Here is a 57025-nt window from a genome sequence, read left to right as displayed (position 1 = left end):
TGTCCTGAAGGAAGCGCGTACCGCCCTGGCTTGCCGCATCGGCAGGTGCGTCGCCGGCAAAGACGAACAGCGGCAGCGACTGGTTTTCCTCCCCGACGGCGGCGATGACCGCCGCACGCGGGCGCTGAAAACCGACGCGGTGAACATCGATACCGGCGGCAAGGTCCGGAAAGGCGGCAAGCAGGCCTTCGATCTGGTTGCAATGCGGGCAGACGAAGCGGACACCGGGGTGCTTTGGGTCCTCAAAACCGGGGGCGATCAAAAAAAGCGTATCCTTGGCCATGGCATCCATCATGTGCGGGTGAGATTTCCAGCTCACAGTGCAGGCGGCCAAAGCGTCGGTCCAGAAAGCAATTCTTGTTTTGCAACGAAGAATTACTTTGCGCTAAATTGTTGATGAAAATGATTTTTTCAAAATTTTTACTGGTGACATTGCTGTTTCGGCCGACGTGTCTCATGCGCAAAGTTTTTCTCGAAAACGGGCGCGCCGCGCGAAGGTGCAAAAAGGATGAGGAGCGAAATTCGGCAATAAAAAACCCGGCAAAATTGCCGGGTCGATGTGGGTGACGAAGGTGGTGGGCCGCACCTCCGTCATACCGGGCCTGACCCGGTATCCAGCCACGGCACGCCTGCGCCGTGGGAAGAGTTCTTCCGGCCCGATGATACGGGCTGGCTGGACGCCGATCCCGTCCGGGGTGGCGGCGTGCGGATTACACCGCCTCGCCAAACATTCACTCGCTTTTCCAGGCCGTCGCCAGATCGCCATAGGCAATGTCGATGGTCGTCACGAGCGACTTCAGGCCGGTATTGCGCAGAATGACGGTCGGCAGGGCGACGATCGAAAAGTTCGGCAGGTCGTCGCCGACGATCTTCTGGATCTCGTGGAACTGCCCGGCCCGTTTCGATTCGTCCACTTCAATGGCCGCCGCACGGAAAAGATCGTCCACCTTGGGATTGTTGTAGTGGGCGGCGTTGACATAAGGAGCCGGGTTCTTGATGCCGTCGGACCAGTAAAGACGCTGCACGCCCGCCGTCGGATCGAACAGACGGCTGATGCCGTTCACCGTCAGGTCAAAGCCGCGCTCGGTGTAAACGCGCTTGATGAAGGTGGCGAGGTCGCCCTCGACGATATCAACCTTCACGCCGAGCTTGCCGAAGGAAGAGCGCAGATATTCGGCGGTCTTGCGGAAGACGTCGGACGGCAGGAAGGCGAGCCGCAGCGAAAAGCGCGTGCCGTCCCCGCCTTTCGGGTAACCGGCCTTGTCCAGCAATTCGTTCGCCTTCGCGAGGTCGAAGGGATAGGTGAAAGGCTTCTCGTCATTATAGGCCGTAAAGACGGCCGGTATGTTGGAACCGGCTGGTTTGGCCGTACCGAAGAAAATGGCGTCGTTGATGAAATCGCGGTCGATGGCATGGGCCAGCGCGTGCCGGACCTCCTTTTTCGCGAGTATTTCATTCTCCAGATTGAACTCGAACACGGCGGCATTGTTGAGATAAGCGTCGGTATAAACCTCCACCGCAAGTTTCGGATTTTGCCGCAAACGCTCGAGATCGCTGTAGGAAACATCGGCGGTATAATCCGCCTCGCCCGTTTCGACGGAAATGGTCGTGGAGGCGGCGTCGGCGACAAAACGCGCCACAAAACCGTCGAGATAGGGAAGATCGGCCTGCCAGTAATTCGGATTCTTCTTCAGCTTCACATAGCTGCCGCGCTTCCATTCCTCGAACACGAAGGGGCCGGTGCCGATCGGCGCGTTGCCGTTGGGGCTCTCGTTGTAATTTTCCGAAGCATAGGCGTGCGCCGGCAGGATGGGCGTTTCGCCGCCCGTCAGCGCCCGCAGAAGGTAAGGCGCCGGCTTGGAAAGCACCACCACGGCCGTCAGCGGGTCCGGCGTTTCGATATCGGCAATATTGGCGAAGGTGATACGCCCGCGCGGTCCGACTTTCTTGAAGGCCAGCAGCGAGAACTTGACGTCCTGCGCGGTAAAATCCTTGCCATCATGCCATTTGACGCCCTTGCGCAGCCTGAAGGTATGGCGCAGCCCATCTGCGGAGGTCTCCCAGCTTTCGGCCAGAACCGGATGCGGCTTGAACTCGCTGTCGAACCGCACCAGCCCCTCGAGGATTTTGGTGGAAATGGCACGGGTACGCGTATTGGAATCGGAAAGCGGCACCAGCGTCGTCGGCTCGCCGAGGCCGGCAAGAGTGACGATACCGCCCTTTTTCGGCGTCTCCGCCGCAACCGAAAATGACGGCAACAGGACGGTGCCGCCGAGGGCAGCGGCCAGAAGCAATGTCTTACGTCTTGTAATATCCATGGATGTTTCCTTTTTTGGCTTGTTCTTGAAATTTTCAGGCGGACTTCAGACGGGTTTCGACCAGCCGGGCGAACAAGGTGGCGCCAACCGGCAGAATGGCGTCGTCGACGATGAAACCGGGATTATGCGCAGGCACGGTGCCGGCGTGACCGAGCGTGAAAAACGCCCCCGGCGCATGTTTCAGGAGATCGGCGAAATCCTCGCTACCCATGAAGCGGCTGGGTTCGGTGGACACGCGCGCCTCGCCCAGCACCTCGCGCGCCACGCCGGCGACGATCTCCACCGATGCGTCATCATTGGTAAGAACCGAGAATATGTCGCGGATATCCACCTCGGCGCTGAGACCGTGGGCGGCGGCGATGTGATCGGAGATCGTGTGGATACGCTCCCGGATGGTTTCGCGCACGCTGTCGGAAAAGGCCCGCACCGTTCCGGCAATCGCGGCCGTTTCGGGAATGACATTATAGGCCGATCCCGCCTCGATACGGGTTATCGACAAGACGGCAGGATCGGTCGGCGGCACATTGCGGCTGACGATGGTCTGCAGCGCCTGGATGAGTTCACCCGTGGCCGGCACCGGGTCACGCGACACATCCGGATGGGCGGCATGGGCGCCCCGGCCCTTCAGCCGGATATCGAAAAAATCCGCCCCCGCCAGAATGGTGCCGGGCGAAACCTTCAGATGATTGGGCGCGGCATGGGAGGAATTGTGCAGCCCATAAATCTCGTCGACGGGAAAATCCTTGAACAGCCCGTCGGCGATCATGGCGCGCGCGCCGCCCAGCCCCTCCTCGGCCGGCTGGAAAATAAACACCACCGTACCGGCAAAATCGCGGGTTTCGGCCAGATAACGGGCGGTGCCCAGCAGGATGGTGGTGTGCACGTCATGCCCGCAGCCGTGGAACTTGCCGGGATAGACCGAAGCATAAGGCAAGCCGGTTTCCTCCGGCATCGGCAGGGCATCCATGTCGGCCCGTAGCCCGATCAAGCGATTGCCCGCATGGCGGCCGCGCAGCACGCCGACCACGCCGGTCTTGCCGTAACCGCGATGCACCTCGATGCCCCAGGAGGCGAGCTTTTCAGCAACGATGCCGGAAGTCCGCACTTCCTCAAAGCCGATTTCCGGATGCTGGTGCAGATCGTGGCGAATGGAAACGAGGTCGGGAACATAGGTTCCGATCCGGTCCAGGATTTTCGGTGCGGGCGTTTTGACGGGATCGACGGCGATATTCACGGTATCTCCTCAGGGCAAAATATCGTCTTCGCAATCGTTGCGATTGCGAGATGCGGGTTTCGGAACTGAAAGGGGAAGAGGCGTCAGAGCCGCAGGCCCGCCTCCTTCATCAACGGCAGAATGCGCTCGGCGAAATAATCGAGATCATCGCGGAAATCGTAAAAATTCAGCTGCACGCCGTCGATACCGGCCTTCTTCAGACCGAGGAGCTGTTCGACCACCTGTTCCGGCGAGCCGATGATCTCGATATTGCCGCCAAGATTACGCCCCTGTTTGTGGCGCGCATCGCCGCGGCCGCGCCAGGCATGGGCGTCGCTATCGTAATTATTGGCGGCGAAGGCGCGGGTGCCGGGCTGCGGTTTTCCGGCCTCGATGGCGTCGGCATAGGCAATCGCCTCCTTCTCCGTATCACGGCTGACGATGATCGGGTTGATCAGCGTCTTCACCTGCCGGCCATAGGCCCTGGCGCGGTTCTTGATGGTCGCGACATGATCGGGAAGGGTTTCCAGCGCGCTGTCTATATGCGCGCCGCCGGGCGAGGTGACGAACACCAGATCGGAATGGCGGGCGGCAAAATCGATGCCGGCGGGCGAACCGGTCGCCGTCACCAGCGGCGGACGGCCGAAGGCGGGTTTCGGGGTGATCCAGCCATTATTGATCGCCCAGGGATTGAGCTTGCCCTCATAGGAGAAGTTTTCCGTTTCGCTCCAGAGACGATGAAGCACATCGAACAATTCACCCGCCATGTCGTAACGCTTGTCATGATCGATCCGCTGCCAGCCGAACATTTCATGCTCGATGGCGCGGTGGCCGGTGACGATATTGATACCCCAGCGCCCCTTGGCGATATGGTCCAGCGTCGCGCCATATTTGGCGAGATGCAGCGGATGCAGCGGCCCGTAGAGCACATGGATGGTCGAGATCAGCAGAATATTCTTCGTGACCGCCGCCATGGCGCCAAGCGCGATGAAACTGTCGAGCGAGGATTCCCCGTCATAACCGCCCTTCGGCAGCCATTGGGTACGGCTGAAGGCGATTTCGAAACCGAGCTCCTCCGCACGCTTCACCACGTCGACATTGTAGTCGAAGGTCCAGCTGTTGCTGGTCGGCAGGCTGGAAAAGTTGATGTCCTGCAGATTGAGGAAGAGGCCCAGCATCAGCGGCTGTTTCGCGGCCCGGCTGAGCGGGCTGTCTTCAAAATCGGTAGGGCCTTTTAACTCCGGGCTCTCCGGCAAGGAAACGGTCAGCGCCATGTTTTTTCTCCTTCGGAATGATCGCCCGTGGGCGTTGTCGCAGCCAGCCTGGCACGCAGATAAGCCTCCACGCTGCGGGGCTGACGACCGGTAATCTGGTGGACGGTATCGGTGACGGATGCCGCAAGACCGTCACCGATGAGCTGTCCGAATTCGCCGATCGCCTGCTGTTCGAAAGCACCGGCATGCGGCGGCAAGGCTGGAGCGGCCTTGTGCGACACTCCAACGGGCCGATAGAGGATACGGGCCGCGATGCGGGCAATCTCCAGCGCCGTCAGGGTTTCGCCGCCGGTCAGCACCAGGGGGCCGGCAAGCGGCACGCCGGCGGTGAGCGCATGCACCGCGACATCGGCAATATCGTCGGCATCGATGAAGGAGACGGCGGCATCGCCGAAACGGGCCGGCACATCCTCGCCGTTGCGCAGCGCCGTGACAACGGGCTCCAGCGCCACCTGCATCCAGGCATTCGGCCGCAGCGCCGTATACGCGATGCCGCTTCCGGCCAGATGGGCCTCCACCTGCGCATGCGCCGTGCCCGAAATGGAGCGTGCGGCACTCTCAATGGTCCAGTCGGAGCCGGATATTTTCACGATCCTTGACACGCCGGCGGAAAGGGCGGCGTCGATGACCGCATTCTGATCCGCCGCGAGCGTTTCACCGATGGGAGAGAGCAGGAAGACGGCGTCCACGCCGCGTGCGGCCTCCTTCAGGCTGGCCGGGTCGGAGAAGTTGCCCTCCGAAATTTCGAGCCTGTCACCCCAGAGCTTGAGCGCATCCTCCCGCCTTCGGGTCAAGACCCGGACATTCGCCTGTTTTTGCAGGAGACGGCTGACGACACGCTGGCCAAGCCTGCCGGTTGCGCCTGTCACAAGAATGGTCGCTGCCATCGTGCCCTCACTTTCCCGCGTGGTGCGCGGCAAGCGCACGGGGATCGACCCAGCCCCGGACGTCGAAATCGTCGGGAATGAATTTCCATTCCAGCAGGAAATCCTTGAAATGGCTGAGCGCATCCAGCTCGGCCGGATCGAGGTCGAGCCTTAGATGGCGATGCACATCCGCGCCATTGGCGGCCAGAACCGCCTCCTCACTGACACCGATTTCGCGGGCGATGAAACGCACGGCTTCCGCCGGGTTGTCGTTCGCCCACTGGGCAACGCGCTGCACTGTGGCCACCAGTTCCGCCACCAGATCGGGCCGCTCATCGGCAAAGGTGGCATCCACCGTCAAGGGACGCGGCGTGCCGTTATTGATGCGGATTTTCGGATCGGGATGAAATCCCGTCGACACGACGACCCGTGCACCGATCAGATTGGCGACAATCACGCCTTCGGCGCCCTTGACGAAAAACGCATCGATCTGGCCGCGGTGCAGCGCTGCAATTTCCTCGCCATAGGGAAGCCGCCGGCGCAGGCCATGAAACCTCTCATCCGTCGGGCCGAGCAGCACCGGCTCGCTGGCGGTAAGATCGACAAGTTCGACATCCGCGACGGACAGGCCGGAGACGGTGAGCGCCGAGACGATGCCCTTCAGGGATGTCGCGCGCTGAAAATCGATGGTTTCATTCGGCCGCCTTGGCAGGCCGATACGCCGCCCCTTCAGCTCGCCACCCTTGCTTATGCCGCTTGCGGGCAAAGCGATCACCGCCTGGAATTCGTCGGTCCTCGTCAAGCCCACCAGCCGCGTCTGGCGGCCGCCGGATTTCGCCCAGATGGGCGGAATGTTGCCGCCCTGGCGGAACGACCAGTCCAGGCGATGGTCGAAATGGCTTTGCCGAATGGCCGGGTCAGCCGCATCGCGAATGGAGGAAACGGAAATGCCATGGCCGGCAAAGCGCTCCTTGATCCAGCCAAGTTGCGCCGCGATCGATAACGGCGTGGGTGCCGGGCAACGGGTATACCAGAGGGTGACGGGTTGGGTTGCGTGGCGAAGGGCGGCATCGGCCATGGCGTTCGTCCTTGAAATTACAATCTGGACGGCACGCTACACGTCGATAAATATTTTCTATAGATAAAGTGTACTATTTCGGAGGCAATTGGAGAAATTCGTTTCCATGTCAGCATTGCTTAGGGAGGAGGACGAAATATCCGTTCGGAAATTGCCCCGTTCCGGATCGGTTTCTCCTGCCCGCACCCCTGCTGATCGTCGCATCGCCGGACGGCCGAGCCGGGACGGAAGCGAAAGTTTTTCTTTCCGGACCGGCAAGGATTTTTAACTCGCGGCCGCAATTCCGGCTGTTACGGTTTCGGGCGATCGCACTGGCCGCAGGCCGGAGAGCCATACGGACCGGAAAGAAAAAGTAACAAGCATGAGCAAGACCAAACGCCGGCTCAATCTCAATGTCGGCATCAACACCACCGGATATCTTCCCAATGCCTGGAAATACAGGAGCGGAGACCGGCACGACATCAACGATATCGGCTATTACCGGCAGCTGACGGAGCTGGCCCACAAGGGCCGGTTCGACGCGGTTTTTCTCTCCGACCATCCGGCGCTGCTGACCGATCCGGCAAGCCGTCCGTTTCACACCATAGACCCGCTCATTCTTTCGACATCGCTTGCGGCACAGGTGCCGGATATCGGTTTTGTGGCGACAGTCTCCTCCACCTATAATTCGCCCTATAATTTCGCGCGACGAACCCAGTCCATCGACGTCGTCACCGGCGGCCGGCTGATCGTCAACATCGTCTCCTCCTTCAATCCCAATGTCGCCGCCAATTTCGGCAACGATCCGCTGCCGCCGCGCAGCGAACGATATGCCAAGGCCACAGAATTTCTGGATGTCGCGAAAAAACTCTGGTCGAGCTGGGATCCGCGCCGGGAAGGCGACGTGCCGGCGGACCGTTTCTGGGACGCGGCGACGGCCGCAACCATCGATCACGAAGGCCACTATTTTCACGTCAAAGGCCCGCTCAACGTTCCACGCGGGCCGCAGGGACACCCCGTCATTGCGCAGGCGGGCGCTTCCGAAGGCGGCATCGATCTGGCGGCCCGCCATGGCGAGATCATCTATTGCAACATATTGTCCCGCCCGGCGGGCCGGGCTTTCGGCAAAAAGGTGCGGGATCGCGCAGCCGCATTCGGCCGTGACCCGTCCGGCATCCGCATCGTTCCCGGCCTTGTCGTCATGCTCGGCGAGACCCGCGCGGAAGCGCTGCGAAAGCATGAACTCTTCAGCGGAACCGGCTCGGAAGACGGGCTTCTGGCGCGTTTCGCCAGGGAAAACGGCATCGAGCCGCGCGATTTCAATCCGGACGAAAAACTGGAGGCCGAACGCTTTATTCCCGACCAGAACCGGCAATGGGCGGTGGGCATGGGGCTTGGACTTTCCGACCTGCTGACCCATGAAAACCTCACCGCCCGCGAGGCTGTACGCCGCTCGGAAGGACACCACCGGCTGCTGCTCGGCACGCCGGAAGAGGTGGCGGACGGCATTATCGACCTCTGGCAGGATGGCACGGTGGATGGCTATACCTTGCAGCCGCCGCGCGCGCCCGACGACATTGCCGAATTTGTCGAAAAGGTCGTGCCGGTGCTGCAGGATCGCGGCGTTTATCCGCGCGACTACGAAAGCGCGACGATCCGCGACCGCTATGGTCTGCCCTATCCCGAATGAAAGCCGGGTGTGGCGCGGCTGAAGCGCCACAATTTCCTTTTTGCCATTTCCCGCAGCCCATGCAAAGCCGCGTATATCAGGGACGATTGTATTGACCCGCCGCCACCTTCAAAGCGGGCCGCCCGCCCGAGAGCTGCGGTACGATGGAGGCGAAATCCGTGACGATCTGGCGATAATCCTCCGGCTGGAATTCATAGGGCAATTCGAGACGGAACTCCGAGACATGGGGCAGCACGGGATCACGCGACAGCGTCTCCAGAATTTCGTCAGTCGTTCCCACGATATCCGGCAGAAAAAGCGTGCGGCGCGCGCCATGCGGCGCGTGCGTGCGCTTGTCGCGCTCGGCGACGAATTCCGCATAACGGCGGCGCGTTGCAGGGCTCGCGCTGTCGGTCGGCAGGATCACACGGCCCAGCGCGATACGCGGCGGCCGCTCATGTGCCCATTCCTGCCGGAAGCGGGTGACGAGAGCCGCCTGCGCTGTCAGGAAATCATCCGTATTTTCGCCGCTGACGATATTGCCGGTCAGGAGATTGAACCCTGCCTTGCCCGCCCAGCGGGCCGAATTCTGCGACCCGCCGCCATACCACAGCCGGTCGGTCAAACCCTTGGCGACGGGCCGAAGGCGCGGCACCTGCGCGCCGGCCGCATTGCCCGCCTCCGTGTCACGGGACAATGGCTCGGACCTAAGGGCCGCCGCCAGTCTTTCGGCGCGGGCATGGCTGTAATCCGCATCGGGAACCTGATCGGCATAGTCAGAGATGAGATGAGCGAAAGGCGGCGCGCCCACCGAAACGCCGACATTCAATCGGCCGCGTGACAAGACATCCACCGTGGCGAGATCTTCCGCCAGCCTGAAGGGATTTTCATAACCAAGCTGAATGACGGCGGTGCCGAGACCGATCCGCTGCGTGCGCTGCGAGGCCGCCGCAAGAAAGGTCGACGCCGAGGATACGCCCCTTTCCAGATGGCGCTGGCGAACCCAGGCGCTGTGATAAGCCAGCGCCTCTCCGGCCTCGAAAAGCTGTAACGTCTCCTCCAGCCCCCTTCCGGGGTCATCATCCTGATAATTGCCGGGAACCAGAAAGGCGAAATGGGAAATATGGGAAAGGGGCATGATGTGCGTCCAGGAACAGGTGTTGATGGAAGATGGGCTCAGGCGGCGCGGCGGCAGCCAGTCTTCCATGCCGCGCATACCCCCTCAGAATGCCCGATGACGGACGCGGCTGGCGCGGCATGGTCTTTCATAGTCGTCGTCATTGTTGAAAGATCGTTGCGCGATTCAATAATCCACTAAAATTATAGATTTATCCTCCGGATACGCCGCCGCCGATTTTCCACCTCCGCTCTTGTTCCGCCACCCTGCCGACCCGAAATACCGCGTGGGCTGCCGAATGCCGGACGCCGAATTCCGACAAATAACCTTGCTTTTCCATCCAAACATGTAATACAGATTACCATACATGTTGACAGATAACGCATACATGTATGACATTGCGGCAACCACAAACGCTGCGATACCTGCATGAGGGAGGAATTATGATCATCACCGACGTCGAAGTCCGTGTTTTCCGCACGACGACCCGTCGGCACTCGGACAGTGCCGGTCACGCACATCCGGGGCCGGCGCATCAGGTGGAACAGGCCATGCTGACCATTCGCACCGAAGACGGGCAGGAAGGCCACTCCTTCACCGCACCGGAGATCGTTCGCCCGCATGTCATCGAAAAATTCGTCAAGAAAGTCCTGATCGGCGAGGACCATCGCGACCGGGAACGGCTGTGGCAGGACCTTGCCCACTGGCAGCGCGGCTCGGCCGCACAGCTGACCGACCGCACATTGGCGGTCGTGGATTGCGCGCTGTGGGACCTTGCCGGCCGCTCGCTCAATCAACCTGTATACAAGTTGATCGGCAGCTATCGCGACAAGGTGCTGGCCTATGGCTCCATCATGTGCGGCGACGAGCTGGAAGGCGGGCTGGCGACGCCCGAAGACTACGGCCGCTTTGCCGAGACGCTGGTGAAGCGCGGTTACAAGGGCATAAAGCTGCACACCTGGATGCCGCCGGTCAGCTGGGCGCCGGATGTGAAGATGGACCTCAAGGCCTGCGCGGCCGTGCGTGAAGCGGTCGGTCCGGACATCCGCCTGATGATCGACGCCTTCCACTGGTATTCCCGCACCGATGCGCTAGCGCTGGGCCGTGGCCTCGAAAAACTCGGTTTCGACTGGATCGAGGAGCCGATGGACGAGCAGTCGCTGTCCTCCTATAAATGGCTCTCCGACAATCTCGATATTCCGGTCGTCGGCCCGGAAAGTGCGGCCGGCAAACATTGGCACCGCGCCGAGTGGATCAAGGCCGGCGCCTGCGATATTCTGCGCACCGGCGTCAACGATGTCGGCGGCATAACCCCGGCGCTGAAGACCATGCATCTGGCAGAAGCCTTCGGCATGGAATGCGAGGTGCACGGCAATACCGCCATGAACCTGCATGTTGTCGCCGCCACCAAGAATTGCCGCTGGTACGAGCGTGGCCTGTTGCACCCCTTCCTCGAATATGATGACGGCCACGATTATCTGAAATCCCTGTCCGACCCGATGGACGGCGACGGCTTTGTGCATGTCCCTGACCGGCCGGGCCTTGGCGAGGACATCGATTTTACCTTCATCGACAACAACCGGGTGAGGTAACGGGCGATGAAAACGGTGCTCGCCTTCGGAGACAGCCTCACCTGGGGTGCCGACCCGGCAACGGGTCTGCGACACCCGGCCGAACACCGCTGGCCGGAGGTTCTGGAGGCCGCGCTTGCCGGGAAGGCGAAGGTTTATCCCGAGGGGCTTGGCGGGCGCACCACCTGCTACGACGACCATGCCGGCCCCGCCTGCCGCAACGGTGCGCGGGCGCTGGAAGTCGCGCTGTCCTGCCACATGCCGCTCGATCTCGTCATCATCATGCTCGGCACCAACGATATCAAGCCGGTGCATGGCGGGCGCGCGGAAGCCGCTGTCTCCGGCATGCGGCGGCTGGCTCAGATCGTCGAGACCTTCATCTACAAACCCCGGGATGCGGTGCCGAAACTGCTGATCGTCGCTCCGCCGCCCTGCGTCGCAGGCCCGGGCGGCGAACCGGCGGGCGGGCGGGATATCGAGCAATCGCTCAGGCTTGCGCCGCTCTACCGCAAACTCGCCGCCGAACTCGGACATGCCTTCTTTGACGCCGGATCGGTCGCCAGCGCCTCGCCGGTGGATGGCGTGCACCTGGACGCGCTGGCAACGGCGGCAATCGGCCGGGCGCTCCTAGCGCCGGTCAAAGAGATTCTTGGCTGATGCTGCGACGCCCGAGGAGGAACCGGGCGCGTGGATCAAAACGTGGAAAGGCCGCCTCAACCGGCCACATTGGGAGGAAAGATGAAACATTTTCTTGCAACCGCAGCGCTTGGCGCCCTGCTGATCGGCGCCATGCCGCTCAGCGGCTTTGCCGAAACGCCTAAGGATCAGCTCATCGTCGCCACGACCATGAGCAACATCCTGACCCTCGACCCCGCCGCCATTACCGGCCGTGAGACCGTCCAGGTCCTGAACAATGTCTATGACACGCTGGTCGTGCTTTCCCCTGAAGATCGCAGCGTTCAGCCGCGCCTTGCCGAACGCTGGGAGATCGCCGAAGATCGCAAATCGATCCGTTTCCATCTGCGCGGCGATGCCAAGTTTGCGTCCGGTAACGCCGTGACGGCCAAGGACGTGGCCTGGAGCCTGAAGCGGCTGCTCGCCCGCAACCTGGCGCAGTCCTCCTTCCTGAAAACCCGCGGTTTCAAGCTGGAAGAGGCCGACAAGCTGTTCGTGGCCGAAAACGACCAGACCTTCGTACTGAACATTCCAAAGCCGGACGATCCGAACCTGCTCTTGATGATCCTGGCGCAAAACGGTCCCGGCTCGATCATCGACAGCCAGACGGCGCTTGCCAATGAAAAGGATGGCGATCTGGGCGGTGCATGGCTGACGCTGAATTCCGCCGGCTCCGGCCCCTTCAAGCTGACGCAGTGGAAGTCCAACGAATATATCATCCTTACCCGCAACGAGGATTATTGGGGCGAAAAGGCCAAGATGAAACGCATCCTGATGCGCCATCTGCCGGAATCGCAGTCCCAGCGGCTGATGCTGGAAAAAGGCGATATCGACGTTGCCTATTCCCTGCAGGCCCCGGACCTGAAATCGCTTGAGGCCGACAAGGCCGTCACCATCGAATCCACACCCGGCTCCGGTTTTTACTACCTCAGCGTTTCGATGAAGGATGAGAAATTCGCCAACAAGAAGGTGCGCGAGGCGCTGCGTTACCTGATCGATTACGACGGCCTCGACAAGGCGGTCATGCCCTATTACGGCAAGCTGCATCAGCGCTCCCTCAGCACCGGCGTGATGGGTGCGCTGCCGGATCAGGGCTACAAGCTCGACATCGAAAAGGCCAAGGCGCTTCTGGCCGAGGCCGGTTACCCGAACGGCTTCAAGACCACGCTGCGCGTGCTTTCGGAAGACCCCTTCATGAAGGCGGCAACGGCCATCCAGAACACGCTGGCTCAGGCCGGCATTCAGGCCGAACTGATCAGCGGTTCCGGCGACCAGATCTACGGCGCGATGCGCGAGCGGAATTTCGAACTGCTGCTCGGCCGCGGCGGCGGCGGTCAGCAGCCGCATCCCGACAACAACCTGCGTTCCATCGCCTATAATCCCAACAATGCCGACGACGCCAAGCTCACCAATTACCAGAGCTGGCGCACCAGCTTCTTCGACGAGAAGCTGAACAAGATGATCGAGGAAGCGCTGGTGGAACGCGACGTGGCGAAACAGACGAAACTTTATGAGGACCTGCAGGGCTATATGGACGAGATCGTCATGTCGATACAGCCCTTCTCCGAAGTCATCGACACCGCCGCCTTCCGCAGCGACATCAAGGGCATGATCGTCAGCCCCTGGCTTTCGCGGTTTGAAGAGGTGAGCAAGGAGCGGTAACCTGCCGACACAGCGGTTACTCAGGAAAAGGCGCGGCTTACCCCCGCGCTTTTTTGTTGGCGACAAGACCGCGCAGAACTGCTCCGACTGGCGAAAACATATCGCTTCCGTCATTCCGGCCTTGAGCCGGAATCCAGCCGACGTGCGTCTGCACGGCGAAAAGAGTCCTTTCAGCCCAAGGACTTGGGCTGGCTGGATACCGGCTCAAGGCCGGTATGACGGTTGGAGGGAGCTCAGCAAAAACATCGCCCTTTCCTGCTCCATCATTGCGTCAAGACCCGATAGCGCAGTTGCCGGGCTGCCCCTCTCAAGCCATTTCAAAAAAATGCCCGGCAGGGAGGCCGGGCAAGGGAGGAGGATTTGTTATCCGTGACGCCCCGGAGGAGGACGATCACGTTTTGGGAGACGTCACGCGCCTTCATATTCCAGCGAGGCGCCGATCAGTTCGCGCGCATAGGGATGCGTCGCGCCGTTGCCGGCGATGGCCTCGCGCGGCAGGATTTCGGTGATTTCGCCGCGCAACATCACCGCGAAGCGGTCGCACATGTGATCGACGACAGCGAGATCATGGGTCACCATGATATAGGTGAAGCCGCGCTCTTCACGCAGGCGCTGCAACAGGTTGAGAATTTCCGCCTGCACCGAAACGTCGAGCGCCGAGGTCGGCTCGTCAAGCAGCAGCAGCGACGGTTCGAGGATCAGCGCCCGGGCAATCGCCACACGCTGCCGCTGGCCGCCGGAAAGCTGATGCGGAAAACGGTCGAGAAAGGAGACGGGCAAGCCGACATCGGTGATGACCTTGCGCATGCGCTCTTCGCGATCACCGAGCTTGTGGATCGCAAGCGATTCCGAAAGCACGGTGCGCACCGACTGGCGCGGATGCAGCGAACCATAGGGGTCCTGAAACACCATCTGCAGCATGCGGCACCGCTCGATCAGCGGCATGTCACGCACCGACCTGCCGTCGATGAGGATATCGCCGGTCCAGAAATCGTTGAGCATGGAGACGCAGCGAAGCACGGTGGACTTGCCCGAGCCGCTTTCGCCGACCAGCCCGAAACATTCGCCGGGCTCGACGCGGAAAGATACCGAAGGCAGCACCTTCAGCGCCGTGGGGCCGTTGCCGAAGGTGATGGAGAGATCGCGGGTTTCGACGGAAACGGCCATTATACGTTCTCCTCCAGCCATTCGGGGCGGCGATCCAGCACCGCAAGCGGTGAGCGCGAGCCACCGATGCGTGGCTGTGCCGCCAGAAGGCCGCGCGTATAGGGGTGCTGCGCCTGATCGAGATCACGGGCGGCCAGCGTTTCCACCACCCGGCCGGCATACATGATAAGAACCCGGTCGCAAAAATTGCGCACGAGGTTGAGGTCGTGACTGATCATGATGAGGCCGATGCCACGATCACGCACCAGACCGTCGAGAATGTTCAGCACCTGCAACCGCACCGTCACATCAAGCGCCGAGGTGGGCTCGTCGGCGATGACGAGATCGGGATCGGCAAGCAGCATCATGGCGATCATCACACGCTGGCCCATGCCACCCGAGATTTCGTGCGGATATTGCTCATAGACGCGAGCGGCATCGCGGATCTTCACCGCCTCCAGCATGGCGAGCGTCTTTTCCCGGGCCTGCTGTTTCGAGGCCTTGAAGTGGCGCAGATAGGTTTCCGCCACCTGATCGCCAACCCGGCGAATGGGATTGAGCGAAAATTTCGGATCCTGAAGGATCATCGACATGCGCCGGCCGCGAACCTTCAGCATCTCCTTCTCATCAAGCGAGAGAAGATCGAGACCGTCGAAATTCAACCTGTCGGCGGTGATCGTCGCCGATGGCAGGAGGCGCAGCAGGGCGCGGCCGACGGTGGATTTTCCCGAGCCGCTTTCGCCGACGATGCCGAGACGTTCCCGGCCGAGCGTGAAGGAGATGCCGCGCACCGCTTCAGTCGGCGAGCCGCCATAACGGATGCGAAGATTGTCGACGTCAAGGATTGGTTTTTCCATGGTCCTATCTCCGGTTCATCTGCTTCGGATCAAGCGCATCCCGCAACCCATCGCCCAGAAGGTTGAAGGCGAGGCTGACGGAGAGGATCGCGATGCCGGGGAAGGTCACCAGCCACCAGCTGTCCAGCATGTAGCGCCTTCCCGTGGCGATCATCGCCCCCCATTCTGGCAGCGGCGGCTGCGCGCCGAGACCGAGAAAACCGAGGCCGGCGGCGGTGAGAATGACGGTCGCCATGTTGAGCGTCAGGCGAATGAGGACCGAAGGCAGGCACATGGGCATGATCGACTTGACGATGATGCGCAGCGGTGACGCCCCCTGAAGCCTGGCGGCGGCAATGTAATCCGCCTTGCGGAAGGTCATGGCTTCGGCACGGGCAAGACGCGCGATCGGCGGCCAGGAGGTGAGCGCAATCGCGATGATCGCGTTGTTGAGGCTCGGCCCAAGTGCTGCGACGAAAGCAAGCGACAGGATGAGGCTCGGAAAGGACAAAAAGATATCGGTGATGCGCATCATCACCGTATCGAACTTGCCGCCGAGATAACCGGACGCGGTGCCAACCAGAAGGCCGACCGGACCGACGATGATCGACACCAGCGAGATGATGGTGAGCGTGATGCGCGCGCCCCAGAGAAGGCGGCTGTAGATATCGCGCCCCAGCTCGTCGGTGCCGAAGACATGGCCGTTGCCGGGCGCCTGCAGCGTGTTGGCGAGATCCTGCGCGTAAGGGTCATGCGTCGCAAGCCAGGGCGCGAAAATCGCGGCGATGACGAGGAGCAGCAGGATCAAGAGGCCGAAAGCCGATGTCGGGCTTTTCAGCAGGAAGAGGATGATGTTCTTCAGCGCGTTCAAGGGCACCGGAAGACGCAAGGGAGTTTCTGCACGGGCCGTCATCAGCGGGTCCTCGGATCGAAAAAGCGGTAGAGAATGTCGGACAGGAGATTGAGCCCGATGAAGATGACGCCGACGATCAGAACGCAGGTCATCACGGCATTCATGTCGCCGATGATAAGATTGCTGGTGAGATATTGTCCGAAACCCGGCCAGGCGAAGACGGTCTCGATGAGCACCGCACCTTCCAGCAGCGAACCATAGGCAAGGGCAATGATGGTGACGAGCTGCACGCGGATATTACCGAAGGCGTGCAGCCACACTGTCTGTCGCTGCGACAGGCCCTTGACGCGCGCGGTCGTCACATATTCCTGGCCGAGCTGATCCAGCATGAAGCTGCGTGTCATGCGGGTGATATAGGCCGAGGAGGAATAACCGAGCAGGGCGGCGGGAAGGATGAGATGGTTGATGGCCGACCAAAAGACCTCCATATCGCCGGCCAGCAGGCTGTCGATCAGCAGGAAGCCCGTCCGCTCCTCCACCAGACCGATATAGAACTGGTCCATGCGGCCACCGCCGCCGACAAGGCCGAGATGGGCATAAAAAACGATCAGCGCGATCATGCCGGTCCAGAAGATCGGCATGGAATGGCCAAACAGGCTGAGGACCCGCACCAGATGGTCCTGCCAGCGGTCCTTTTTCACGGCGGCATAAACGCCCATCGGAATACCGAGGCCTGCACCGATCAGGATCGCGAAGGTCGCAAGTTCCATCGTTGCCGGCATGACCCTGATAATGTCTTCGATGACAGGGCGGCCGGTACGGATCGAGGTGCCGAAATCGCCGGTGAAGACATCGCCGAGGTAATAGATGAACTGCTGCCATAGCGGGCGGTCGAAACCGAGCGCATGATAGACCTGTTCATAGGTTTCGCGGGTCGCATCCTCACCGACGATCGCCCGAACGGGATCGGCGGGCATCAGGCGGCCGATAAAAAAGGTCAGCAGCAGCAATCCAAGCAGCGTAACGGCAATACTTCCGATCTGGCCGGACAGGCCATAAAGCGAAAGGCGTCTTTTTGACATGATTCCTCCCTTGCCAGAGATCGACCGCGCAAGTGATCGAGGCGCAATCCTGTCTGACAACTATGCGCAAGTTGTCACAGGTGTTGAAGGCTGTCAAGCAGGAGCCGATAAAATCAAGGCCGCCAACCTGCCCTGAAGCTAGGCCGGGCAGTGGAAGCGTCTTGCACCGACTGGCAACATTTTACGTCATCTGAAAAATCGCCCGCGTTGCCGCGGTCGTGAAAGCCTGTATTCTGACGCAACATGGAAAGGGCCGGATATCTGCCTCGGCGACAATGCACCGATGGCGTCCTGAGCTCCGGGGAGGAAAAGATGGATGGCATGATACTTGTCGCATTCGCCACGGTCGCCTTTATCGGCATCGCCACGCCCGGCCCTACCGTTCTGCTCGCCCTTGCAAATGGCTCAAGGTTCGGAACGCGCCGGGCCATGATCGGCATGGCGGGGGCCGTTATGTCGGATATCGTCCTGATCGGCGCGGTTGCGCTGGGACTGGGCGCCTTGCTGGCCGCCTCCGAATTCTGGTTCGGCGTCGTCAAATGGGTGGGTGTCTGTTATCTTGCCTTCCTCGGCATCCTGCTTTTGCGCTCCAGGGGCACGCTCGACGGCGCTCTTCGATTGGCAGACGTGAACGGGGCCGCCTCCGCCCGGTCGATTTTCCTCAAGAGCTTTCTCGTCGCGGTGACGAACCCCAAAGGATACCTGTTCTTTTCGGCTTTCCTGCCGCAATTCATCGATCCCGCGGCGGCGCAGATACAGCAATATGCGGTGCTTGCGCTGATCTTCGCCGGCATCGATTTTATCGTGATGTTCGGCTACGCCCTGCTCGGTTCGCAGGCCGTGCGGCTATTGCGCAAATCCGCAGCCCTGTGGCTCGACCGGATGTGCGGCGGCGCACTTCTGACACTTGCCGCCTCGCTCGCCTTCTATCGGCGGGCAAGCGCCTAACCGACTGGAGAAAATGCCTTTTCGGATCATTCCGCAACGGTGCGCGAGCGCAGCAGCACCTTGTAACGCTCAAGACTGCCGCGCAGGTGCGAAGCCATATGCTGACGCGCGGCATCGGCGTCGCCTTCGATAATCGCATCGACGATCTTGCCGTGCTCCTCCTGCAGATGGAGGTTATAGTCCTTTGGCCGCGCCCCGGGTGCCGCCCCCTGCAATTCGCCGCGGGGGATGATGCCGGAGCGGATCAGTTGAAGAAACTCGGGAAAACGCCTGTTCTGCGTCGCCTGTGCGATTGCCAGATGAAACTCGAAATCGGCATCCCGCGTCGGCAGTCCGGTGGCAAGACAGTCGCCGACCCGCCGGTGCGCGTCGACGATCCCCTCCACCTGCACCGCGGAACGGCGCGAGGCCGCAAGTCCGGCGGATTCGACCTCGAAGACGGTGCGCAGTTCCAGCAATTCGATCACCGAGGAAATCCGTCCCACCGCCAGGTCGTTGAAAGGCAGCTCCTTGGCCGGCTTTACTTCCACGGCAAAAACACCCGCCCCCTTGCGCGCCTCGACCAGACCATCGGCGCGCAGAATGGCGATGGCTTCGCGCACCACCGTGCGGCTGACGGAATATTCCCGCGTCAGGGCGCTTTCGCTCGGAAGCCGATCGCCAGGGCGAAAAACGCCCTCCGTCAGATCCCGCCGCAATGCCGAACTGATTTTCGCCGCGAGCGATATCCCCTGCTTCGTGCTGCTCTCAACGTCCATTGCGGCCCACCTGTTTTAAACTTGTCTGGCATGTTAGCAAACACCCGCCACATTGCAAGGGGCCGGCATCGCGGCGGCGGGACGCCGCCGGATGCGCCCGGACGCGGACAATTCCTGCCCGTCACAAAACGAAGAAATCCCGCATCTAGAATTTCCCTCGAGCCGGCTGGGACAAATGCATTGGGAGCGCCATTCTGCACGTAGCTCTCCAATCCCTTGCGGGCAAACAATATACATTATATAATAACGTATAATAAAAAGGGCGACAGGAGAGACCGATGAATGCCGTAAAGATCAACGAGCGCCTGACGGTCGCGGGCCAGCCGGCTATCGCCGATTTTCCATCGCTTGCCGCTCAGGGCTTTAAAACCATCATCAATGCCCGGCCGGATGGCGAAGAAGCCGGCCAGCCGGGCAATGCGCAGGAAAAGAGCGCCGCCGATGCAGGCGGAATGGGCTACGGCTTCATCCCGGTCACCGGTCCAACCATCACAGAGGCCGATATCCGCGCCTTCCAGCAGAAAATGGCCGAGGCTGACGGCCCCGTTTTTGCCCATTGTAAGGGCGGCGCCCGCGCACTCACGCTTTATGTTCTCGGCGAAGCCCTGGATGCGCGCCTTGAGCAAGGCGACATAGAGGCTTTCGGCAAGGCGCATGGTTTCGATCTCTCCGGCGCCGCGCGCTGGCTGCAGCGGCAGGCCGCGGCCATGCCGCAGGTCAAGGCATTTTTCGATCCGCGCACATGGAGCGTGCAATATGTGGTTGCCGATCCCTCGACCGGCCGCTGCGCCATTATCGACCCGGTCTTTGACTTCGATGAGAAATCCGGCGCGACCGGAACCATGAATGCCGACGCGATCCTGGCCTATGTGGAATGCCGGGGCCTGTCTGTGGAATGGATTCTCGATACTCATCCGCATGCGGATCATTTGTCCGCCGCCCACTATCTGAAGCGGAAAACCGGCGCCCGAACGGCCATCGGCGCGAAAATAACCGGGGTACAGAAGCTGTGGCAGGAGAAATACAACTGGCCCGATCTTAAAACCGACGGCTCGCAATGGGACCGGCTGTTCGAAGCCGGCGACAGGTTCGACATCGGTTCACTGGAAGCCCGCGTCCTGTTTTCGCCCGGACATACGCTCGCCTCCGTGACCTATGTGGTGGGTGACGCCGCCTTTGTGCACGATACGCTTTTCATGCCGGATTCCGGCACGGCGCGCGCCGATTTTCCCGGCGGCAGCGCCAGAGAACTCTGGGCCTCGATCCAGGACATCCTCGCCCTTCCCGATGAAACCAGGCTTTTCACCGGCCATGACTATCAGCCCGGCGGCCGCGCTCCGAAATGGGAAAGCACGGTCGGCGAACAGAAACGCAGCAATCCGCATCTGGCCGGCATGACGGAGGAAGGCTTCATCAGCCTTCGGGAAACACGGGACCGCACCTTGCCGATGCCCAAGCTCATTCTGCACGCCCTGCAGGTCAATATTCGCGGCGGTCGCCTGCCCGAGCCGGAGTCAAACGGCAAACGTTATCTGAAATTCCCGCTCGACGTGCTGGAGGGCAGCCGATGGTGACGGGAAACCAGCCGGAACAGGCCCGCCATATCACCGGAATTCCCCTTCCCGACATGGAGGAGCGCGCGGCCGCCGTCGCGGTGCTTTTGAAGACGCTTGCCCATCCCGCACGGCTGATGCTCGCCTGCGCGCTGGCCCAAGGCGAATTTTCCGTCGGCGAGCTGGAGGTAAAGCTGGATATCCGCCAGCCCACGCTTTCGCAACAGCTCGGTGTCCTGCGCGAAGCCGGTGTGGTCGAGACAAGACGCGAGGCGAAGCAAATCTTCTATCGGCTGAGCGAAGCAAAGGCGGCGCGGCTGATCGAGGCGCTCTACGCCATTTTCTGCACGGCGGAGGAAAATTCGTGACGCCCTACTGGCCATCGCTTTTCGGCGGCATGCTGCTTGGTCTTGCCAGCATTCTGCTGTTTCTGTTCAACGGCCGGATCGCCGGCATCAGCGGCATCATGGGCAAGGTCCTCGGCAAGGCGCGGCATTTTACCGATGTCTTTTTCCTGGCCGGCCTGCTGTCCGGACCTTATCTCTATGCCGCCGCCTTCGGTCGGTTTCCCGCCATCACCGTGGCGGCGCCATGGCCGCTGATTGTCGTCGCCGGCCTGCTCGTAGGCTTCGGCACGCGCATGGGCTCCGGCTGTACCTCCGGTCACGGCATCATGGGGCTGGCGCGCTTCTCCCGCCGTTCCATCGCCGCCACCACGACCTTCCTCGTCACCGGCATCTGCGCCGCGACGATAACGGGAGCCCTGTCATGAAACATCAGGCCATGGCGCGCCTTGCGCTGGCGCTCGCCGCCGGGGCGCTGTTCGGCTTCGGCCTCTCGCTCTCCGGCATGGCCGATCCGGCCCGCGTTTCAGCCTTTCTCAATCTGGCGAGCGACCATTGGGACCCGAGCCTGATCTTCGTTCTCGGCGGCGCGGTCATCGTTGCCGTTCCGGGCGTGCTGCTCGCCCGTTTGCTGCGGAAGCCGGTCCTCGCCGAAAATTTCAGCCTTCCCGCGAAAACCGCCATCGACCGGCCGCTCATTCTCGGTTCGGCGATTTTCGGCCTTGGCTGGGGCATTGCCGGTTTCTGCCCCGGTCCGGCGCTCTCGGCTCTCGCCCTCGGGCTTACGCCGGTCATCCTCTTCGTCTGCGCCATGATCGCCGGCATGCTGGTGCACGACCGGCTTTACGCAAAAGAGTCATAACGCCAAGCTCGTTCGATGGGAAACGAACCGCCGCGCAGGCTAAGGGCGCCCGCGCGGCGGTGCTTGACTACAGGTCGATCAGGCTCTTGCCCGTCATTTCCGGCGGCAGCGGCACATTCATCAATTGCAGCAGGGTGGGCGCGACATCGGCGAGAATGCCGTCGTGCAGTTTTGAGCCTTGCGGGCCGCCGAACAGGATGACCGGCACCGGATTGGTGGTATGGGCCGTGTGCGGACCGCCGGTGACGGGGTCGACCATGGTTTCGCAATTGCCGTGATCGGCAATGACCAGCATCGCCCCCCCGACCTTTTCCAGGGCGGCGACGACAGCACCAAGCCCGCGATCCACCGCCTCGCAGGCCTTGATCGCAGCCTGCAGATCACCGGTATGGCCGACCATGTCCGGATTGGCATAATTGGTGACGATCAGATCGTAACCCTTGCCGATCACCTCGACGAATTTTTCCGTCACCTCGGCCGCGCTCATTTCCGGCTGCAGATCGTAGGTCGCGACCTTGGGGGATTTCGGCATGAAGCGGTCTTCGCCGACTTCCGGCTCTTCCTTGCCGCCATTCAGGAAGAAGGTGACATGCGGATATTTTTCCGTTTCGGCGAGGCGAAACTGCGTCAGCCCCTGCTTCGCCACCCAGGCGCCGAGCGTGTTGACGATATCGCGCTTCGGGTAAGCCGTGGTCATGAAATCATTGTGCCGGGTGGAATATTCCACCATGCCCAGCAGCGCCGAAAGGGAGGGCTTTTCCCGCGCAAAACCGTCGAAATCATCGGCTCCGATGGCAAGCAGGATTTCCCGGGCACGGTCGGCGCGGAAATTCAGGCAGAAAAGGCCATCGCCGGCCTTGAAACCCTCATAACCATCGATCACCGTCGGCAGGATGAATTCGTCGGTGACATTGTTCCTGTAGCTCTGGGCAACGGCGCTCACCGCATCCCGCGCATGCTCGCCTTTCGCCAGCACCATGGCGTCATAGGCCTTTTCGACACGCTCCCAGCGATTGTCGCGGTCCATCGCATAATAACGGCCGATCACCGTGCCGATGCTCGCCCCCTGCGGCAGGCTCGCCACCAGCGCCGCCACGAAGTCTTCGGCCGATTGCGGCGCGACATCGCGGCCGTCGGTGATGGCATGCACGACGACCTTCAGACCGTGACTGACCATCAGCCTCACCGCCGCCTGGCCGTGGAGGATATGGCCATGGACGCCGCCATCGGAAACGACGCACATCAGATGCGCCACGCCGCCCGCAGCCTTTACCCTGGCGGCGAAATCAAGCATCGCCGCGTTGCGGAAAAAGCTGCCATCCTCGATCGCCAGATCGATCTGGCCGAGATCCATGGCGACGATACGGCCGGCGCCGATATTCGTGTGGCCCACTTCGGAATTGCCCATCTGCCCGGTGGGCAGGCCGACCTTCGGACCGAAGGTGGTCAGCGTCGCATTCGGACAGGTGGTAAAAAGCCGGTCCATGGTCGGCGTATTCGCCAGCACCGGCGCATTGCTGGATGTGTCCTCGTTCAGCCCCCAGCCATCGAGAATAGTCAGGACAACGGGTTTGGGAGTGCGCATGGGAGGACCTTCTTCTTCATTCGGTTGCCGGCGGACGGCGGACCGCCGGGCACCGGAGCGCCCTCGTCCGCCAGTATGATCGTGGTGAGAAAACATGCTTCTCGTTCTTCTCTTCTATACCCGAAGATGGCGAACGCAAGCCTATACCGACAGCGAAACAGTTCCGTGAAGGGCTAAAAACGGCGGCTTAAAATCGACCACACTGGTGTCACAGTTCTTCCCCTCATTCCTGTGCTTGTCACAGGAATCCAGCCGACGCGCGTCTGCGCGACGGGAAGAGTCTTTTCAGCCCAAGGACTTGGGCTGACTGGATTCCTGTGACAAGCACAGGAATGAGGGAGGTGGGGATGGGATGAGCCGGTCGCAGCCTCTCACTCGATGAAAATCAGCGCCGGCTTCTCCAGCAGCGCTTTCACGGCCTGAATGAAGACCGCCGCATCCCAGCCGTCGACGACCCGATGATCGAAGCTCGAAGACAGGTTCATCATCTTGCGCGGCACGAAACGCGTCCCGTCCCAGACCGGCCGCGTCACGATCTTGTTGACGCCGATGATCGCCACCTCGGGATGGTTGATGATCGGCGTCGACACGACACCGCCCAAAGCTCCCAGCGAACTGATGGTGATGGTGGAGCCCATCAGTTCCTCCCGATGCGCCGTGCCGGTGCGGGCGGCCTCGGCGACGCGTGCGACCTCCTCCGCACATTCCCACAGACCGAGCGTTTCCGTGTGGCGCACGACCGGAACGGTGAGGCCCGCCGGTGTCTGCGTGGCGATGCCGATATGGACCGCCTCATAGTGGCTGACGACCGCTTTTTCATCGTCAAAAGTGGCGTTCATGCCGGGATGATCGGCCACGGCTTTCACCAGCGCGCGCATCAAAAACGGCAGGATCGTCAGTTTCGGCTGCCCGGAACGGCGGTTGCCATTCATCGTCGCGCGCAGATCTTCGAGATCGGTCACGTCGATTTCCTCGACATAGGTGATGTGGGGAATGCGGGAGGCGGACAGCACCATCTTCTCGGCAATCCTGCGCCGCAGCCCCGTTACCTTCACTTCCTCGACGGCGCTGTCACGCGGCGTCATCTGCTCGGGGTGTTCCGGTCGGCCCCGTACCGTTAAAAACCCATCGAGATCGGCATGGGTGATATGCCCGTCCGGCCCCGTTCCCTTGACCTTGGTGAGATCGATATCGAGATCGTCGGCGCGCTGGCGCACGGCAGGCGAGGCCAGCGGCTTGTGGTGCGGTTCGGCTGCGGGGGCGGGCGCTGCCTCCTCGGTCTGGCGCGCCGACGGCTGGGTCTCAACGGGTGGCGGCGTCTCCGTCATGTCGGCCGGCGCTTCCATTGCCTGGGCTGGCGCTTCCGCTTCTGGCGCGCTGCCATTGGGAGCGGCGGCGACATCGGTTTCGATGCGAACCAGCGGCGCTTTGACCGGCACCGTGTTTCCGACCGTCACCGCGAGCCAGGTGACCACGCCCGCCACCGGTGACGGGATTTCCACCGTCGCCTTGTCGGTCATCACCGCGGCCAGCACCATGTCCTCATGGACGAGATCGCCCGGCTTGACGTTCCACTCAACCAGTTCGGCTTCAGCCACGCCTTCACCGACATCGGGCATGGTAAGAACATATTCCGTCATAATCAGGCCTCCATGACGTCGACAAGGGCGCGCCCCACACGGGCCGGTCCCGGAAAATAGTCCCACTCCTGCGCATGCGGGTAAGGCGTATCCCATCCGGCGACGCGGACGACGGGAGCCTCAAGGTGATAGAAACAATGTTCCTGCACCAGCGACACGACTTCGGCCCCGAAGCCGGAGGTCAGCGTCGCCTCATGCACCATCACACAGCGGCCGGTTTTGGAGACGGACTTCACGATGGTATCGAGATCGAGCGGCAGCAGGCTGCGCAGATCGATGATTTCGGCATCCACGCCCGTCTCTTCCGCCGCCGCCAGAGCCACATGCACCATGGTGCCGTAGGCAATGACGGTGACAGCGTTTCCGGGGCGGCGGATTTCGGCCTTGCCGATGGGGACGGTGTAGTGCCCTTCCGGCACCTCGCCCATCTCGTGTTTGGACCACGGCGTCACCGGCCGGTCGTGATGGCCGTCGAAAGGACCGTTATAAAGCCGCTTGGGCTCCAGAAACATCACCGGGTCGGGGTCTTCGATGGAGGCGATCAGCAGCCCCTTGGCGTCATAGGGATTGGAAGGAACCACCACCTTCAACCCGCAGACATGGGTGAAGAGCGCTTCCGGGCTCTGGCTGTGCGTCTGCCCGCCAAAAATGCCGCCGCCAGTCGGCATTCTCAGCACGATCGGGCAGGTGAAATCGCCGTTGGAGCGATAACGAATCCGTGCCGCCTCCTGGGTGATCTGGTCATAGGCGGGGTACATGTAATCGGCGAACTGGATTTCGACGCAAGGGCGCAGGCCATAAGCGGCCATGCCGATGGCCGTGCCGACAATGCCGGATTCGCTGATCGGCGCGTCGAAACAGCGGGTCTTGCCGTATTTTCCCTGCAGCCCCTGCGTGGCGCGGAACACGCCGCCGAAGTACCCCACATCCTCGCCGAACACCACGACATCGTCGCTGCGCTCCATGGACACATCCATGGCGCTGCGAACGGCTTCGATCATCGTCATTCTTGCCATGCGTCACCATCCTGCCTTCTGGCGCTGGCGGACGAGATGCGGCGGCATCTCGGCGTAAACGCCTTCGAAAATATCCTTTTTCGGCGGCTTCTTGCCTTCGTGCAGCGTGCCGTGGCTTTCCGCCTCGCGCTGCGCTTCAAGCACCTCATCGGCGATTTCCGCCTCCGCCTGCCGGTGCCGCTCCTCCGACCAGACACCGCGCAGAGTGAGATGTTTCTTCAATCGCAGAACCGGATCGCCGAGCGGCCATGCCTCGGATTCGGTCTTCGGCCGATAGGCGCTCGGATCGTCCGAGGTGGAATGGGCGCCGACACGATAGGTGACATATTCGATCAGCGTCGGGCCGAGATTGCGGCGTGCCCGCTCCACGGCCCAGCGCGCCACGGCATAAACGGCGAGATAATCATTGCCGTCGACCCGCAGCGCCGGAATGCCGAAGCCCAGCCCACGCGCCGCAAATGTGCCGGAGCCGCCGCGCGCAATGCCCTGAAAGGTGGAAATCGCCCATTGATTGTTGACGATATTGAGAATGACCGGCGCCTTGTAGGTGGAGGCGAAGACCAGTGCCGAATGAAAGTCCGACTCCGCCGTCGAACCATCGCCGATCCAGGCGGCCGCTATCTTCGTGTCGCCCTTGATGGCCGAGGCCATCGCCCAGCCAACCGCCTGCACATATTGTGTGGCGAGGTTGCCGGAGACGGTGAAGAAGCCGTGTTCTTTCGAGGAATAAAGCACCGGCAATTGCCGCCCATGCAACGGGTCGAGTTCGTTGGAATAGATCTGGTTCATCATGGTGACGAGCGGATAGTCATCGGCGATCAACAGCCCGGCCTGCCGATAGGTCGGGAAATTCATGTCGCCCTTGGACAGCGCCTTGCGGAAGGCGCAGCTCACCGCCTCCTCCCCCAGATGCTGCATGTAGAAGGAGGTCTTGCCCTGCCGCTGCGCCATCAGCATGCGGGCATCGAAAGCCCGAAGCCGCATCATGTTTTTCAGGCCCACCAGCAGATCATCGTCCGAAAGCAACCCCGCCCATGGCCCGACGGCCTCGCCCTGATGGTTCAGCACCCGGATGATCGAATAGGCGAGATCGCGCATGCTTTCGGGTGCTGCGTCCACCTCCGGGCGCGGCACGGTGCCGGCTCGCGGAATCTTCACATTGGAGAAATCCGGCTCCCCGCCGGGCCGCACCGCGGGTTCCGGAACATGCAGGCTGAGATGTGGCGTTTCGGTTATATCCATTCTACTCCTCCTCCTTTCGCCGCCTCTCGACGACGAAACATGGCTCCCACCACCTCATTCCTGTGCTCGTCACAGGAATCTAGCCGACGCGCGTCCGCGCGGCGGAAAGACTCTTTTCAGCCCAAGGACTTGGGCTGGCTGGATTCCTGTGACGAGCACAGGAATGAGGGAAGTCGGGTGCGCCTTCCCAAACACACCCTCAAAGATTCCGCGCGATCACCATGCGCTGGACATCGCTGGTCCCCTCGTAAATCTGGCAGATGCGCACATCGCGATAGATCCGCTCCACCGGATAATCCGCCATGTAACCGTAACCGCCGTGAATCTGGATGGCGTCCGAGCAGACGCGCTCAGCCATTTCGGACGCGAAGAGCTTGGCCATTGAAGCCTGCGAAAGACAGGGCTCACCCGCCTCCTTCAGCGCCGCCGCATGCAGCACCAGCTGCCGCGCCGCCTCAATGCGTGTCGCCATATCCGCGAGGCGAAACGCCACCGCCTGATGGTCGAAAATCGCCTGTCCAAAGGCCTTGCGCTCCCGGGCATAATCCCGCGCCGCCTCGAAAGCCGCCTGTGCCATGCCGACGGCCTGTGCGGCAATGCCGATACGGCCGCCTTCAAGGTTGGCAAGCGCGATGCGATACCCCTGCCCCTCTTCGCCCAGCCGCAATTCGACTGGGACCGCCATCTCGGTAAAAGCGATCTGGCAGGTATCGGACGAATGCAGGCCGAGTTTTTCCTCGACCCGGATAACTTCGTAACCCGGCGTATCGGTCGGCACGATGAAGGCGCTGATGCCCTTCTTGCCCGCCGCCGCATCGGTGACGGCAAAAACGATGACGACATCACCATTCTTGCCCGATGTGATGAACTGCTTTGCGCCATCAAGAATATAACGGTCGCCATCCCGCCGGGCGCGGGTCTTCAGATTGGAGGCATCGGAGCCGGCCTGCGGTTCGGTCAGCGCAAACCCGCCGATCCATTCGCCGGAAGCGAGTTTCGGCAGGAACCACTGCTTCTGCTCCTCGGTCCCGAATTTGAGGATCGGCACGCAGCCGACGGAATTATGCACGCTCATGATGGTGGAACAGGCGCCGTCACCGGCAGCAATTTCTTCCAGCGCCAAGGCATAGGCGACGGCGCCGGTTTCCGATCCGCCATAATCGTCGGAGACCAGCATGCCGAGGAAACCGAGTTCGCCCATTTCCTTCAATTCTTCCTTCGGGAACCGGCTTTCCCGGTCACGCGCGGCGGCACCGGGAGCGAGCCGTTCGCGGGCGAAATCACGGGCCATGTCCCTGATCTGCTGCTGGGCTTCATTCAGGATCATCGCCGCCTCCCCTCAATGCCGCTCGATGCCGAGCGCGGTTGCCTCGCCGCCGCCGATACAGACGGCCGCCACGCCGCGTTTCAGCCCATAACGTTGCAGGGCGGCCAGCAATGTGACGACGATCCTTGCGCCGGAAGCACCGATCGGATGGCCGAGCGCGCACGCCCCGCCATGCACATTCACCTTCTCATGCGGCAGATCGAGATCGCGCATTGCCGCCATCGCCACCACGGCAAAAGCCTCGTTGATTTCGAAGAGATCGACATCCCTCGCCGTAAAGCCGGTTTTCTCGAACAGCTTTTTTATCGCGCCGATGGGAGCCGTTGGATATCCGGCGGGCGCATCCGCATAGGAGGCCTGACCGATGATCGTCGCCAGCGGCGACAGGCCCCGCCTTTCCGCTTCGGAGCGCCGCATGAGAACAAGAGCCGCCGCACCATCGGAAATCGAGCTGGAATTGGCGGCCGTCACCGTTCCGCCATCGCGGAAAGCAGGCTTCAGCTGCGGGATTTTTTCCGGCTTTGCCTTGCCCGGCTGCTCGTCAACGGAAATATCGCCGACAGGCGCGATTTCCGCCTCGAACGCCCCTTCCGCAATCGCGCGCCGCGCCCGCTCCAGCGAGGCAAGCGCATAATCATCCTGCATGGCGCGGGTGAATTGGTAGTCTTGCGCGCAATCTTCCGCAAAGGTGCCCATCAGCCGGCCCTTGTCATAGGCGTCTTCAAGACCGTCGAGAAACATATGGTCGATGATCTTGCCGTGGCCAAGACGATAGCCGTTGCGGGCGCGATCCAGCAAATAAGGCGCGTTGCTCATGCTTTCCATGCCGCCCGCCAGCACGACGCAAGAGCTTCCCGCCGCAATCTGGTCATGGCCCAGCATGATCGCCTTCATGCCCGAGCCGCACATCTTGTTGATGGTCGTCGCGCCTATGGAATTGGGGATACCGGCGGCAATGGCCGCCTGTCTGGCCGGAGCCTGCCCCTGCCCGGCCGTGAGCACGCAGCCCATCAGCACATCGTCAATATCGGAAACTGGAACCGCAGCGCGTTCGACGGCCGCACGGATCGCCGCCGCTCCGAGATCGGGCGCGGCCACCGATTTGAGTTCGCTCTGGAACCCACCCATAGCGGTACGGGCGGCCCCGACGATCACGACAGGGTCATGCACAGCCAAATTCACCTCCCTTTGATCGCCCTCCCGCTTGAGAGAACGACCACAGCCACCATCTCCTCCAGACCGCGACTGATGTGAACGCTATCACTATCTCGAATTCATTTCAAAGCTATTTTGATTGACAGTTTTTTGATTGGCGATATCTTTGATCCAACAAATAGTCATATCGTAGAGCAAATGATCCATGATTGAGCTCGACAGCTTCGACCGCAAGATTCTGCATGTGCTCGGTGACGACGGGCGGGTAAGCTGGCGCGATCTGGCTGCCCGCATCGGCCTGTCCTTCACGCCGACGCTGCGGCGCGTGCGCAAGCTGGAAGAGGAAGGCATCATTCGCGGTTATACCGCCGTGTTCGATGAGAACCGGCTGCTCGGCAATATGGGCGTCTTCATCTCCGTCACGCTGGAGCGGCAGATCAAGGAAGCGCTGACGACCTTCGAGCACCATGTCGCTTCCATTCCGGAAGTGGTGGGCGGTTATCAGACCAGCGGCAGTTCCGATTACCTGATCCATGCCATGGTGCGGGACTTGCCGCATTATCAGGAGCTTCTTGATTTCCTGACCACGGTTCCCGGCGTGTCGCGCATCCAGTCCAATTTCGCCATCAAGACATTCGTGCGCCGTTCCGCCGCCTTTACCGGGGGTGACGCGCCATAATCAAGGGTTGCCGGCGCGGAGGAGGCGCCGGCGGCTGATAAAGGGGACGGCGGCAAAGGCCGTCCGGAGGAGGAGACGCGATGAGTTTGAACCTCGCCGCCATTTTCGATGCCGATCTCGGCCCGGAAATCGCAGCATTGCGCGATAGCGCAAGTGCATTCGCCGACGATAAAATTGCACCGCTCGCCGCCGAGATTGATCGCGACGACCGGTTCCCGCGTCAACTCTGGCCGCAAATGGGTGAGCTCGGCCTGCACGGCATCACGGTTTCAGAGGAGTTCGGCGGCGCCGACATGGGCTATCTCGCCCATTGCGTGGCGATGGAGGAGATAAGCCGGGCCTCCGCTTCCATCGGCCTCTCCTACGGCGCTCATTCCAACCTCTGCATCAACCAGATTCACCGCTGGGGAACGCAAGAGCAGAAGCACAGATATCTGCCGAAGCTCGTCTCCGGCGAACATGTCGGTTCTCTCGCCATGAGCGAGACGGAAGCCGGATCGGATGTCGTCTCGATGCGGCTGAAGGCGGAGCGCAGGGGCGACCGTTACCTGCTGAACGGCGCGAAAATGTGGATCACCAATGGCCACGAGGCCGATACGCTGGTGGTTTACGCCAAGACGGATATGTCCGCCGGCCCGCGCGGCATCACGGCCTTTATGATCGAAAAAGGCTTCAAGGGGTTTCGCCCGGCCCAGAAACTCGACAAGCTCGGCATGCGCGGCTCGCCCACCTCGGAACTGGTGTTCGAGGATTGCGAGGTGCCGGAGGAAAACATCCTCGGACGCCTGAACGACGGCGTGACGGTGCTGATGAGCGGGCTGGATTACGAGCGCGCCGTGCTGGCTGCCGGCCCTGTTGGCATCATGCAGGCCGCTATCGACCTGGTGCTGCCCTATGCCCGCGAGCGCAAGCAATTCGGCAAACCCATCGGCGAATTCCAGCTGGTGCAGGGCAAGCTCGCCGATATCTATTCGGCGATGAACGCATCCCGCGCCTATGTCTATGCCGTGGCGCGGGCCTGCGACAATGGCCGCATCACGAGGCAGGATGCGGCGGGCGCAATCCTGTTTGCCGCCGAGCGCGCCACACAGGTTGCGCTGGATGCGATCCAGCTTCTCGGCGGTTCCGGTTATGTCAATGAAAGCCCGGCCGGAAGGTTGCTGCGCGATGCCAAACTCTATGAAATCGGCGCCGGCACCAGCGAAATCCGCCGGATGCTGATCGGCCGCGAGTTGGTCAAGGGCAACGGGTGAGGACATGCGATGAAGCTTACATCCAGTCTGAACCGCGATCCCGCCTTCACCGCCAACACCGCCTTCATGTCCGGCCTGGTGGACGACCTGCGCCAACATGTCGAAAAAATATCGAAAGGCGGCGGCGACAAGGCCCGCGAACGGCATCTTTCCCGCGGCAAATTGCTGGCGCGTGACCGCATCGATGGCCTTCTTGATCCCGGCAGCCCGTTTCTCGAATTATCGCAATTTGCGGCTTACGAGGTCTATGACGAACCCGTTCCGGCCGCAGGCATCGTCACCGGCATCGGTCGGGTCGCAGGCCGCGAATGCGTCATCGTCGCCAATGATGCGACGGTGAAAGGCGGCACCTATTATCCGCTGACGGTGAAGAAGCACCTGCGCGCGCAGGAGATCGCCACGGAGAACCGCCTGCCCTGCATCTACCTCGTCGATTCCGGCGGCGCGAACCTGCCCAATCAGGATGAGGTGTTTCCGGACCGGGATCATTTCGGCCGCATCTTTTATAATCAGGCCAATATGTCGGCAGCGGGCATCGCCCAGATCGCCGTGGTGATGGGCAGCTGTACTGCGGGCGGAGCCTATGTGCCGGCGATGAGCGACCAGTCCGTCATCGTCAAAAATCAGGGCACGATCTTTCTCGGCGGCCCGCCTTTGGTAAAGGCGGCAACCGGCGAGGTGGTGAGTGCGGAGGACCTCGGCGGCGCGGATGTGCATTCGCGGCAATCCGGCGTCACCGATCATTACGCCCGCGACGACCGCCATGCGCTGGCGCTGACCCGGCGGATCGTCTCCACCCTCAACCGCCGCAAACGGGTGGAACTGGATATTCGCGCGTCGGCGGAGCCGCTTTATCCGGCGGACGAACTTTACGGCATCGTTCCCGCCGATACGCGCAAACCCTTCGAGGTGCGCGAGATCATCGCCCGTCTGGTGGATGGTTCCGAATTCGATGAGTTCAAGGCGCTTTATGGCACAACGCTCGTCTGCGGTTTCGCCCATATCCATGGTTATCCCGTCGGCATCATCGCCAATAACGGCATTCTCTTTTCGGAATCGGCGCTCAAAGGCGCGCATTTCATCGAACTCTGCTGCCAGCGCGGCATCCCGCTGGTTTTCCTGCAGAACATCACCGGCTTCATGGTCGGCAAGGCCTATGAGGCGGGTGGCATCGCCAAGGATGGCGCCAAGCTCGTCACCGCCGTCGCATCGGCCAAGGTGCCGAAATTCACCGTCATCATCGGCGGTTCCTTCGGCGCGGGAAATTACGGCATGTGCGGGCGGGCCTATTCGCCGCGCTTTTTGTGGATGTGGCCCAATGCCCGCATTTCGGTGATGGGCGGCGAGCAGGCAGCCTCCGTGCTGGCGCAAATCCGCCGCGACGGCATCGAGGCCGATGGCCGCCACTGGTCGAAGGAAGGCGAAGAGGCGTTCAAGCAGCCGATCAGGGAGAAATACGAGCGGGAAGGCCATCCCTATTATGCCAGCGCAAGGCTTTGGGACGACGGCATCATCGACCCGAAGGATACACGTCTGGTGCTTGGCCTCGGGCTTTCCGCAGCGCTCAATGCGCCGATAGAACCCACCCGTTTCGGCCTGTTCAGGATGTGAGGCGACGATGTTCTCGAAGATACTGATCGCCAATCGCGGCGAAATCGCCTGCCGCATCATCCGCACCGCCGCCGGGATGGGCATCCGCACCGTCGCGATCTATTCGGATGCCGACCGTCACGCCATGCATGTGGCGCTGGCCGACGAGGCCATCGCCATCGGCCCGGCGCCGGCGCGCGCCTCCTATCTCGATGCGGAAAAAATCATCGCCGCGGCAAAAGAGAGCGGCGCTGAGGCCATCCATCCGGGTTATGGCTTTCTCTCCGAAAATGCCGATTTCGCCGAAGCCTGCGCTTCAGCCGGTCTCGTTTTCATCGGCCCGCCGGTGCAGGCGATCCGCGCCATGGGCGGGAAAAGCGAAGCAAAAGCGCTGATGACAAAGGCGGGCGTTCCCGTCGTTCCGGGCTATCATGGCGACGAACAGTCTGAAAAACGGCTGGCGAGCGAGGCCGACAAGATCGGTTATCCCGTGCTGCTCAAGGCCTCGGCCGGCGGCGGCGGCAAGGGCATGCGCGTCGTCAGGCAAAAGCCAGACTTCGCGGCGGAGCTTGCCGGCGCCAGACGCGAAGCGCTGGCCGCCTTCGGCAATGACCGCATGCTGATCGAAAAATACCTGGAGCGGCCGCGCCATGTGGAAGTGCAGGTCTTTGCCGATGGCCACGGCAAGTGTGTCTCGCTTTTCGAGCGTGACTGCTCGATCCAGCGCCGGCACCAGAAGGTGATGGAGGAGGCGCCCGCCCCCGGCCTGCCGGATGCCTTGCGGCAACGCATGTATGACGCGGCAACCGCCGCCGCCCGCGCCATCGATTATCGCGGTGCGGGAACCGTGGAATTCCTGCTCGATCCTTCCGGCGACTTCTATTTCATGGAGATGAACACCAGGCTTCAGGTCGAGCATCCGGTGACGGAATATATTACCGGTCTCGATCTGGTCGAATGGCAGATCCGCGTCGCAAACGGAGAGCCTCTGCCGGAAGGCTGGGCGGATCTCAGCATCAACGGTCACGCGATCGAGACGCGGATCTACGCCGAAGACCCGGCGCATGATTTCCTGCCGTCGATCGGCACGATCAGCCATCTCGTCTTTCCCGATGAGGGTCCGCATCTCAGGATCGACAGCGGCATCCGCGCCGGCGACGCCATCACCGTGCATTACGATCCGATGATCGCCAAGCTGATCGTCTGGGATCAGGACCGCCCCGCCGCCATGCGGCGGCTGCGGCTGGCGCTGGAAAAACTGGCGATCTGCGGCGTCACCAGCAATGTCGCCTTCTTGGCGCGGCTTGCGAAGCTCGAAAGCTTTGCAAAGGCCGATCTGGATACAGGCTTCATCGCCCGCAACGAGGCAGCACTTTTTTCTCCCCAGACCACGGGCGAAAATGAAATCGCGATGGCGGCGCTTGGCCTGCTTCTCAGCCGGAAAAATGGAAACGCCAACCCGTCCGCACAGGCCGATCCCTATAGCCCCTGGAACGCCGCCAGCGCCTTTCGACTGAACGGGCCAGCGCGGGAAACGCTGCATTTCGTTATGCAGCACCAGCCGATCGACCTTGGCGTCATTCATGAGGCGGACAGTTTTTCGCTGGATATCGGCGGGCGGGCGATCCGTGCCGATGGCCACCTGCTGGAGGACGGCCGCTTGCGTGCCACCGTCAACGGCAGGACATGCCAGGGTTACTTCTTTGCGGAGGGTGGCGGTCATGCGCTTTTGCTGGATGGCGAACACTTCCGCATCAGCCAGCCGGACCCGATCGATATCGCCGACTCCTCCAACCATACCGGCGGTCTGGAAGCGCCCATGCCGGGCGTTATCCGCGCCATCATCAGCCAAACCGGCACGGCTGTCGAGGCCGGCGAAGCGCTGGTGGTGATGGAGGCGATGAAAATGGAGCATACGATCCGCGCACCGGCGAAAGGCATCGTTGCCGCCATCAACTGTGCCGAAGGCGATATGGTGGCTGCCGGTGCAGCGCTGGTGGATTTCGAGCCGGAGGGCACGTGAGATGGAGTGGCCCCGCAGCGTGAAGATCGTCGAGGTGGGCGCGCGGGACGGCCTGCAGAACGAAAGCGCCGAGGTTCCCGTCGCCGTCAAGATCGAACTGATCGAACGGCTCGCCGCGGCCGGCTTGCCAGCGATCGAGGCTGGCGCTTTCGTTTCACCCAAAAGAGTTCCGCAGATGGCGGGTTCAACGGCGGTGTTTCGGGGCCTGAAACAGCGGCGCGGCACAGCCTATCCCGCGCTCGTTCCCAATATGAAAGGGTTCGAGACGGCCATGGAAGCCGGCGTGACGGAAATCGCCGTTTTCGTCTCCGCCTCCGAAGGTTTCAGCCAGCATAATATCGGCTGCTTGCGCGACGAAAGCCTTCAACGCCTGCACCATGTCGCGCAGGCCGCCGCCGCTGGTGATATCCGCATGCGCGGTTACGTTTCCTGCATTGCCGGTTGCCCCTATGACGGTACGGTTGCACCCGATGACGTGGCGGCGATGGCCGAGGCGCTTGTTGCCCTTGGCTGTTATGAAATCTCGCTTGGCGATACGATCGGCATTGGCACGGCCAGCCAGATCCGCAATGTCATCGAGCGGGTGTCGATCCGCATCCCGCGCGAAAAAATCGCCCTGCATTTCCATGACACCTATGGCCAAGGTGTCGCCAACGTGCTGGCCTCGCTTGAAGAGGGCATCAGTGTTTTCGACAGCTCCGTTGCCGGGCTGGGCGGTTGCCCCTTTGCGCCGGGGGCGAGCGGCAATGTCGCCACCGAAGATGTCGTTTATCTGCTGCAGGGGCTTGGCATCGAAACCGGCATCGACCTGATGGCGGTGGCGAAGACCGGTGACTGGATCAGCCGGCATCTCGGCAGGCCGAACGCGGCACGCGCGGGAAAAGCGCTGCTTGCCGCAAAACAGGAGGGTGACCTGCATGGCAGATGAGTTGTTACACGAGACGCGCAGTGACGTTCTGTGGCTGACGCTCAACCGGCCCGAGGTGCACAATGCCCTTAACGCCGCCATGACGGATGCACTCACGCATGCCATCCGCGCGGCATCCGGCGATCGTGGCCTGCGCGCCATAGTGATAACGGCCGCGGGAGACCGCAGTTTCTGTTCCGGCGCCGATCTCAAGGAAAGCGCCGGCGGCATGTTTCTGTCACGGGACGGAACGAACCCCATTGCCGACGTGATGCGCGCCATCGAGAGCTGCGACAAGCCCGTCATCGCCCGCATCAATGGCCGGGTTCTGGCCGGCGGCCTTGGCCTCGTTGCCGCCTGCGATCTTGCCTATGCCGCCGATCACGCCGAATTCGGCCTGCCCGAAGTGCGGGTCGGGCTTTTCCCGGCCATGGTGGCGGCGAAGCTTTTGGCAAAGATACCTTTGGCTGCGCTTCAGGAAATGGCCTATCTCGGCCAGCCGGTCAGCGCTGCGGAGGCAAAACGCCTCGGCCTTGTCAATCGCACCGCATCTCCGGCCGAACTCGACGGTCTGATCGAGGATGTGCTCACAAAGCTGCGGCAGAATGCACCGGGCGCCATTGCGACCGGAAAGGCCGCCCTGCTGGCGATGCGCGACATGTCATCCCATCAGCGGCTGATTTTTGCCGAAAGCACCATCGCCACCATCAGCGGCAGCGACGAAGCACGTGAAGGACGGCAGGCTTTTGCAGAAAAACGACCGCCTCGATGGGCGAACGGGTCCTGAACCGCCCTCGCCACAGCATTCGTCGTCTCGTGCGGAGCTAATCGATATAATGACTGCCACCGCGTTGACCCCGTTCGGCAAATCGCGTTCTATCCAGCACCTTTCGCCGGACGGCGATCGGGCAGCCGGAGGAGACCCCATGCGCCTTGTAAAAACCGTCGCCGAGTTGCGGGATGCGATTGCCGCCTTTCGCCGCGCCGGCAAGACCGTCGGCTTCGTGCCGACCATGGGTTTTCTCCATATCGGCCATCTGACACTTGTTGCGCAGGCCAAGGCGGAAAACGATGTGACGGTGGTCTCGATCTTCGTCAACCCGCTGCAATTCGGCGCGAATGAGGATCTGGCGCGTTATCCGCGCGATCTTGCCCGCGACAGCGTGCTTCTAGAAGAAGCGGGCGTCGATATTCTGTTCGCGCCGGAGGTAGCGGAGATGTATCCACGCCCGATGTCGACCGTAGTGGATGTGCCGGAACTGGGCAGCCAGCTGGAAGGCGCGGTACGGCCGGGGCATTTCGCCGGCGTCACCACCGTCGTGACCAAGCTTTTTAATCTCGTCCAGCCGGATGCCACCTATTTCGGCGAAAAGGACTATCAGCAGGTCACCCTGATCCGCCGCATGGTCGAAGACCTTGCCCAGCCGGTGCGGGTGGTTTCTGTCGCCACGGTGCGGGAGGCGGATGGGCTGGCCTGCTCCTCGCGCAATGTCTATTTGAGCCCCGAGCAGCGCGCCGCCGCCGTGATCGTACCGCGCGCACTCGACGAGGCTGAACGGCTTTATGATCAAGGCCTCGATGACCCGGCCGCCTTTGAAGCCGCAATCGAAAAATTCATTGCCGCCGAGCCGCAGGCTTCGCCGGAAGTGGTTGCAGTGCGCGATCCCGAGACACTCGCGCCCATTGACTGTGTGCAGGCAGGACCTGTGCTGGTGGCGCTGTTCGTGCGCGTTGGCAACACACGGCTTCTCGATAACCGCGTCATTGGCCGCGGCAGAACTGAAACGAGGAAGGCTGCACAATGAGCGCCCAGGGCAAACACAAGCGGCTGACGACAGCCTCCATCCGGCAGATGAAGGGCAAGACACGCATCGTCTGCCTCACCGCCTATACGACGCCGATCACCCGCCTGCTCGATCCGCATTGCGACCTGCTGCTGGTGGGCGATTCCCTCGGCATGGTGCTTTACGGCATGGACACGACGGTTGGCGTGACGCTGGATATGATGATCGCCCATGGCCGCGCCGTCATGCGCGGCGTCGAACACGCCTGTGTCATCGTCGATCTTCCCTTCGGCACCTATCAGGAATCGAAGGAACAGGCCTTCCGCAATGCGGTGCGGCTGATGCAGGAAACCGGCTGCGACGGCGTGAAGCTGGAGGGCGGCGAGGAAATGGCCGAGACCATCGCCTTTCTGGTGGCGCGCGGCATTCCCGTCTTTGGCCATGTCGGCCTGATGCCGCAGCTCGTCCACACCGCCGGCGGCTTCCGCTCGCTTGGCCATTCGGATGCGGAAACGCAGAAAATCTGGCGCGATGCGATCGCCGTCGATCAGGCGGGCGCCTTCGCCATCGTCGTGGAAGGCACCGTCGAGCCGCTTGCCCGCGAATTGACGGAAAAGCTTGCCGCACCGACGGTCGGCATCGGCGCGTCGCCGGCCTGCGACGGGCAGGTGCTGGTTTCCGACGATATGCTCGGCCTGTTTTCCGATTTCAAACCGAAATTCGTCAAACGTTATGCCGATCTCGGTACGGCGGCGTCGGAAGCGGCGGCGGCTTATGCCGATGAGGTGCGCTCCGGTGCATTTCCAGGGCCGGAGTATACGTTTCAGGTGCGCAAGCCGTCCCGTTCTGGGGGCGAGAAGGCCTGACCGGACCCCGATGGCAGCCTTTGCACCCCTCATAAATCGAACGACTACACAATACCCCCACTACCGCCCACCGAAGCCGGGCGTTCCGCCGCCACACGCTTGCGGTAACCGCTCGCCCGGTAGGTCGCGACCGGATCGATCGCACCGCCGGCCAGTTGCCGAGCCGTGGCGAGGATAGGTTCGACATCGGTGCGGTAAGCCCGTTTCAGCATATCGGAAGCCATCAGCGCGTCATTGTCCTGCTGGTAGCCATCGAGAGCGGCGCGATCCACCAGCAGCGCCTGCGCATAGGCGCGGCGGATTTCATTGGCGCTGGAGATCAGGCTTTCGATCGGGTCCGTCACATTGTGCGACTGGTCGATCATATGAGCGGGATGGAAGCCCTTTACGCCGCGATATTCCGCATCCACCAGCTCGTTGAAGACGAGGAACAGGCGGTAGGGCTCGATTGAACCGGCATCCAGATCGTCATCGCCATATTTGCTGTCGTTGAAATGGAAACCGCCGAGCTTGCCGAACTGGATCAGCCGCGCGACGATCATCTCAATATTGGTGTTCGGCGCATGATGGCCGAGATCGACGAGGCAAAAGGCCTTTTCGCCAAGCGTATTGGCGATGAGGTAATTGGTGCCCCAATCCTGCACGACGGTGGAATAAAAGGCCGGTTCATACATCTTGTGTTCGGAAAAGATGCGCCAGTCATCCGGCAGCGCCTTGTAGATATCGGCCATGGCGGCGAGATAACGCTCGAAACTTCTGGTGAAGTTGCTCTGGCCGGGGAAGTTCGAACCATCGCCCACCCACACCGTCAGCGCTTTTGAACCGATCGCTTTGCCGATCTCGATGCACTCGATATTGTGCTCGACAGCCTGCTGGCGCGTGGCGGCATCCGTATGGCTGAGCGAACCGTATTTGTAGGAATTGCTCTGGCCGGGCGCATCCGAAAACGTGTTGGAGTTCATGGCGTCGAAGCCAAGGCCCAGCGCATCGGCATGGGCTTTCAGCCGCTTCGGATCTTCCTTGTCCCACGGAATATGCAGGGAGACATTCGGTGTGGCCCGCGTCAGCTGGTTGATGACGGCGCAATCATCCAGCTTGTCGAAAATGCCGCGCGGCTCCCCCGTGCCCGGAAAACGCGCAAAGCGGGTGCCGCCGGTGCCAACGCCCCAGGATGGCACGGCGACGAAAAACTCCGCCACCTTGGCCGTGACGGCGTCTATCTCGACATTGCGGCGCGCAAGCTGGTTGCCCAGCGCCTGATAATCGTCTTTCAGCGCACCGGCGCGCTTCTCGTTTTCGGCCGCGATGATATCAGCGGCGATTTTCGTCTCGGTCATCTTTTCCTCCCCGGACACCAATCCGTTGCATGCTGTTCCTAACGGCCATCTCCTCCGTCATTCCGGCCTTGAGCCGGAATCCAGTCGACGCACGTCTGTGCGGCGGGAAGAGTCCTTTCAGCCCAAAGACTTGGGCTGGCTGGATTCCGGCTCAAGGCCGGAATGACGGAAGAAGGGACACGGCCACTTACCAAAGCATCGCGTCTTCTTTTATGTTCGGCATCGACAGAAATTCCTACCGCGTGAAACTCTGCGCATTGCCGGCATCGACATTGATGATGTTGCCGGTCGACTTCGCGGAAGCATCGGACGCCAGGAAGTAGATCGCCTCGGCGATATCTTCCGGGAAGACGTTCAGCTTCAGCATCGAGCGCTTGCGGTAATGTTCCTCGAGATCCGTCACCTCGATCTTGGACGACGCAGCACGCTGCTCACGCCACTCGCCATTCCAGATTTTCGAACCGCGCAGCACGGCATCGGGATTGACGGTGTTGACGCGAATGCCCGCTTCCGCGCCTTCCAGAGCAAGGCAACGGGCCAGATGGATTTCGGCCGCCTTCGCCGTGCAATAGGCAGAGGCATTCGGCGAGGAGGCAAGGCCGTTCTTCGAAGCGACGAAGACCACGTTGCCGCCGAGATTCTGACGCCGCAGCAGCCGGAACGCCTCCCGCGACACGAGGAAATAGCCGGTGGCGAGGATGTCGATATTCTTGTTCCACATGGCAAGCGTGGTGTCTTCCACGGGCGCTGAAGAAGCGATGCCGGCATTGGAGACGAGAATATCCACGCCGCCGAATTCCACGCTCGTTTCCGCGAAGGCCGAAATGACCGCGTCTTCCTGTGTCACATCCAGCTTGACGGTGCGCACCGCGTCAGCGCTGTAACGTTTGACGAAATCGCCCTTGGCGGCGTCCAGCGCCGTCTCGTCAATATCGGCCAGCACCACGCAGGCGCCCTCGCCCGCCAGCCGCTCCGCCGTCGCCCGGCCGATGCCGCCGGCGCCGCCGGTGACAAAGGCCACCCGGCCGGCAAGGCTTTTCGGCTTCGGCATGCGCTGCAGCTTCGCCTCTTCCAGCAGCCAATATTCGATATCGAAGGCCTCCTGCTCGGGAAGACCCTGATATTCCGATACGGTGGACGCGCCGCGCATGACATTGATCGCGTTGACGTAGAACTCGCCGGCGATGCGGGCGGTAGCCTTGTCCTTGGCGAAAGACAGCATGCCGACGCCGGGGATCAGGAAAATCACCGGGTTCGGATCGCGCATCTTTGGCGAATTATCGTGGCGGCAAGCCTCGTAATAGCGCGTATAATCGGCCCGGTAAGCCTCCAGTGCCTTGTCCAGACCCGCCGTCAGCGCATCCACATCCGGGTTTACCGTATCGAGATCGAGGATGAGCGGACGGATTTTCGTGCGCAGGAAGTGATCCGGGCAGGATGTGCCAAGCGCACCGAGCGGCTTCAGGTCTTTCGAGTTGACGAATTCGAGAACCGCGTCCTGATCGTCGAAATGACCAAGCTTGCGCTCCTCGCGGCCAATGCGGCCACGGATTTCCGGCATCAGCCGGGCGGCGATGGCGCGGCGTTCGGCAAGCGGCAGGCTTTTGGCCACCGCGCCGCCGAAAATCACTTTGCCTTCGGTCTTTTCTGCAAACCATTCGATCGCCTTGTTGATGATGGCGAGCGTCAGCTCGTAGCATGCCTTGGCGTCATTATCCCAGGTGAAGAGACCATGGCTTTCCAGCACCACGCCCTTGGCCTTGGGGTTGGCTTTGACGAAAGCCTCAAGATCGAGGCCGAGCTGGAAACCGGGGCGACGCCAGGGCAGCCAGCCGATGTCATCGCCAAAGATCTGCTGCGTCAGCTCTTTCGAATTCTTCGAAGCGGCAATGGCGATGATCGCATCCGGATGCATGTGATCGACATGATCATAGGGTACGAAACCATGCAGCGGCGTATCGATGGAGGCCGCGCGCGGGTTGAGGTTGAAGGTGCAGTGCGGCAGGAACCCGACCATGCGGTCTTCATCCGCAACGCCCTTGTAAATGCCCTTCAGTGCTTCCAGCTTGTCGAGATAAAGCGTGGCAAAACCATCGAGCTTGATGGTGCCGACATCGCCGCCGGAGCCTTTTACCCACATGACGCGGACCTTTTCGCCCGTCAGCGGATCGACCTCGAGCACCTTTGCGGACGTATTGCCGCCGCCATAATTGGTGATGCGCTTGTCGGCGCCCAGAAGATTGGAGCGATAAAGCAGCTTGCCCGGCTCATCCAGCGTTTTGGCATAGGCATCGTCCCAACGGCTTTCGAGAAGGCGGGATGTTCCCGTCATGTCTTCCTCCCACATATGTGCGTTCGCGGAGCCGACACCGGCCCGCCTCCTTTGATGGCAGGTATCGCGCATCCAAAACCACAATGTCAATCAAAAACGATCATAAATTTTCATGTTGCAGCGCGATATTGATTAATTTGATCGTTCTTGATTGACAACGTAAAGAGATTGCGAATAATCACAATCAGGAGGACCCCATGCACGAACGCGAGCGCCATCGCATCATCTTGAGCGCCATACAGGAAAAACCTGTGGTGACGGTGCAGGATATTGCCGAGCTGACGGATGCGTCGGAAGCGACGATCCGCAGGGATATCGCGTCTTTGCATGTGCAGGGCAAGTTGCGGCGTGTGCGTGGCGGGGCGGAAGCGGTGCATCCGCCGCAGCTCGGCAACCTGGCTGCACGTCCCTTCCGCGTCTCCGAATCAGTCAATATCGATAAGAAGCGCGCAATTGCGCGCAAGGCCGTCGATCTGTGCAACGATGGCGACGCGATCATCCTGAATGGCGGCACGACCACATTCCAGATGGTGCATTACATGGCGGCGCGGCGCCTGCAGGTGATGACCAATTCCTTTGCCATAGCCGAACATCTGATCAAACATTCAAAGTGCAATGTCAGCGTGCCGGGCGGCGCGATCTATCGCGACCAGAGCCTCATCCTGTCACCTTTCGAGAATGATGCGATCCGCAATTTTTATGCGCGGCGGATCTTTCTCGGGGCGCAGGGCGTGGGCGCTCTCGGCATCATGGAATCCGACGCCCTGGTCATCCAGAGCGAACAGAAGCTGATGCGGCAGGCCGAAGAACTGATCGTGATGGTCGATTCCTCGAAATTCAGGAAACGATCCAGCCTCATTCTCTGCCCGCTCGAAAACGTCTCGACCATCATCACCGATGACGGGATTACCGATGAGGCGGCAAGAATGGTGGAAGATGCCGGTGTCGAGCTGCTGATCGCCGGCGCGGGTGCGGATATCAAAACAGCCGGTCCGCCGGATGAAGAGAATTCCTCTTCGGTCGCTTGAGGAGCGCCGAAGGGAAGAACAGGTTTCAAAACGGGAGGAAAAGGGACATGAAATTTACACGCAGAACATTGACGAGCGTTCTGGCGCTCGGCGCGGCACTTTCCGTCGCCGGACTTGGCAGCGTTGCCCAGGCCGCCGACGTGAAGATCGCGCTGGTGGTCAAGTCGCTCGGCAACGGCTTTTTCGAAGCCGCCAACAAGGGCGCTGAAGAGGCCGCGAAGGATCTCGGCGGCGTCCAGATCATCTATACGGGTCCGACCAGCACCACGGCCGAAGGCCAGATCGAGGTCATCAATTCGCTGATCGCGCAGGGCGTCGATGCCATCGCCATTTCCGCCAACGACCCCGACGCCGTCGTTCCGGCGCTGAAGAAGGCGGCGCAGCGCGGCATCAAGGTCATCTCCTGGGATTCCGGCGTGGCGCCCGAGGGCCGCATTCTCCAGCTCAATCCCTCGTCCAACGCGCTGATCGGCAAGATGTGCCTGCAGCTCGCCGCCGCGCATCTGGAAGGCGGCAAGGGCGATTTCGCCATTCTTTCGGCCACCACCACCTCCACGAACCAGAATATCTGGATCGACGAGATGAAGAAGCAGCTGAAGGATTTCCCCGGCCTCAATCTCGTCACCACGGTTTACGGTGATGACCTGGCCGACAAGAGCTACCGCGAAGCGCAGGGCCTGCTCTCCTCGCAGCCGAACGTGAAGGTCATCGTCGCGCCGACGACAGTCGGCGTTCTTGCCGCCTCACAGGCCGTTAAGGATGCGGGCAAGATCGGTCAGGTCTATGTGACCGGCCTTGGCCTGCCGTCTGAAATGGCCGGCGCCATCAAGTCGGGCGCGACAAAGGAATTCGCCATCTGGAACCCGATCGACCTCGGTTATTCCGCCACCCAGATCGCCTATCGCCTCGTGAAGGGCGAGACAGACGGCAAGCCCGGCTCGGAAATCGAGGCAGGCCGCATGGGCAAGATCAAGGTTGGCGAAAACAGCGAAGCGGCCATGGCCGATCCGTTTGTTTATGACGCGAAGAATATCGATCAGTTCTCGAAGATTTTTTGATCTTGATAATATCCGGCGGTGCGGAGGTTACCCCCCTCTGCCCTGCCGGGCATCTCCCCCACAAGGGGGGAGATCGATATGCGGTGGCCTCTCGGCCGTCTCTAACGTTGCGAGTGAGCGAGCGTTTTCTTCTGGCCGATCTCCCTCCTTGTGGGGGAGATGCCCGGCAGGGCAGAGGGGGGTGGCCCCGATCACTTCATTCAAAACTGACCGGTAAGACCTGATGATGCGTGCTGAAACCCAAACCATCAACATGACAGAGGCTTCGAGCGCCACGCCCATTCTCGAAATGCGCGGCATCAGCCAGATATTCCCCGGCGTCAAAGCACTGGATGGCGTCGATATCGCGCTGTACCCCGGCAAGGTCACCGCGCTGATCGGCGAGAACGGTGCGGGAAAATCCACGCTGGTCAAGATCCTCACCGGCATCTATCGCCCGAACGAGGGTGAAATCCTGCTGGATGGCAGGGCCGTGACGTTTCACGGCGCGCAGGACGCCATCGATGCCGGCGTGACCGCCATTCATCAGGAGACCGTGCTGTTCGACGAGCTTTCGGTTGGCGAAAACATTTTCCTCGGCCATGCGCCGAAGGGACGTTTCGGCCTGATCGACTGGAAAACCATCAATGCCCGCGCCAGAATCCTGCTGGAGCAGCTGGAAAGCACCATCGATCCTTCCATCCGGCTGAAGGACCTGTCGATCGCGCAGCGCCATCTCGTGGCCATCGCCCGGGCGCTGTCCGTCGAAGCGCGGATCGTCATCATGGACGAACCGACCGCCGCCCTGTCCCGCAAGGAGATCGACGATCTCTTCCGCATCGTCGAAAACCTGAAGCGGCAGGGCAAGGCCATCCTCTTCATCAGCCACAAGTTCGATGAAGTCTATGAAATCGCCGAGAATTATGCGGTTTTCCGCGACGGCAGGATGGTCGGGGCCGGCACGCTCGCCACCACACCGCAGGACGAGATCGTGCGATTGATGGTCGGCCGCGATGTGACGAACGCCTTTCCCAAGCAGGCGGTCACACTCGGCTCGACGGTTCTTTCGGTACGCGATTATTCGCACCAGACGGAATTCCGCGATATTTCGCTCGAGTTGCGCAAGGGCGAGATTCTCGGCCTTTACGGGCTGATCGGCGCCGGGCGCTCCGAACTCTGCCAGTCGCTCTTCGGCATCACCCGCCCGGCTTCAGGCGAGGTGACGCTGGACGGCCGGCCGCTCACCATCCGCTCGCCGGAAGATGCGATCCGCGCCGGCATCGTTTATGTGCCGGAAGAGCGCGGCCGCCACGGGCTGGCGCTGGACATGCCAATCTATCAGAACATGTCGCTGCCTTCCCTCACCCGCACCTCGCGCAAGGGGTTTCTGACCGCCGCCAACGAATTCGCGCTGGCGCGCAAATATGCCGCGCGGCTCGACCTGCGCGCCGCCGCTCTTTCGGTGCCGGTCGGCACGCTTTCGGGCGGCAACCAGCAGAAGGTGGTGATCGGCAAGTGGCTCGCCACCCAGCCGAAGGTCATCATTCTCGACGAACCGACCAAGGGCATCGATATCGGCTCCAAGGCCGCCGTGCACGGCTTCATCAGCGAACTTGCGGCCGAAGGCCTGTCGATCATCATGATTTCATCCGAACTTCCCGAAATCCTCGGCATGTCCGACCGCGCCATCGTCATGCGCGAAGGCCTGATGGCGGGCCAGTTCGAGCGCGCCGATTTTTCTCCGGAAAAGCTGGTGCGCGCCGCCACCGGCAATGCCTGAGAGGGGCAACCACATGCAACGTCTACTCAAAAATCGCGAATGGCTGCTGGCGGGCATCATCCTCATCATGATCGCCGGTTTTGCGCTGCGCGCGCCCGGTTTCAGCCGGCCCGGCAATCTCGTCAATATTTTCAATGACACGTCCATCCTCATCATTCTGGCGCTTGGCCAGATGGCGGTCATTCTCACCAAATCCATCGATCTTTCGGTTGCCGCCAATCTCGCCTTCACCGGCATGGCGGTGGCGATGACCAACGCCGCCTTTCCGGGCATTCCGCTGCCGCTTCTCATCGCCATGGCGGTCGGCATCGGCGCGTTTCTGGGCTCGCTCAATGGCATTCTGGTCTGGTGGCTCGGCATTCCGCCCATCGTCGTCACGCTCGGCACGCTCACCATCTATCGCGGCATGGCTTTCGTGCTGTCCGGCGGCGGCTGGGTGAATGCGCACCAGCTTTCACCGACCTTCCTCAACGTGCCGCGCACCGTGATCCTCGGCATGCCGGTTCTTTCATGGGTGGCGATCCTCATCGTCGCCGGCGCCTGGCTGGTGCTCACCCGCACCTCCTTCGGCCGCTCGGCCTATGCGTCGGGCGGTAATCCGGGTGCGGCGGTCTATGCGGGTATCGATGTCGGCCGCACCCGCTTTCTCGCCTTTGTGCTGTCGGGCGCGCTTGCCGGGCTCGCCGGCTATCTCTGGGTCTCGCGTTATGCCGTCGCCTATGTGGATATCGCCGCCGGTTTCGAACTGGACAGCGTGGCCGCCAATGTGATCGGCGGCATCTCGATTGCCGGTGGTATCGGCTCGGTGGCCGGCGCCGTTCTCGGCGCGCTCTTCCTCGGCGTCATCAAGAACGCGCTGCCCGTCATCGGCATTTCGCCCTTCGCGCAGATGGCGATTTCCGGCGTGGTCATCGTCCTCGCCGTCGTCTTCAACGCCCGCGCCGAAGCCAGAAAAGGCCGCATCATTCTGCGCGACCGGGCCGCGGCAGAGCATGGCAAGGAAGCATCCGCATGAGCACGCATTCTCAACCCACACAGGCCCCGCGCATCATTCCCGACCGGCTCGGCACACCGCTCAGCCGCATCATGGCCAGCTGGGAAGTGTTGCTGCTTGGCGTGGCGATCCTCATCTTCATCGCCAATTCGCTCGCCTCGCCCTATTTCCTCAATGCCTGGAACCTGTCGGACGCCACCTTCAACTTCACCGAAAAGGCGATCATCGCCTTTGCCATGGCGCTGCTGATCATCGCCGGCGAAATCGATCTGTCCGTCGCCGCCATCATTGCGCTTGCCTCCACCGCCATGGGGGCTGCAGTGCAGATGGGGGTCGGCACGCCTGGCCTCGTCGCCATCGGCATCGGCACCGGGCTTTTCTGCGGGGCGTTCAACGGCTTTCTCGTCGCGGGGCTGAAACTGCCGTCCATCGTCGTCACCATCGGCACGATGAGCCTGTTTCGCGGCATTTCCTACATGGTGCTGGGCGATCAGGCCTATGGCAAATATCCGACCGATTTCGCCTATTTCGGTCAGGGATACGTGATTTCCGTCATCTCCTTCGAATTCGTGCTGTTCATCACCATGGCCGTCCTCTTCGCCATTCTGCTGCACGCCACCAATTTCGGCCGGCAGGTCTATGTCATCGGCACCAATCCCTTCGCCGCGCGCTTCTCCGGCATTCCCGTCGAGCGGGTGAAGTTCATCCTCTTCCTGCTGACGGGCCTGATGAGCGGCATCGCCGCCGTCTGCCTCACCTCGCGGCTCGGTTCCACCCGCCCGTCCATCGCGCAGGGCTGGGAGCTTGAGGTGGTGACCATGGTGGTGCTGGGCGGCGTTTCCATTCTCGGCGGCTCCGGCACCATTGCCGGCGTGGTTATCGCCGCCTTCGTCATGGGTCTCGTCACCTTCGGACTGGGGCTTCTGAACGTGCCTGGCATCGTCATGTCGATCTTCGTCGGCCTGCTTTTGATCGTCACCATCGCCATCCCCATCGTCGTTCGCCGCCTTCGGACCATGAGAAGTTAAGCCATGCCGGAACTCGAAAAACACGCCTTCAAGATGAAACTCTTTCCCGGGAAAGAGGCCGAATATAAAAAACGCCATGACGCGATATGGCCGGACCTGGTGGCGCTGCTGCACGCGGCAGGGGTCAGCGATTATTCCATCCATCTCGACCCGGAAACCAATATCCTGTTCGGCGTGCTGACACGGCAGAGGAACCACGGCATGGCGGCTTTGCCCGACCATCCCGTGATGAAGAAATGGTGGGCGCATATGGCCGATATCATGGAGAGCAACCCAGACAATTCGCCCGTCGCAAAAGACCTGGTGACGGTGTTCCATCTGCCATGAGCAACAGCATCCAACCGGGCCGTGTCGCGGTCATCGATATCGGCAAGACCAATGCCAAGGTCGTCGTCATCGACACCGGCAGCGGCGAGGAAATCGCCGGCGAGAAACGGACGAACCCCGTTCTGCGCGATGGCCCCTATCCGCATTACGATGTGGAGATGCTGTGGAGCTTCATTCTTTCCGCGCTTCGAAGATTTGGCCAGAAGCCGGGTTTCGATGCGATTTCCATCACCACCCACGGCGCTTCGGCGGCGCTTCTGGATGGGAACGGCGATCTCGCAATGCCCGTGCTCGATTATGAACACAGCTATCCCGCAGCCATTCAGGAGACCTATCGCCGCATCAGGCCCAATTTCGCCGAGACCGGTTCACCACAGCTTCCCGTGGGACTGAACCTTGGCGCACAGATCCATTTTCAGAAAGAGGCCTTTCCGGACGATTTCTCCAGGGTAAAGAGCATCGTTACCTATCCGCAATATTGGGCTGGGCGGCTAACCGGCGTTCAGGCGACCGAAACGACGTCGCTCGGGTGTCATACCGATCTCTGGGACCCCCGGCGCAAGGGCTTTTCATCGCTCGTCAAACATCTCGGTGTCGAACACTTGATGGCCCCGGTCCGCTCCGCCTTCGACGTGCTGGGAACAATCCGCCCATCGCTGGCGCAGGAAAGCGGCCTCTCACCGGATATGCCGGTCTATTGCGGCATTCACGACTCCAACGCCTCGCTCCTGCCTCATCTTTTGCGTCGGGAGGGTGAGTTTTCGGTGGTGTCCACCGGCACCTGGGTGGTGAATTTCGCCATTGGCGGCACGGCGGGCATGCTGGATCCCGCCCGCGATACGCTCCTGAATGTCGATGCCCTGGGACGCCCCGTTCCCTCCTCCCGTTTCATGGGCGGCCGGGAATATGAAATGCTGGCGCAGCAATTCGGACCGGCGAAGGACGATGAGATTGAAGCCGCGCTCGACGGCGTGATTGCCAAGGGCATGACGCTTTTGCCGAGCGTCGTTAATGGCTCCGGTCCTTTTCCCGAGAAAACGGCGCGCTGGATATCAGACGAAAACGCCACGGCTGCGGAACGTCACGCGGCTACAGCGCTTTATCTCGCCCTGATGACGGAGTGCAGCCTTTCGCTTATCGGGCGGAAAGGTCCGATCCTTGTCGAAGGCCCCTTCGCCAGTAACGCACTTTATCTGAAGGCTCTGGCCGGCTTTGCCGGGACCGAAGTAATAGCGGTCGAAGGATCCACCGGCACCAGCGCAGGTGCGGCCCTGCTCACCGGCATCAAACCGCTTGCCGGTCGCGAGCGCCATTTCGCTCCTGGCGCCATTGAAGGGCTTGGTTCCTACCGCGACGCTTGGAGGGCAAAGCTGGTCTGACGACATGAGGCGCGAAATACCTCCGTCCCCCACCTCCACACGCGCCATCATCCTCGGGCTTGACCCGAGGATTTATTCTTCGTGTTGCTGTGAATCCTCGGGTCAAGCCCGAGGATGACGTCAAATCCGAGGGACAGGTCGTGGACCAATCACGAAATGCGGCCTCATATTAAGCCGCATTCACTTCCCCCCAAAATCAGCCCTTGATGAAGGCCAGAAGGTCGGCGTTCAGCACATCGGCATTGACGGTGAGCATGCCGTGCGAGAAGCCGGGATAGGTCTTCAGCGTGCCATTTTTCAACAGCTTCACCGATTTCAGCGCGGAGTCGGCAATCGGCACGATCTGGTCGTCCTCACCATGCAGCACCAGGGTCGGAACGCTGATATTCTTCAGGTCCTCGGTCTGATCGGTTTCGGAGAAGGCCTTGATGCCGTCATAATGGGCCTTCGCGCTGCCCATCATGCCCTGCCGCCACCAGTTCTGGATAACGCCTTCATGCACGGTCGCGCCATCGCGGTTGAAACCGTAAAACGGGCCGGCCGGCACATCGCGGAAGAACTGCGCACGGTTTGCGGCGAGCGACGAGCGGAAGCCGTCAAAAACCTCCATCGGCAGGCCTTCCGGATTGGCCTCGGTCTTGAGCATCAGCGGCGGCACGGCGGAAACGAGAACGGCCTTGGCGACACGGCCGGCGGGTTCGCCGTGTTTTGCGACATAACGGGCGACTTCACCGCCGCCGGTGGAATGGCCGATATGCACGGCGTTCTTCAGATCGAGAGCTTCGACGACGGCGAAGGCGTCGGCGGCGTAGTGGTCCATGTCGTGACCGTCGGCAACCTGGGCAGAACGGCCGTGACCGCGGCGGTCATGGGCAACAACACGAAAACCCTTGGAAACGAAGAACAGCATCTGCGCGTCCCAGTCATCGGCGCTGAGCGGCCAGCCATGGTGGAACATGATCGGCTGGGCATCCTTCGGACCCCAGTCCTTATAGAAGATTTCGGTTCCGTCTGTCGTCTTAACAAAGCCCATGATCGTTTCTCCTTCGGTTGCGGTGGCGTCTTCCGGTGCGGTCTCAGTTGTGCGCCGGTTTGATGGAGGGATGATGACGCAGGACAGGGGCTGCAACAATTGCAACAATAATTGGCAATGAATTGCTGATTATGAAATTATCTCTGCGATCCCCACGGCCATGCCGGCACACGTACCCAACCGCTCCGCGCCCTCATTCCGGGATGAGAACGCGGTGGCGGATGGAGGGTTCCGCAAATTCGCCTTGGGCCGTGAAGCGGCGGGCCGCCGTCTCAATCCACCTCGGGGTCGTATTCCCTCGGGCTGTCATCTTTCGAGAACAATACGCAAGGTCCGCGTGAACCGCGCGGGTCATAGGCATATCCCTTCGCCGTCAACGCCCGCGTGATATCGCGAACCCCGGCGAGGCCATAAAGGTGATCGTGCAACTCGACGAATATCCGTTCCACGCCGGCAAGCTCGGCCCTGCCGAGCAGGTCGCGTTCAGCACCCTCGATATCCATCACAAGGGCGGTAATGCCGTGGCTTGCAATAAACTGGTCGATATTGTCGGAGGAGATTTCGATGCGTTGTTCATAAGGCCCCTGATTTTCGTCCATGGACGACATCCAGAGATCCTTGCGGACATAAAAAGGATAGGAGCGCGGGGCATCGGCGGTGAGAAGCCCCTGCGAAAACACCACATTGCCGCGGCAATTGGCCTTGATGACCCGTTCCGCCAGCGCCGCCGTGGAGGGATTGGCCTCGAAAGCCCACACCGCAACATTCTCTATGCCGGCGATGATGGAGGTGATGATGCCGATGCCGGACCCCAGTTCCAGCACGCGGTCGCCGGGCCTGACGGCTTTCAGGACGCTGCGGGCCTCCTTCGCCTCATAGCTGCCGTCGGTCAGCGCCTGCCAGATGACGGGCGATACCTCGTCGGAAGAGAGAGGCAGGGCAACTCCATGCACGTCCAGTATTTCCATGTCTCAAGCCTTTTCGCAAAAACCGGTCGTTTCACCGCAATGATCCCGTGCCGACCGGCAATGCTCTACAGCATCGGCGCGGCGACCGATATCGGTTTTAGCAGGCGCCGACATATCCGGTTAAAAATTCGACACGCTTATAATGCTGCGAAAGCGGAATTTTCAGACGGAACTCCAGGCCACCAGTTCCTTGGCCGGCAACGGCCTGCTGATCAGATATCCCTGGACCTGATCGCATCCCAGACGCTTGACGCATTCATATTGCTCTTCCGTCTCGATGCCTTCGGCGATGGTGGTCATCCGCAGGCTGCGGCCGACGCCGACCACGAATTCCACGATCGCCAGCGCATCGCGATCGCTGGTGATATCGCGCAGGAACGAGCGGTCGATCTTGATCTTGTCAAAGGGCACGCCGCGCAAATTGGCAAGCGAGGAATAACCGGTGCCAAAATCATCCATGGCGATCTTGATACCGACGGCCTTCAGCCGCGAAAGCGTGTTGATCGTCTGGTCGCTCTTGTTGAGCAGGATCGATTCCGTGATTTCCAGCTCGAGCCGGCTCGGCTCCAGCCCGCTTTTGTCAAGCGCGCCCATGACGTTCTGAATGAGATTGGTGCTGTGGAACTGGACCGGCGAAAGATTGACCGCCACCTTCATGTCCTCGTCCCAGCCCATCGCTTCGCGGCAGGCGGTCTCCATCACCCATTTTCCAAGCGAATGGATGAGACCCGTCCGTTCCGCGACGGGAATGAAAACGCTGGGCGGAACATCGCCACGCACCGGATGCTTCCAGCGCAAAAGCGCCTCGAAACCGCAGAGCTTGCGTGTCTGCGTCGCCACCTGCGGCTGGTAATAGACCTCCATCTCGTCATTCTGCAGCGCCGTTTGCAGATCGGCCTCGAAAGATTTCTTCTCGGTCAGCTGCTTCTGCATACGCACCTTGAAGACGCTTGCCCGGCCGGGTCCGATGGCCTTGGCCTCGTAAAGCGCCAGATCCGCGCGCTTGAACAATTCGTCTGCGTCAACGGCGCCATGGGATATGGCGATGCCGATGCAGGTGCCGATTTTGACCTCCTGTTCGCCAAGCTGGTAGGTGCGGCTGATCTGATCGATGAGCTTAGAGGCGAGGCGGCGGGCGGCATCCTCGTTCAGGTCGTCGGAGACGACGGCGAATTCGTCGCCGCCCAGGCGGCAGACCATGTCATACCCGTCGCCGATGCCGGAAAGGCGCTGCGCCACGGCCTGAAGCAGCGCATCGCCCGCATCATGGCCGAGCGTATCGTTGACATCCTTGAACCCATCGAGATCGAGCAGGAGGATCGCCGTCGTTCCGGTGCCGCCGAAGGATCGGCGCAACCTCTCGATCAGTTCCTGCCGGAACAGCGCCCGGTTGGGCAAGCCCGTCAGCGCGTCATGATAGGCGTCATGTTCCAGCCGGACATTCTTCGCCTGCAGCTCCAGCGTCGCGGCGCGCAGGTCGTCCGTCAGCCCGCGCATGCTTTTCTGCGCGCGGTTCAAAAGATCGTTCTGGCGCAGCAGCAGGATGACCAGCGCGATGCCGCACAGGATGAGGCCGCCGGCCAGCGCGGTATAAACGATATGCAGCTTGCGCACATCCTCATGGGCGGTATCGATCAGATTGACGTCGTAGGCCACCGATGAAGACGCCAATGTCGTCATCGGCGCATCGAGCGCACCCATCGAGGCGAGCAGATCCGGAACATCGGCCGGCCTGAGGCTGTTTATCTGCTGTTCGAGACGGGCCAGAATCGCATCGAGGCGCGTAACCAGATCGCGCCACTGCTGTTTTTCATTGATGAAGGCCCCGAGATTGCCCTGCTTCAAAAGCTCCAGGCGGCTCAGCATGATATCCAGACGCAATTGCAACTCGTCCCGGTCGATCCTGCCGGGGCTGAGCGCGAATACGGCGAGCTTGTTCTGGAGGCGGAGATATTCCGCAACCGTCTGACTGACTGCCCACGAATCGTTATAGCGGGCGAATTTCTGCAGAGCGGTCTGCCGCTCGGCAATGACGAAAGCGATATAGCCCGTTGCCAGGACGAAGCAACAGATGATCACCGCCACAAGTTTTCGCAAACGGCACCTTTATTCCACTATCAGTTTGGCAACTTGCCATGCGGACCGCGAGTAATATGTCTGCTTCTGCAATTCCGGGTCGCTGTCATAGGGATAGATGACAAACAACGGCCCTTTTTCGCGAACTGTCATATAATTGCCATCGAGTTTGATGGCGAGAATAACGTTGAATTTCTTAAAATCCTCAACCGGTATCGTGCTGACATAATCGTTGAGGGCGACCGCCGTGACACTAGTGCCCTTGGCTCCGACGATATCCATCAATTTAGCCAGCGACACACCCTCGAAACGGACACGGCCATCGTGCCAGGGCGTTGTCGTCTCCACGGTTTCCATGCCCAGCGCCTCCAGCATGTCGCGGTCAAATTCCGCAGCGCCGTCGGCATTGGTGTTGGTTATGTTGCCGGATATGGTTAAGATCGGCTTTCCTTGCGGTCTGGCGATTGTCCCCGCCTCGGCACAGGAAAGCCACACGAGCGACAAGAACGCACTGAGAAGTACCCGGGCGAAACTCATACTTTTTCTCCATCGATAACGTTCAGGCCGAGGGTTTTCGCGAACCTTTGTAGGTCAAGGGAACCGAGTCCCGTAATATATATCAGGAATGGATGTTATATCCTCACTGAGATTTTATCCGTATTTTCTCTAGGTTTTGAGTAAACCCTTTGGATAAGTTTTCCATCTTATTATAGCTTTTCACAGGGCGCGCCCTGTTATGATGCAACCGGCACCCCGCCAGGACCTATTTTTTCCCATCCGTCCAGCCCGACAAAGGCCGAATTGTGGCAAAGGGCTTTGCTCTTCCGGCTAAACAATCTGATTCGCCTTGCGAGGCAAATGGCAAGTGATCCGGCGGCCGTTTTCGCGCCGACCCCAGGGGACGCGAGGCGGTTGCCCGTCACGGAAAAATCATGGCGATTGCCGGAGCGGACGGTTGAAACCTGCCACCCGCACCTTAATATAAAGGCTGTCGTTTCCGTTTCCGGCACACCACAAACCCCGCGCCGGAAATACACGAGACACCCGTTCCGCGCAGCGAAAGCCGCGATGCCGGATTTCGTCCGGCCAGGAAAATTCTGTTCACGTCTCCGGGCCGGACGGCTTTCGCCGTATCGGCCGCATCATGAAGGTAGCCCCCATGCACACCTATCCCGACATCAAACTTCTCATTGATGGCGAATGGCGAGACGCCGTTTCCGGCAAGACGATCGCCGTGTCCGATCCGGCAACCGACGAGATCATCGGCGCGATCGCCCATGCCGAGAAGGAAGACCTCGATCTGGCGCTTGCCGCCGCCGAGCGCGGCTTCAAGCTGTGGCGCGACACCTCGCCCTTCGAGCGGTCGAAGATCATGCGCAAGGCTGCCGATATCCTGCGTGAGCGCAAGGACAAGATCGCCTATATCATGACCCGCGAACAGGGCAAGCCGCTGGCGCAATCGGGCACCGAGATCATGGGCGCCGCCGATACCATCGACTGGTTCGCGGAAGAAGCGCGCCGCACCTATGGGCAGGTCATTCCGGCGCGGGCGGCAGGCGTTTCGCAGCTTGCCATCAAGCTGCCGGTCGGTCCGGTCGCGGCATTCACGCCGTGGAATTTTCCGATCAACCAGATCGTCCGCAAGCTTTCCGCAGCACTGGCCACCGGCTGCTCCATCATCGTCAAGGCGCCGGAAGAAACACCGGCGTCACCGGCCGAACTCATCCGCGCCTTCGTGGATGCGGGTGTGCCGGCGGGCGTCATCGGTCTCGTTTACGGCGTGCCTTCCGAAGTGTCGGAATATCTGATCCCGCATCCGGTCATCCGCAAGATTTCCTTCACCGGCTCCACTCCCGTCGGCAAACATCTGGCGGCGCTTGCCGGCAGGCACATGAAGCGCGCCACGATGGAACTCGGCGGCCACGCGCCGGTGATGATCTTCGACGACGCCGACATCGACAAGGCGATCGAGGTGACCTCACTCGCCAAGTTCCGCAATGCCGGCCAGGTCTGCGTCGCCCCCACCCGCTTTCTCGTGCAGGACGGCGTTGCCGACCGCTTCCTCGAGGGTTTCGTGGAAGCCGCCAAGGCCATCAAGGTCGGCAATGGTCTGGAAGACGGCGTCATCATGGGGCCGCTCGCCAATGAGCGCCGCATTCCCGCACTGGAGGGCCTCATCAACGACGCCGTTTCCCATGGCGGCGAATTGAAGACCGGCGGCCGCCGTATCGGCAACAAGGGCAATTTCTTCGAACCGACGGTTCTCACCAATGTGCCGACCACCGCCAAGATCATGAATGACGAGCCGTTCGGCCCGGTCGCGATCATCAACCGCTTCTCGAGCTTCGACGATGCGGTCGCCGAAGCCAACCGCCTGCCATTCGGCCTTGCGTCGTATGCCTTCACCGGCTCGGTCAAGACCGCGCACGCGCTCGGCCATCAGGTCGAGGCCGGCATGCTGACCATCAACCATAACGGCCTTGCGCTTCCCGAAGTCCCCTTCGGCGGCATCAAGGATTCCGGTTATGGCACGGAAGGCGGTTCGGAAGCGGTTCAGGCCTATCTGGAGACCAAATTCGTCAGCCAGATGAGCTGAGGCTTCTGGTTCAGGCACAGAGCGGATGACAATATCTGCCCTGGGCTCGAGTGTGGCGAACCCGGAATATTCACACACCGTCACCCCGGACTAGATCCGGGGTCCTGTGTATTGCGCTTGTGTTATAAGGGTTGCGGGCGGAACGCCGTCGGGGTCCTGGTCGATTGAGACCGTTTGCTGGCTTTGGCCTCCGCCCGCTCTTGATAATCCCAACCTGAACAGTTGATAGAGGCCGTCAC

General features: G+C 61.3%; 49 protein-coding genes (1 of these 49 cut by a window edge). 25 read left to right on the top strand and 24 right to left on the bottom strand.

Translation table 11 applies throughout. The annotated features are described in order from the left end of the window. From ACI2KA_RS19950 to ACI2KA_RS19925, 6 genes are all read right to left on the bottom strand, one after another. Positions 1–295, bottom strand: partial view of a DUF3088 domain-containing protein gene (locus ACI2KA_RS19950; protein WP_404504197.1) — the 5' portion only. The gene continues 56 nt to the left of window position 1, outside the view; 295 of the gene's 351 nt are visible here — the first part of the coding sequence; it begins with the start codon at positions 293–295; the stop codon falls past the left edge of the window. Positions 296–731: 436 nt separating this feature from the next. Next, positions 732–2318 carry an ABC transporter substrate-binding protein gene (locus ACI2KA_RS19945; protein WP_404504196.1) on the bottom strand — a complete coding sequence of 529 codons (1587 nt, stop codon included), beginning with the start codon at positions 2316–2318 and terminating at the stop codon, positions 732–734. A 34-nt stretch (positions 2319–2352) separates the two neighbouring features. After that, complete coding sequence (locus ACI2KA_RS19940; RefSeq protein WP_404504195.1) at positions 2353–3552, bottom strand: M20 aminoacylase family protein; 1200 nt, start codon at positions 3550–3552, stop codon at positions 2353–2355. An 83-nt stretch (positions 3553–3635) separates the two neighbouring features. Further along, positions 3636–4805, bottom strand: coding sequence for an LLM class flavin-dependent oxidoreductase (locus tag ACI2KA_RS19935; RefSeq protein WP_404504194.1), 1170 nt, complete (start codon positions 4803–4805; stop codon positions 3636–3638). Further along, complete coding sequence (locus ACI2KA_RS19930; protein ID WP_404504193.1) at positions 4796–5692, bottom strand: NAD(P)H-binding protein; 897 nt, start codon at positions 5690–5692, stop codon at positions 4796–4798. The genes ACI2KA_RS19935 and ACI2KA_RS19930 overlap by 10 nt, the downstream gene beginning before the upstream one ends. 7 nt (positions 5693–5699) lie before the next feature. Beyond that, positions 5700–6749, bottom strand: coding sequence for an ABC transporter substrate-binding protein (locus ACI2KA_RS19925; protein WP_404504192.1), 1050 nt, complete (start codon positions 6747–6749; stop codon positions 5700–5702). Positions 6750–7110: 361 nt separating this feature from the next. Between ACI2KA_RS19925 and ACI2KA_RS19920 the strand changes: the two genes are divergently transcribed. Then, positions 7111–8418 carry an NtaA/DmoA family FMN-dependent monooxygenase gene (locus ACI2KA_RS19920; RefSeq protein ID WP_404504191.1) on the top strand — a complete coding sequence of 436 codons (1308 nt, stop codon included), beginning with the start codon at positions 7111–7113 and terminating at the stop codon, positions 8416–8418. Positions 8419–8494: 76 nt separating this feature from the next. Here ACI2KA_RS19920 and ACI2KA_RS19915 read toward each other — a convergent pair whose 3' ends face one another. Beyond that, positions 8495–9535, bottom strand: coding sequence for an LLM class flavin-dependent oxidoreductase (locus ACI2KA_RS19915; protein ID WP_404504190.1), 1041 nt, complete (start codon positions 9533–9535; stop codon positions 8495–8497). A gap of 422 nt (positions 9536–9957) precedes the next feature. Between ACI2KA_RS19915 and ACI2KA_RS19910 the strand changes: the two genes are divergently transcribed. From ACI2KA_RS19910 to ACI2KA_RS19900, 3 genes are all read left to right on the top strand, one after another. After that, positions 9958–11106 carry a mandelate racemase family protein gene (locus ACI2KA_RS19910; protein WP_404504189.1) on the top strand — a complete coding sequence of 383 codons (1149 nt, stop codon included), beginning with the start codon at positions 9958–9960 and terminating at the stop codon, positions 11104–11106. 6 nt (positions 11107–11112) lie between these two features. Then, the gene (locus ACI2KA_RS19905) at positions 11113–11742 is read left to right on the top strand and encodes an SGNH/GDSL hydrolase family protein (RefSeq protein ID WP_404504188.1); all 630 of its coding nucleotides are present in this window, start codon (positions 11113–11115) and stop codon (positions 11740–11742) included. Between the two features lie 81 nt (positions 11743–11823). Next, the gene (locus ACI2KA_RS19900) at positions 11824–13422 is read left to right on the top strand and encodes an ABC transporter substrate-binding protein (RefSeq protein ID WP_404504187.1); all 1599 of its coding nucleotides are present in this window, start codon (positions 11824–11826) and stop codon (positions 13420–13422) included. Between the two features lie 408 nt (positions 13423–13830). Here the strand turns inward: ACI2KA_RS19900 and ACI2KA_RS19895 are convergent, their stop codons facing one another. From ACI2KA_RS19895 to ACI2KA_RS19880, 4 genes are read right to left on the bottom strand one after another with little or no spacing between them, the layout of a single operon-like run. Continuing rightward, the gene (locus ACI2KA_RS19895; RefSeq protein ID WP_404504186.1) at positions 13831–14589 is read right to left on the bottom strand and encodes an ABC transporter ATP-binding protein; all 759 of its coding nucleotides are present in this window, start codon (positions 14587–14589) and stop codon (positions 13831–13833) included. Beyond that, complete coding sequence (locus ACI2KA_RS19890; RefSeq protein ID WP_404504185.1) at positions 14589–15425, bottom strand: ABC transporter ATP-binding protein; 837 nt, start codon at positions 15423–15425, stop codon at positions 14589–14591. Before ACI2KA_RS19890 ends, ACI2KA_RS19895 begins: the two co-directional genes overlap by 1 nt. A gap of 4 nt (positions 15426–15429) precedes the next feature. Then, positions 15430–16317, bottom strand: a complete 888-nt coding sequence (locus ACI2KA_RS19885; protein WP_404504184.1) for an ABC transporter permease — start codon at positions 16315–16317, stop codon at positions 15430–15432. Next, a complete protein-coding gene (locus ACI2KA_RS19880) occupies positions 16317–17339 on the bottom strand; it encodes an ABC transporter permease (RefSeq protein ID WP_046801475.1) in 1023 nt (340 codons plus the stop codon). Before ACI2KA_RS19880 ends, ACI2KA_RS19885 begins: the two co-directional genes overlap by 1 nt. Before the next feature lie 312 nt (positions 17340–17651). Here ACI2KA_RS19880 and ACI2KA_RS19875 point away from each other — a divergent pair, with 312 nt between their 5' ends. Then, complete coding sequence (locus ACI2KA_RS19875) at positions 17652–18287, top strand: LysE family translocator (RefSeq protein ID WP_404504183.1); 636 nt, start codon at positions 17652–17654, stop codon at positions 18285–18287. A gap of 26 nt (positions 18288–18313) precedes the next feature. On the opposite strand, the gene ACI2KA_RS19870 is transcribed toward ACI2KA_RS19875, so the two are convergent. After that, positions 18314–19045, bottom strand: coding sequence for a FadR/GntR family transcriptional regulator (locus ACI2KA_RS19870; RefSeq protein WP_404504182.1), 732 nt, complete (start codon positions 19043–19045; stop codon positions 18314–18316). A gap of 278 nt (positions 19046–19323) precedes the next feature. On the opposite strand from ACI2KA_RS19870, the gene blh reads away from it, so the two are divergent. From blh to ACI2KA_RS19850, 4 genes are read left to right on the top strand one after another with little or no spacing between them, the layout of a single operon-like run. Continuing rightward, complete coding sequence (gene blh / locus ACI2KA_RS19865; RefSeq protein WP_404504181.1) at positions 19324–20619, top strand: bifunctional sulfur transferase/dioxygenase Blh; 1296 nt, start codon at positions 19324–19326, stop codon at positions 20617–20619. Next, positions 20613–20966 (top strand): sulfite-sensing transcriptional repressor BigR, encoded by a 354-nt coding sequence (gene bigR / locus ACI2KA_RS19860; protein ID WP_404504180.1) that lies wholly within the window; start codon positions 20613–20615, stop codon positions 20964–20966. The genes blh and bigR overlap by 7 nt, the downstream gene beginning before the upstream one ends. Further along, positions 20963–21370: a YeeE/YedE family protein gene (locus ACI2KA_RS19855; RefSeq protein WP_404504179.1), complete on the top strand. Its 408-nt coding sequence runs from the start codon at positions 20963–20965 to the stop codon at positions 21368–21370. The genes bigR and ACI2KA_RS19855 overlap by 4 nt, the downstream gene beginning before the upstream one ends. Continuing rightward, positions 21367–21804, top strand: coding sequence for a DUF6691 family protein (locus ACI2KA_RS19850; protein WP_404504178.1), 438 nt, complete (start codon positions 21367–21369; stop codon positions 21802–21804). Before ACI2KA_RS19855 ends, ACI2KA_RS19850 begins: the two co-directional genes overlap by 4 nt. A 67-nt stretch (positions 21805–21871) precedes the next feature. Here ACI2KA_RS19850 and gpmI read toward each other — a convergent pair whose 3' ends face one another. The 6 genes from gpmI to ACI2KA_RS19820 all read right to left on the bottom strand — a co-directional run bounded on the left by gpmI (position 21872) and on the right by ACI2KA_RS19820 (position 29742). After that, positions 21872–23389, bottom strand: a complete 1518-nt coding sequence (gpmI, locus tag ACI2KA_RS19845; protein WP_404504177.1) for a 2,3-bisphosphoglycerate-independent phosphoglycerate mutase — start codon at positions 23387–23389, stop codon at positions 21872–21874. A 371-nt stretch (positions 23390–23760) separates the two neighbouring features. Continuing rightward, positions 23761–25029 (bottom strand): dihydrolipoamide acetyltransferase family protein, encoded by a 1269-nt coding sequence (locus tag ACI2KA_RS19840; RefSeq protein ID WP_404504176.1) that lies wholly within the window; start codon positions 25027–25029, stop codon positions 23761–23763. Between the two features lie 2 nt (positions 25030–25031). After that, positions 25032–26045 carry an alpha-ketoacid dehydrogenase subunit beta gene (locus ACI2KA_RS19835; protein ID WP_404504175.1) on the bottom strand — a complete coding sequence of 338 codons (1014 nt, stop codon included), beginning with the start codon at positions 26043–26045 and terminating at the stop codon, positions 25032–25034. Positions 26046–26048: 3 nt separating this feature from the next. Then, positions 26049–27287: a 3-methyl-2-oxobutanoate dehydrogenase (2-methylpropanoyl-transferring) subunit alpha gene (locus ACI2KA_RS19830; RefSeq protein WP_404504174.1), complete on the bottom strand. Its 1239-nt coding sequence runs from the start codon at positions 27285–27287 to the stop codon at positions 26049–26051. A gap of 199 nt (positions 27288–27486) precedes the next feature. After that, entirely contained in the window at positions 27487–28614 is a 1128-nt protein-coding gene (locus tag ACI2KA_RS19825; RefSeq protein WP_404504173.1) for an acyl-CoA dehydrogenase family protein, read from the bottom strand. A 12-nt stretch (positions 28615–28626) separates the two neighbouring features. Next, complete coding sequence (locus tag ACI2KA_RS19820; RefSeq protein ID WP_404504297.1) at positions 28627–29742, bottom strand: acetyl-CoA C-acyltransferase; 1116 nt, start codon at positions 29740–29742, stop codon at positions 28627–28629. Positions 29743–29974: 232 nt separating this feature from the next. Here ACI2KA_RS19820 and ACI2KA_RS19815 point away from each other — a divergent pair, with 232 nt between their 5' ends. The 8 genes from ACI2KA_RS19815 (at position 29975) to panB (ending at position 38871) form a co-directional block, all read left to right on the top strand. Continuing rightward, positions 29975–30448, top strand: coding sequence for an Lrp/AsnC family transcriptional regulator (locus tag ACI2KA_RS19815; protein ID WP_035221263.1), 474 nt, complete (start codon positions 29975–29977; stop codon positions 30446–30448). Between the two features lie 80 nt (positions 30449–30528). Beyond that, a complete protein-coding gene (locus tag ACI2KA_RS19810; RefSeq protein WP_404504172.1) occupies positions 30529–31701 on the top strand; it encodes an isovaleryl-CoA dehydrogenase in 1173 nt (390 codons plus the stop codon). Positions 31702–31710: 9 nt separating this feature from the next. After that, a complete protein-coding gene (locus tag ACI2KA_RS19805; RefSeq protein ID WP_404504171.1) occupies positions 31711–33312 on the top strand; it encodes a carboxyl transferase domain-containing protein in 1602 nt (533 codons plus the stop codon). 7 nt (positions 33313–33319) lie between these two features. Next, on the top strand, positions 33320–35314 hold the full coding sequence (locus tag ACI2KA_RS19800; protein ID WP_404504170.1) for an acetyl/propionyl/methylcrotonyl-CoA carboxylase subunit alpha: 1995 nt from the start codon (positions 33320–33322) through the stop codon (positions 35312–35314). A 1-nt stretch (position 35315) separates the two neighbouring features. Further along, complete coding sequence (locus ACI2KA_RS19795; RefSeq protein ID WP_404504169.1) at positions 35316–36242, top strand: hydroxymethylglutaryl-CoA lyase; 927 nt, start codon at positions 35316–35318, stop codon at positions 36240–36242. Beyond that, the gene (locus tag ACI2KA_RS19790; RefSeq protein WP_404504168.1) at positions 36232–37008 is read left to right on the top strand and encodes an enoyl-CoA hydratase-related protein; all 777 of its coding nucleotides are present in this window, start codon (positions 36232–36234) and stop codon (positions 37006–37008) included. Before ACI2KA_RS19795 ends, ACI2KA_RS19790 begins: the two co-directional genes overlap by 11 nt. A gap of 139 nt (positions 37009–37147) precedes the next feature. Beyond that, a complete protein-coding gene (gene panC, locus ACI2KA_RS19785) occupies positions 37148–38026 on the top strand; it encodes a pantoate--beta-alanine ligase (RefSeq protein ID WP_404504167.1) in 879 nt (292 codons plus the stop codon). Continuing rightward, positions 38023–38871: a 3-methyl-2-oxobutanoate hydroxymethyltransferase gene (panB, locus tag ACI2KA_RS19780; protein ID WP_404504166.1), complete on the top strand. Its 849-nt coding sequence runs from the start codon at positions 38023–38025 to the stop codon at positions 38869–38871. Before panC ends, panB begins: the two co-directional genes overlap by 4 nt. A gap of 44 nt (positions 38872–38915) precedes the next feature. Here the strand turns inward: panB and rhaI are convergent, their stop codons facing one another. Both rhaI and ACI2KA_RS19770 read right to left on the bottom strand, forming a co-directional pair. After that, entirely contained in the window at positions 38916–40208 is a 1293-nt protein-coding gene (gene rhaI, locus ACI2KA_RS19775) for an L-rhamnose catabolism isomerase (RefSeq protein WP_404504165.1), read from the bottom strand. Positions 40209–40443: 235 nt separating this feature from the next. Beyond that, entirely contained in the window at positions 40444–42540 is a 2097-nt protein-coding gene (locus ACI2KA_RS19770) for a bifunctional rhamnulose-1-phosphate aldolase/short-chain dehydrogenase (protein ID WP_404504164.1), read from the bottom strand. A 197-nt stretch (positions 42541–42737) separates the two neighbouring features. On the opposite strand from ACI2KA_RS19770, the gene ACI2KA_RS19765 reads away from it, so the two are divergent. The 7 genes from ACI2KA_RS19765 (at position 42738) to ACI2KA_RS19735 (ending at position 50113) form a co-directional block, all read left to right on the top strand. Next, complete coding sequence (locus ACI2KA_RS19765) at positions 42738–43568, top strand: DeoR/GlpR family DNA-binding transcription regulator (protein WP_404504163.1); 831 nt, start codon at positions 42738–42740, stop codon at positions 43566–43568. A gap of 47 nt (positions 43569–43615) precedes the next feature. Next, positions 43616–44626 carry a rhamnose ABC transporter substrate-binding protein gene (gene rhaS, locus ACI2KA_RS19760; RefSeq protein WP_404504162.1) on the top strand — a complete coding sequence of 337 codons (1011 nt, stop codon included), beginning with the start codon at positions 43616–43618 and terminating at the stop codon, positions 44624–44626. A 223-nt stretch (positions 44627–44849) separates the two neighbouring features. After that, positions 44850–46385 (top strand): sugar ABC transporter ATP-binding protein, encoded by a 1536-nt coding sequence (locus ACI2KA_RS19755; RefSeq protein WP_404504161.1) that lies wholly within the window; start codon positions 44850–44852, stop codon positions 46383–46385. Positions 46386–46398: 13 nt separating this feature from the next. After that, complete coding sequence (locus tag ACI2KA_RS19750) at positions 46399–47400, top strand: ABC transporter permease (RefSeq protein ID WP_404504160.1); 1002 nt, start codon at positions 46399–46401, stop codon at positions 47398–47400. Then, positions 47397–48407, top strand: a complete 1011-nt coding sequence (locus ACI2KA_RS19745) for an ABC transporter permease (RefSeq protein WP_404504159.1) — start codon at positions 47397–47399, stop codon at positions 48405–48407. The genes ACI2KA_RS19750 and ACI2KA_RS19745 overlap by 4 nt, the downstream gene beginning before the upstream one ends. A 3-nt stretch (positions 48408–48410) precedes the next feature. After that, positions 48411–48734: an L-rhamnose mutarotase gene (gene rhaM, locus ACI2KA_RS19740; RefSeq protein WP_404504158.1), complete on the top strand. Its 324-nt coding sequence runs from the start codon at positions 48411–48413 to the stop codon at positions 48732–48734. After that, a complete protein-coding gene (locus ACI2KA_RS19735) occupies positions 48731–50113 on the top strand; it encodes an FGGY-family carbohydrate kinase (RefSeq protein WP_404504157.1) in 1383 nt (460 codons plus the stop codon). The genes rhaM and ACI2KA_RS19735 overlap by 4 nt, the downstream gene beginning before the upstream one ends. Positions 50114–50309: 196 nt before the next feature. Here ACI2KA_RS19735 and ACI2KA_RS19730 read toward each other — a convergent pair whose 3' ends face one another. The 4 genes from ACI2KA_RS19730 to ACI2KA_RS19715 all read right to left on the bottom strand — a co-directional run bounded on the left by ACI2KA_RS19730 (position 50310) and on the right by ACI2KA_RS19715 (position 54727). Continuing rightward, positions 50310–51146 (bottom strand): alpha/beta fold hydrolase, encoded by an 837-nt coding sequence (locus tag ACI2KA_RS19730; RefSeq protein WP_404504156.1) that lies wholly within the window; start codon positions 51144–51146, stop codon positions 50310–50312. Positions 51147–51418: 272 nt separating this feature from the next. Further along, the gene (locus tag ACI2KA_RS19725; protein ID WP_404504155.1) at positions 51419–52114 is read right to left on the bottom strand and encodes an FkbM family methyltransferase; all 696 of its coding nucleotides are present in this window, start codon (positions 52112–52114) and stop codon (positions 51419–51421) included. Between the two features lie 162 nt (positions 52115–52276). Continuing rightward, positions 52277–54199, bottom strand: a complete 1923-nt coding sequence (locus ACI2KA_RS19720) for a putative bifunctional diguanylate cyclase/phosphodiesterase (protein WP_404504154.1) — start codon at positions 54197–54199, stop codon at positions 52277–52279. A gap of 21 nt (positions 54200–54220) precedes the next feature. Further along, complete coding sequence (locus ACI2KA_RS19715; RefSeq protein ID WP_404504153.1) at positions 54221–54727, bottom strand: molybdopterin-dependent oxidoreductase; 507 nt, start codon at positions 54725–54727, stop codon at positions 54221–54223. 622 nt (positions 54728–55349) lie between these two features. Here ACI2KA_RS19715 and ACI2KA_RS19710 point away from each other — a divergent pair. Beyond that, complete coding sequence (locus ACI2KA_RS19710; protein WP_404504152.1) at positions 55350–56786, top strand: NAD-dependent succinate-semialdehyde dehydrogenase; 1437 nt, start codon at positions 55350–55352, stop codon at positions 56784–56786. Positions 56787–57025 lie beyond the last annotated feature (239 nt).

Origin of the sequence: Agrobacterium sp. NPDC089420 (assembly GCF_044900305.1) — a bacterium.
GTDB lineage: Bacteria > Pseudomonadota > Alphaproteobacteria > Rhizobiales > Rhizobiaceae > Agrobacterium.
This window is presented reverse-complemented; position numbering and strand designations above follow the sequence as displayed.

What these genes read in the sequence shown, in the direction of transcription:
- ACI2KA_RS19945 (WP_404504196.1), bottom strand. Translation starts at nt 2,318, where the DNA reads ATGGATATTACAAGACGTAAGACATTGCTTCTGGCCGCTGCCCTCGGC.
- ACI2KA_RS19935 (WP_404504194.1), bottom strand. Translation starts at nt 4,805, where the DNA reads ATGGCGCTGACCGTTTCCTTGCCGGAGAGCCCGGAGTTAAAAGGCCCT.
- ACI2KA_RS19930 (WP_404504193.1), bottom strand. Translation starts at nt 5,692, where the DNA reads ATGGCAGCGACCATTCTTGTGACAGGCGCAACCGGCAGGCTTGGCCAG.
- ACI2KA_RS19925 (WP_404504192.1), bottom strand. Translation starts at nt 6,749, where the DNA reads ATGGCCGATGCCGCCCTTCGCCACGCAACCCAACCCGTCACCCTCTGG.
- ACI2KA_RS19920 (WP_404504191.1), top strand. Translation starts at nt 7,111, where the DNA reads ATGAGCAAGACCAAACGCCGGCTCAATCTCAATGTCGGCATCAACACC.
- ACI2KA_RS19915 (WP_404504190.1), bottom strand. Translation starts at nt 9,535, where the DNA reads ATGCCCCTTTCCCATATTTCCCATTTCGCCTTTCTGGTTCCCGGCAAT.
- ACI2KA_RS19910 (WP_404504189.1), top strand. Translation starts at nt 9,958, where the DNA reads ATGATCATCACCGACGTCGAAGTCCGTGTTTTCCGCACGACGACCCGT.
- ACI2KA_RS19905 (WP_404504188.1), top strand. Translation starts at nt 11,113, where the DNA reads ATGAAAACGGTGCTCGCCTTCGGAGACAGCCTCACCTGGGGTGCCGAC.
- ACI2KA_RS19900 (WP_404504187.1), top strand. Translation starts at nt 11,824, where the DNA reads ATGAAACATTTTCTTGCAACCGCAGCGCTTGGCGCCCTGCTGATCGGC.
- ACI2KA_RS19895 (WP_404504186.1), bottom strand. Translation starts at nt 14,589, where the DNA reads ATGGCCGTTTCCGTCGAAACCCGCGATCTCTCCATCACCTTCGGCAAC.
- ACI2KA_RS19890 (WP_404504185.1), bottom strand. Translation starts at nt 15,425, where the DNA reads ATGGAAAAACCAATCCTTGACGTCGACAATCTTCGCATCCGTTATGGC.
- ACI2KA_RS19885 (WP_404504184.1), bottom strand. Translation starts at nt 16,317, where the DNA reads ATGACGGCCCGTGCAGAAACTCCCTTGCGTCTTCCGGTGCCCTTGAAC.
- ACI2KA_RS19880 (WP_046801475.1), bottom strand. Translation starts at nt 17,339, where the DNA reads ATGTCAAAAAGACGCCTTTCGCTTTATGGCCTGTCCGGCCAGATCGGA.
- ACI2KA_RS19875 (WP_404504183.1), top strand. Translation starts at nt 17,652, where the DNA reads ATGGATGGCATGATACTTGTCGCATTCGCCACGGTCGCCTTTATCGGC.
- ACI2KA_RS19870 (WP_404504182.1), bottom strand. Translation starts at nt 19,045, where the DNA reads ATGGACGTTGAGAGCAGCACGAAGCAGGGGATATCGCTCGCGGCGAAA.
- blh (WP_404504181.1), top strand. Translation starts at nt 19,324, where the DNA reads ATGAATGCCGTAAAGATCAACGAGCGCCTGACGGTCGCGGGCCAGCCG.
- bigR (WP_404504180.1), top strand. Translation starts at nt 20,613, where the DNA reads ATGGTGACGGGAAACCAGCCGGAACAGGCCCGCCATATCACCGGAATT.
- ACI2KA_RS19850 (WP_404504178.1), top strand. Translation starts at nt 21,367, where the DNA reads ATGAAACATCAGGCCATGGCGCGCCTTGCGCTGGCGCTCGCCGCCGGG.
- gpmI (WP_404504177.1), bottom strand. Translation starts at nt 23,389, where the DNA reads ATGCGCACTCCCAAACCCGTTGTCCTGACTATTCTCGATGGCTGGGGG.
- ACI2KA_RS19840 (WP_404504176.1), bottom strand. Translation starts at nt 25,029, where the DNA reads ATGACGGAATATGTTCTTACCATGCCCGATGTCGGTGAAGGCGTGGCT.
- ACI2KA_RS19835 (WP_404504175.1), bottom strand. Translation starts at nt 26,045, where the DNA reads ATGGCAAGAATGACGATGATCGAAGCCGTTCGCAGCGCCATGGATGTG.
- ACI2KA_RS19830 (WP_404504174.1), bottom strand. Translation starts at nt 27,287, where the DNA reads ATGGATATAACCGAAACGCCACATCTCAGCCTGCATGTTCCGGAACCC.
- ACI2KA_RS19825 (WP_404504173.1), bottom strand. Translation starts at nt 28,614, where the DNA reads ATGATCCTGAATGAAGCCCAGCAGCAGATCAGGGACATGGCCCGTGAT.
- ACI2KA_RS19820 (WP_404504297.1), bottom strand. Translation starts at nt 29,742, where the DNA reads ATGGGTGGGTTCCAGAGCGAACTCAAATCGGTGGCCGCGCCCGATCTC.
- ACI2KA_RS19815 (WP_035221263.1), top strand. Translation starts at nt 29,975, where the DNA reads ATGATTGAGCTCGACAGCTTCGACCGCAAGATTCTGCATGTGCTCGGT.
- ACI2KA_RS19810 (WP_404504172.1), top strand. Translation starts at nt 30,529, where the DNA reads ATGAGTTTGAACCTCGCCGCCATTTTCGATGCCGATCTCGGCCCGGAA.
- ACI2KA_RS19805 (WP_404504171.1), top strand. Translation starts at nt 31,711, where the DNA reads ATGAAGCTTACATCCAGTCTGAACCGCGATCCCGCCTTCACCGCCAAC.
- ACI2KA_RS19800 (WP_404504170.1), top strand. Translation starts at nt 33,320, where the DNA reads ATGTTCTCGAAGATACTGATCGCCAATCGCGGCGAAATCGCCTGCCGC.
- ACI2KA_RS19795 (WP_404504169.1), top strand. Translation starts at nt 35,316, where the DNA reads ATGGAGTGGCCCCGCAGCGTGAAGATCGTCGAGGTGGGCGCGCGGGAC.
- ACI2KA_RS19790 (WP_404504168.1), top strand. Translation starts at nt 36,232, where the DNA reads ATGGCAGATGAGTTGTTACACGAGACGCGCAGTGACGTTCTGTGGCTG.
- panC (WP_404504167.1), top strand. Translation starts at nt 37,148, where the DNA reads ATGCGCCTTGTAAAAACCGTCGCCGAGTTGCGGGATGCGATTGCCGCC.
- panB (WP_404504166.1), top strand. Translation starts at nt 38,023, where the DNA reads ATGAGCGCCCAGGGCAAACACAAGCGGCTGACGACAGCCTCCATCCGG.
- rhaI (WP_404504165.1), bottom strand. Translation starts at nt 40,208, where the DNA reads ATGACCGAGACGAAAATCGCCGCTGATATCATCGCGGCCGAAAACGAG.
- ACI2KA_RS19770 (WP_404504164.1), bottom strand. Translation starts at nt 42,540, where the DNA reads ATGACGGGAACATCCCGCCTTCTCGAAAGCCGTTGGGACGATGCCTAT.
- ACI2KA_RS19765 (WP_404504163.1), top strand. Translation starts at nt 42,738, where the DNA reads ATGCACGAACGCGAGCGCCATCGCATCATCTTGAGCGCCATACAGGAA.
- rhaS (WP_404504162.1), top strand. Translation starts at nt 43,616, where the DNA reads ATGAAATTTACACGCAGAACATTGACGAGCGTTCTGGCGCTCGGCGCG.
- ACI2KA_RS19755 (WP_404504161.1), top strand. Translation starts at nt 44,850, where the DNA reads ATGATGCGTGCTGAAACCCAAACCATCAACATGACAGAGGCTTCGAGC.
- ACI2KA_RS19750 (WP_404504160.1), top strand. Translation starts at nt 46,399, where the DNA reads ATGCAACGTCTACTCAAAAATCGCGAATGGCTGCTGGCGGGCATCATC.
- ACI2KA_RS19745 (WP_404504159.1), top strand. Translation starts at nt 47,397, where the DNA reads ATGAGCACGCATTCTCAACCCACACAGGCCCCGCGCATCATTCCCGAC.
- rhaM (WP_404504158.1), top strand. Translation starts at nt 48,411, where the DNA reads ATGCCGGAACTCGAAAAACACGCCTTCAAGATGAAACTCTTTCCCGGG.
- ACI2KA_RS19735 (WP_404504157.1), top strand. Translation starts at nt 48,731, where the DNA reads ATGAGCAACAGCATCCAACCGGGCCGTGTCGCGGTCATCGATATCGGC.
- ACI2KA_RS19730 (WP_404504156.1), bottom strand. Translation starts at nt 51,146, where the DNA reads ATGGGCTTTGTTAAGACGACAGACGGAACCGAAATCTTCTATAAGGAC.
- ACI2KA_RS19725 (WP_404504155.1), bottom strand. Translation starts at nt 52,114, where the DNA reads ATGGAAATACTGGACGTGCATGGAGTTGCCCTGCCTCTCTCTTCCGAC.
- ACI2KA_RS19715 (WP_404504153.1), bottom strand. Translation starts at nt 54,727, where the DNA reads ATGAGTTTCGCCCGGGTACTTCTCAGTGCGTTCTTGTCGCTCGTGTGG.
- ACI2KA_RS19710 (WP_404504152.1), top strand. Translation starts at nt 55,350, where the DNA reads ATGCACACCTATCCCGACATCAAACTTCTCATTGATGGCGAATGGCGA.